The organism is Kitasatospora sp. A2-31 (assembly GCF_022288725.1).
Taxonomy (GTDB): Bacteria; Actinomycetota; Actinomycetes; order Streptomycetales; family Streptomycetaceae; genus Kitasatospora.
The window spans coordinates 26353-84023 of sequence record NZ_JAKNTA010000016.1 but is presented as its reverse complement, the minus strand read 5'-3'; the positions used below and the strand labels follow the sequence as shown (position 1 = coordinate 84023).

The following is a 57671-nucleotide window of genomic DNA, read 5'->3' as shown; positions in this document are numbered from 1 at the left end:
GAGACCAGCGGTGCGGACCTCGCGCAGACGGGGGCGGCGGACGGCGAACGCCGCCGGACGCCCGTGCTGGGGGCTGATCCGGCGGCGTAGCGCGCGGGAGCGGGTGGCGTCAGGCGGCCAGGGCGGCACGGCCGGCGAGCAGGACGGCGGTGTGCCGGGTGACCCGCTCGCCGAGGTGCTCGGCGGTGGCGATGTCGGCCTTGTGCACGGTGTCGGTGCCGCCGTCGGCGGGGGTGGAGGCGGCGGCGCCGGAGGAGAAGCCGAGGCGGTTGAGGTCGTCCTCGGTGCCGGCGCTGGAGTTCCAACCGGGCTTGAGGCCCAGGTTGACCCAGCTCATGGCGTGCTGGGCGGCCAGGGTCTGGAAGAAGCCCAGGGTGCCGGCCTTGTCGCCGCTCTTGGAAGCGGAGTTGGTGAAGCCGGCGGCGACCTTGTCCCGCCAGGCGTCGCTGAACCAGCGCTTGCTGCTGGCCTCGGCGAAGACGTGGAAGGCGCCGGAGGCGGTGCCCATGTAGGTGGGCGAGCCGAAGACGATCGCGTCGGCGGCGTCCAGCTGCGCCCACTGCTCGTCGGTGATGGTGTCGACGGAGATGGAGACGACCTCGGCACCGGCGGCCGCGGCGCCGCGGGCGACGGCCTCGGCGATCACGGCGGGGTGGCCGTAGCCGGAGTGGTAGGCGATGGCGACGGTGGGGCGGACGGCGTTCATGACGGGGCTCCTCGGCGACGGCGGGGGAGGGACGGGGGGACGGGTGGCAACCGGGGCCGACGCCGTATGGGCGTGGCCTCCGGGCCGCCGGTCTCGAATATAGACCAGGTCTCTTCTGGTTACCAAGGCTGGGATGGTTACCAGGGATGGAATAGGGACTCGTCCGGCTACCCTGGAGGCATGACGACGCAGGAGCAGCAGCCGGCCCCGGCCGAAGAGGCCCGGGAGCGCGATGTCCTCGCCCAGCGCTGTCCGAGCCGGGCCGTGTTCGCCGAGCTGGTGGACAAGTGGTCGATGCTGATCCTGATGAGCCTCACCGAGTTCGGGCAGCAGCGGTTCTCCGAGCTGCAGCGCGGCGTGGACGGCGTCAGCCGCAAGATGCTCACCCAGTCGCTGCGCGCCCTTGAGCGGAACGGGCTGGTGAAGCGCACCGTGCACCCCGAGACGCCGCCCCGGGTGGTCTACGACCTGCTGCCGCTCGGCCGCGAGCTGGCCGCCCTCGTCGCGCCGATCGGGCACTGGACCGAGGAGCGCACCCCGCTGATGCTCGCCGCCCGCGCGGAGTTCGACGAGGCCCACCCGGCCGGCTGACGGGCGGCGGGCCGCCGCCGGAGGGCGCCCGGGGCCGATTTCCCTTCTCGGTCGTCGGCCGTGTAATGTCTTCCTTGTTCGAGCGAGCGAGTGAGCGAGCGAGAACGACAGGGAACAAGCCCCTATAGCTCAGTCGGTAGAGCGTCTCCATGGTAAGGAGAAGGTCTGCGGTTCGATTCCGCATGGGGGCTCCAGTGAAAGACCCTCGCCCAACGGCGAGGGTCTTTTTCGTGTGCCGGTCCGAGGCGGCCTAGCGGTCCGGGCACGGAATGCGCTGTGATGGTGCGTCACCGGCCGCCTGCCCCACCGGGTACGGGTGCGGGCCGGACCCCGACCGGGAGGGTGTCATGGGCGTTCGACTCGTGGTGGTCGACGACCACCGGCTGCTCGCCGAGGCCCTGGCCGCCGCGCTCCAGCTGCGCGGCCACCGGGTCCTCGCGGTCGGCTCGCCGGCCGGGGCCGCCGCCGACCTGGTGGCCGGGCGCCGCCCGGAGGTGTGCCTGCTCGGGGTGGCCGCGCCGGCGGACCCGGGGGCGTTCGACGGGCTGCGCCGGATCCGGCGGGAGCGGCCCGAGGTGGCCGTCATCGTGCTCGGACCGGTCGGTGAACTGCGCGGCGTGGCGGGTGCGTTCGCGGCCGGGGCGGCGGGCTACGTGCCCAGTGACGAGCGGATCGAGGTGGTCGAGCGGGCCATCGCGCGGGCGCGGGCCGGCGAGGCGGCGGTCACGGCGGAGGTGCTGCGCGGTGCGTTCGACCAGCTGCTCAGCCCGGCCCCCGAGTCGGACGACGAGGCCGTCCGGTTGCTGCGGCTGCTGACCCGCCGTGAGGTCGAGGTGCTGACCCGGATCGCGGAGGGCGAGGACACCGCGGCGATCGCGGCCGGGATGCGGATCGCGGCCAGTACGGCCCGGACGCACGTCCAGCGGGTGCTGATGAAGCTCGGGGCGCGCACCCGGCTGGAGGCGGCGGCGGTGGCCGCCCGGACCGGACTGCTGGACCGGGTGGCCCACGACTGAGGTACCGGCCGCCGGCCGAGGTCGGCGCGGCCCGGCCCGGGGCGCCGCGGGCCCTGCCGGACCGGCCGCCGGCCGCTCCGCCGGGAGCCTCCCCGGGCGGTCCGGAGCACCCCCGGCGGACATGGACAATAGGCCCAGTCCTACGTACGTCACCGATGTCCGCCGACCCGGCGGGCATCGCCCGCTGGAGGTCTCATCATGAGTAAGTACCTGGTCACGGGTGGCGCCGGCTATGTCGGCAGTGTGGTCGCCGCCCACCTGCTGGAGGCGGGGCACCAGGTGACCGTCCTGGACGACCTCTCCACCGGCTTCCGCGAGGGCGTGCCGGCCGGCGCCGAGTTCGTCGAGGGCCGGATCCAGGAGGCCGGCGAGGTCCTGGACGCCTCCTTCGACGGCGTGCTGCACTTCGCCGCCTCCTCGCAGGTCGGCGAGTCGGTGGTGGACCCGGAGAAGTACTGGCGCAACAACGTGGCCGGCTCGCTGGAGCTGATCAGCGCGATGCGCGCGGCCGGCGTGCGCAAGCTGGTCTTCTCCTCCACCGCCGCCACCTACGGCGAGCCGGAGGTCGTGCCGATCGCCGAGACCGCCCGCACCGCCCCGACCAACACCTACGGCGCCACCAAGCTGGCCGTCGACCACCTGATCACCAGCGAGGCCGTCGCCCACGGCCTGGCCGCCGTCTCGCTGCGCTACTTCAACGTGGCGGGCGCGTACGGCGCCTACGGCGAGCGGCACGACCCCGAGTCGCACCTGATCCCGCTGGTCTTCCAGGCCGCCCTCGGGCAGCGCCCGCACATCGCGGTGTACGGCGACGACTACCCGACCCCGGACGGCACCTGCATCCGCGACTACATCCACGTCGCCGACCTGGCCGACGCCCACCTGCTGGCGCTGGACGCGGCCAGGCCGGGCGAGCACCTGATCTGCAACCTGGGCAACGGCAGCGGCTTCTCGGTGCGCGAGGTGATCGAGTCGGTCAAGCGCGTCACCGGCCGGGAGATCCCGGTGCAGGTCGCCGGCCGCCGCGCGGGCGACCCGGCCGTGCTGGTGGCCTCCGCCGACCGCGCCCGCGAGGCCCTGGGCTGGGTCCCGCGCCGTCCGAACCTGGACGACATCGTGGCCGACGCGTGGAAGTTCACCCTGGAGAAGAACGGCCAGTAGCAGTCCCCGCCCCCGCGGGGGCACCCGGAGCTCCGCCCCCACCGCGGGAGCACCCGAAGCGCCGCCCCGACCGCCGGGGCGGCGCTTCGGCGTTCCCTCGCGGGCCGGACGCCCGGCCCGCGCCGCCGCCCTGCGCCGCCGCCCCGCACCCCCGCCCGCGCGCGCCCCCGCTACCGCGCCGCCGGTGCGGCGTAGGCGCGCAGGAAGGCCTGCACCCCGCTGGTGACGATCTCCTCGGCCGTCGCCGGGTCGATCGGATGAGCGCCCCAGTACGTGCGCACGGTGACCGCGCTGCCGGTGAGCTGCACGAAGTGCTCGGCGGCCCGCACCGGATCGGGTGCCACCAGCAGCCCGCGGTCGGCAAGCCCGCCGAAGCCGCCGGCCAGCTCCCGCAGCGCGCGGCGCGGTCCGGTCTCCTGCCAGGACTCCAGCAGTTCCTTCGGCAGGTGCCCGGCGTCGGCGTTGATCTGCCGGACCAGCGCGAAGTGGTCGGCGAAGCGGCCGAGCACCTGCACCCAGGCCAGCGCGAGCGAGGTGAGGTCGGCCTCCAGGTCGGTGACCTTGGCGAGGTTGCGCTCCACGACGTCCAGGTGGGCGTCGCTGACCTGGGCCGCGCTCTCCAGGACGACGGTCCGGAAGAGCAGCTCCTTGCCGGCGAAGTGGTTGTAGATGGTCCGCGTGGAGACCCCGGCCTCGGAGGCGATGGCGTCGATGCTGGCGCGGGAGTAGCCGTCCCGGCCGAAGACCGTGCGTGCGGCCTCGGTGATGGCCCGGCGCTTCTCGGCGAGGCCGCGGCGGGGCTTGGCGGGGCTCTCGTTCTCACTGGTCACGGGCCGACCTCCAGAACTTTGCAGTCATCGTTTTACTCATTGCCATGCGCGTTGTACCGTACCTGACGGGCCGCCAGACCGGGCGGCCCCGACGAACACCCGATCCGGAGGCTGCCGTGCCCGAGACCCCCTACCGCGTCGCCGTCATCATCGGCAGCAACCGCCGGGGCCGCTTCGCACCGAACGTCTCCGACTGGTTCCTGCGCACCGCCGCCCACCGGAGCGACCTCGACCTCGACGTGGTCGACCTCGCCGACCACCCGCTGCCGGACCTCGGCAACGAGCCCACCCCCGAGCAGGCCGAGGTGCGGGCCGCGCTCTCGCACCGGCTGGCCGCCGCCGACGCCTTCGTGGTGATCACCCCCGAGTACAACCACAGCTTCCCCGCCGTCCTGAAGAACGCCATCGACTGGCACAAGGCCGAGTGGGAGGCCAAGCCGGTCGGCTTCGTCTCCTACGGCGGCCTCGGCGGCGGGCTCCGCGCGGTCGAGCAGCTCCGACTGGTCTTCGCCGAGCTCCACGCCGTCACCGTCCGGGACACCGTCAGCTTCCACGGCGCGTGGGCCGCCTTCGGCGACGACGGCGAGCCGGTCGACCCCGCCGTCCCCACCGGCGCGGCCAAGGGCATGCTCGACCAGCTCACCTGGTGGGCGAGGGCCCTGCGGGACGCCCGCACCGCCCACCCGTACGGCGCCTGAGCCGCCAAGTCAGGCCAAGTGCGCACCTCCTGACGAAACTTCACCAAACCCCCACCTGGCCGCCCCCCACCCCGTACGCTGATTCCGGTACCGGTGGGGGTCGGTGCCGTCGGCCTTCGCGGCACCGGGAGGCGGACGGCGGACGAGTGCCCAGGTCACGGCGGTGCAACCGGGTGGTCGCCCCGGAGCACCGGCCCGGTCCGGGCAGGGGGGGGAGTGACGATGGGGCGGATCCGCGTCCTGGTGGTCGACGACCACCGGATCTTCGCCGAGGCGCTGGCGGCGGCACTCGCCGCCGAACCCGACGTGGAGGTCGGCGCGGCCGGCAGCACGGCGGCCGCCGAGCGGGCGCTGGAGCGCGCCGCCGTCGAGGGCCGCGGCTACGACGTCGTGCTCATCGACGCCGACCTCGGCGCCGACACCGCGGCCGCGGGCGCCCGCAAGCCCCGCCGGCCCGGCGCCGACCCACCCGAACCCGCCCACCGGCGCCCGTCCGCAGCCCTGCCCGCACCCCGGCGCCCGGCCACCCCGCCCGCCCACGTCCCACCCGCGCACGCGCACCTGACGTCCGTGCACACCCCGCAGGCACACCTGCCGCCCGCGAACCACCCCGCGGCCACCCGGCACCAGCCCGCGGCCCACCCCGCGGCCGCCCCGGCACCCGACGGCATCACCCTGCTCGCCCGGGTCCGCCGCAACCACCCGGCCCTGCGCGCGATCGTCCTGGCCACCGCCGACGACCCGCACCGCGCCGCCCGAGCCCTGCACGCCGGAGCCACCGGCTGGGTGGCCAAGGAGAGCTCGCTCGCCCGCCTGCTGGCGGTGATCCGCGGAGTGCTGCGCGACGAGACGCACCTGCCGCCCGCCCTGCTCACCGGCGTCATCCGGGAGCTCACCACCGCCCGACGGGACCGCACCGAGAGCGAGCGCCTGGTCGACACGCTCACCCCGCGGGAGAAGGAGATCCTGCGCTGCATGGTCGCCGGCCTCGGCCGGCAGGCCGTCGCCGAGCGCCTCTACCTCTCCCCGCACACCGTGCGCACCCACATGCAGAACGTCCTCGGCAAGCTCGGGGTGCACTCCACCCTCGCCGCCGTCGCGGTCGCCCGCCGGGCGGGCGTCAGCCCGTCCGAGCCCGCCGCGCCCACAGCCCCGCCGTCCGTCGCCTCGACCACAGCTCCCGGCGCCGGCTGATCCGCCCGTAACACCCAGGTACGGCTCAGGTCCGTCAGGTCCGTCAGATCCGTCAGGTCAGGGAAATCCGGAGGACAGATGTCGCCGCACAGCACTTCCGCACGCCCGCACACAGCCCACGAGCACCGAACAGCCGAGGCCGGCCCGCGCACCGGCGGTCCCGGCCCGGCCCCCAGCGCACCGCCGACGGGCCTGCGCACCCTCGTGGTCGGCGCCGGCGCGGCCGGCACCGCGCTGGTCCGCGACCTCGGCCGGGCACCCGAGTTCGGCCTCGCCCCGATCGGCCTGCTGGACGACGACCCGGCCAAGGCCGGACAGTCGGTCGACGCCGCCCCCGTCCTCGGCACCCTCGCCGAGCTCACCGAGCTCGCCGTCCGCCACCGCGCCCAGGTCGTCGCGCTGGCCATCCCCGGCCTCGCCCCGCAGCGGGTCCGCGCCCTCGCCACCGCCGCCGCCGCGGCCGGCGCCGCCGTCCGCTACCTGCCGTCCTTCCTCGCCGCACTGCGCCGCGAGGTGGTCGGCTCCGACATGCGCAGCCTGGACGTCAACCGGCTGATCGGCCGGCACGAGGTGCACGTGGTCTCCGCCGACGTCCGCGACGTCATCGAGGGCCGACGCGTCCTGGTCACCGGCGCCGGCGGCTCCATCGGCAGCGAACTCTGCCGCCAGGTCCACGCGTTCAACCCGAGCGCGCTCTACATGCTGGACCACGACGAGTCCAACCTGCACCGGCTCCAGCTGGAGATCTGGGGCGAGGCGCTGCTCACCGACGACTCCTTGGTGATCGCCGACATCCGGGACCGCCCGCGGATCCAGCAGATCTTCCGCGACCTCGAACCGGACGTGGTGTTCCACGCCGCCGCCCACAAGCACCTGCCGCTCCTGGAACGCCACCCCAGCGAGGCGGTCAAGTCCAACGTCCTGGGCACCGACCACCTGGTCGAGGCCGCACTGGCCACCGGCGTCGAACGGTTCGTCCTGATCTCCACCGACAAGGCCGCCGACCCGACCTCCGTCCTCGGCGCCAGCAAGCGCCTCGCCGAACTGATCGTGCAGGCCAACGCCCGGGACGCCCGCAACCTCGGCACCGGGGTCTTCTCCGCGGTCCGCTTCGGCAACGTGCTGGGCTCGCGCGGCTCGCTGCTCTCCGTCCTGGCCGAGCAGCTGCGCAGCGGCGGCCCGGTGACGATCACCCACCCCGACGTCACCCGGTTCTTCATGACCATCGAGGAGGCCGTCGGCCTGGTGCTGGAGTCCGGCCGCATGGCGCACGGCGGCGAGGTGTTCGTGCTGGACATGGGCGAGCCGGTGCGGATCGTCGACCTGGTGCACAACTTCGCCGAGCAGGTGCAGCTCGGCCGGGACGAGGTGGAGATCCGCTACACCGGCCTGCGGGCGGGCGAGAAGCTGAACGAGGCGCTGTTCTCCGAGGGCGAGGAGCGGCTGCCGACCGCGCACGCCCGGATCTACGCCACGGTGGCGGAGTCCGCCTCCGGCCCGGACGACCTCGCCGGCGGCCTGACCGGCCTGTACGCGGCTGCGGCGGGCAACAGCGACGAGGAGGTGCGCCGGCGGCTGGCCGAGCTGCTCCCCGGCTACCGGACGGCGGAGGCCGAGCCGGCCCCGGTGCCCGCGCTCAGCACCCCGTACCCGGACGGCTTCTGAGCCACGCCGGGCAGCGGTCGGGGCGGGCCCGGCCCGTGCCCGGTCGCCGGAGCCGCGCCTGACCGGCGCGCCGTCGCCCGCACACGCCCCGGGCGCCGTGGATCAGCCCGGAATGTTGTCGAAGGGGGCGACCAGCAGCCGGAGCAGCCCCGCGAGCTCGCCCTGCTGGGCGGCGGTGAGCTGGGCGAGCAGCTCGCGCTCGTGCGCGAGCAGGCCGGCGAGCGCCTGGTCCGCCCGGTCGCGGCCGTCGTCGGTCAGCCGGACCAGCACACCGCGCCGGTCGTCCGGGTCGGGCAACCGCTTGACCAGACCCTTGCCGGTGAGGCGGTCGATCCGGTTGGTCATCGTGCCGGACGTGACCAGGGTCTGGGTGAGCAGCTGGCCGGGGGAGAGCTGGTACGGGGTGCCGGCCCGGCGCAGCGCCGTCAGCACGTCGAACTCCCAGGGCTCCAGACCGTGCTCGGCGAAGGCCGTCCGGCGGGCACGGTCGAGGTGCCGGGCGAGTCGGCTCACCCGGCTGAGCACCTCAAGCGGTTCCACGTCGAGGTCGGGGCGCTCTCGGCGCCATGCTGCGACCAGGCGGTCGACCTCGTCCTCCATGGCGATCAGTGTATCGGGGGTTGTGTCGATGTGAAGTCTCTTGACATCGAGAAATGTAACGTGGAAGGTGCGAGCAGATATCTTGACGTCGAGATACATGCGAGGTGGACCATGAACCCCCCCGTCTGGGACCCCCACCAGTACCTCCGCTACGCCGACGAACGCACCCGCCCCCTCCACGACCTCCTCACCCGCGTCCCCACCCTCCCCCACGAACCCGCCCCCACCGTCCTCGACATCGGCTGCGGACCCGGCAACTCCACCGCCCTCCTCCGCCGACGCTGGCCCCACGCCCGCCTCACCGGCATCGACAACTCCGCCGACATGCTCACCACCGCCCGCACGACCGGCGAACCCACCGCCCACTACCAACTCGCCGACGCGACCCACTACGACCCCGCCGACACCCACCCCGACCTGATCGCCTCCAACGCCACCCTGCAATGGATCCCCGGCCACCTCGACCTGCTACCCCGCTGGGCCGCCACCCTCCCACCCGGCGGCGTCATCGCCCTCCAGGTCCCCGGCAACTTCGACTCACCCAGCCACACCGCCCTCACCGAACTGCGCCACAGCCCCCGCTGGCACGACACCCTCGCCGACACCACCCCCGCCGGCGTCCACCACCCCACCGACTACCTCCGGGCGCTCACCGACGCCGACTGCACCCCCGACGTCTGGGAAACCACCTACAGCACCCTGCTCACCGGCCCCGACCCGGTCCTCGAATGGGTCAAGGGCACCGCACTGCGCCCCGTCCTCACCCGCCTCACCGACCCCGCCGACCGCAACGCCTTCCTCACCGAGTACGCCGCCCTGCTCCGCGACGCCTACCCCGCCGGACCCCACGGCACCGTCTTCCCGTTCCGCCGCATCTTCGCCGTCGGCGTCAAACGCGGATAACCCCCCGCAAGCACTACGACTTCCGCTCGCCCACCAGCTTGGGATGCCGCTCCATCCCCTCCAGACCGTGCCACGCCAGATTCACCAGATGCGCGGCCACCTCCGCCTTCTCCGGCCTGCGCACCTCCAGCCACCACTGACCGGTCAGCGCCACCATCCCCACCAACATCTGCGAGTACATCGGAGCCAACCGCGCATCGAACCCCCGCGCCTTGAACTCCAACCCCAGGATGTCCTCCACCTGCGTCGCGATGTCACTGATCAACGACGCGAACGTGCCCGTCGACTGCGCCACCGGCGAATCCCGCACCAGGATCCGGAAACCGTCCGTCGACGTGTCGATGTAATCCATCAACGCGAACGCCGCCTGCTCCAGCAGCTCCCGCGAATGGCCCCCGGTCAGCGCCCCCGTCACCATGTCCAGCAACAGCTGCATCTCGCGGTCCACCACCACCGCGTACAACCCCTCCTTCCCCCCGAAGTGCTCGTACACCACCGGCTTCGACACACCCGCCCGCTCCGCGATCTCCTCCACCGACGTACCGTCGTAACCGCGCTCCGCGAACACCGTCCGACCGATCTCCAGCAGCTGCTCCCGACGCTGCTTGCCGGTCATCCGCACCCGGCTGCCCCGCCGGCGACCCCCCGGCGCAGCCTCACCGGCCGCCGTACCGGCACGCGGACGGTCCGGCGCCGCACCGGGCGCCGCGTCCGTCCGCGTGCTCTCGTGGCCGCCTGTGCTCTCTGCGCTGCTCCCGTTCACCCCTACATCATGCTGCAGGCGCGCCCTCATGCGGCGCGGCGGGCGGCGATCCGCTGCGCGTCCGGCCAGCGGACGTCCCGCGCCCAGCCGGCCAGCTCGAACCAGCGGATCAGCCGGGCCGAGGAGTCGATCTGCCCGCGCAGCACACCGTGCCGGGCCGAGGTCGGGTCGGCGTGGTGCAGGTTGTGCCAGGACTCGCCGCAGGAGAGCAGGGCCAGCCACCAGACGTTGCCCGAACGGTCCCGGGAGCGGAACGGGTGCGCGCCCACCGCGTGGCAGATCGAGTTGATCGACCACGTCACGTGGTGCAGCAGCGCCACCCGGACCAGCGAGCCCCAGAAGAACGCCGAGAGCGCACCCTGCCAGGACATCGTCACCAGCCCGCCCACCAGCGGCGGCAGCATCATCGAGATCAGCGTCCAGAGCCAGAACAGCCGGGAGATCATCCTTATGGCCGGGTCGCGCACCAGGTCCGGCGCGTACTTGAGCTGCGGGGTCTGCTCCTCGTCGAAGAGCCAGCCCATGTGCGCCCACCAGAGGCCCTTGAGCAGCGCCGGGACGGTCTCGCCGTAGCGCCACGGCGAGTGCGGGTCGCCGTCCTTGTCGCTGAACCGGTGGTGCTTGCGGTGGTCGGCCACCCAGCGCACCAGCGGGCCCTCGATGGCGAGCGAGCCGGCCACCGCGAGCGCCAGCCGCAGCGGGCGCTTGGCCTTGAACGCGCCGTGGGTGAAGTAGCGGTGGTAGCCGACGGTGATGCCGTGGCAGGTGAGGAAGTACATGCCGGTGGCGATCGCGAGGTCCGTCCACCCGAGGCCCCATCCCCAGGCCACCGGCACGGCGGCGACCAGGGCGACGAACGGTACGGCGATGAACAGCGCGAGCGTGATCCGCTCGGCGAGCCCCTGCTTCTCCCCGCCACGGGTGGCGGAGAGCAGGGTCGGGGCGGGATCGATGGGGAGCGCGGTGGTGCGCGCCTCGTCGGCCTGGATGGTCATGAGCGTCCCTTGGGGGAGGGGGGAGAGGTTACGTGAGCGTAACCTACGGCATCGTAGGTTCTGCCCGGCTGGCAGGGGAATACGCCGCCGCCCGGCGCTTGAGTGAATTCACCCGACCGGATGGATGAAGGGCGGATGTGCCCCGTGTCGGGACGACCCGCACACAGAATCACCGCATGCGAGCCAAGACCGAACAGCGCGAAGCCGCCCGCCGCCTCCGGGCCCAGGGCCGGACGTACGACGAGATCCAGGCGGAGCTGGGGGTCTCGAAGAGCTCGATATCCCTGTGGGTCCGGGACCTGCCGGCGCCGGTTCGGGCGGCCGTGCGCACGTCCCGCGGCCGTCGGGATGCGGTGATGGCGACGCGAGCCGAGCGGCATCGCGCCATTCGGGAGGAGGCGGCAGCCCAGATCGGTGAGGTGTCGGCGCGGGATCTGCTCCTGATCGGCGTCGCGCTCTACTGGGCCGAGGGTGCGAAGGCCAAGCCGGATCCGCGGGTGGTGTTCGTCAACAGTGACCCGATGGTCATCCGCGTATTCGAGAGGTGGCTCGACCTCGTCGGGGTCGAGCGGAGCCGACGGCGCTACGCCGTGAGCATCCACGAGACCGCCGACATCGAAGCAGCCGAGCTGTTCTGGGCGGACGTGGTGGGGGCCGGGCCCGACTCGTTCAACGCCCCCTCGGTGAAACGGCACAACCCGAAGACCAACCGGAAGAACACCGGCGAGACGCATCGTGGCTGCCTGCGCGTCACCGTGCTCGGCAGCGCCGATCTCTATCGCCGGATCGAAGGGTGGTGGTCGGCAATGGTGGTAGATGCGAAGCGGTATTCCCCGTAGTCTTGCCCCAGCGCGTGCCCTCGCGAAGGGGCTGACAGGCGCCGGTCCCGGATCGTCTAAGGGCAGGACAGCTGGTTTTGGTCCAGCTTATGGGGGTTCGAATCCTCCTCCGGGAGCATTGTGAGTAGCCCCCGGCCCGCGTGTGAGGGGCCGGGGGCTGGCGTTTTGCCCGATCGGGCCGCACTATCCTCGAAGCCGCCAGGGCGTAGACGTGCGGATCCGCTCCCCGGCTGCTTTCCCTCCCTGTGAACCGACTGAGGAGCCTCCCCCCGTGAGTGCCAATTCGCCTGCTGCCGTTGTCGTGCTTGCCGCCGGTGGCGGGACCAGGATGAAGTCGAACAGCCTGCCCAAGGTGCTGCACGAGGTGTGCGGGCGTTCCCTGGTGGGGCACGCGGTGGCCGCGGCCGAGGAACTGACGCCGGAGCAGCTGGTCGTGGTCGTCGGCCACATGCGGGAGAAGGTGGAGGCGCACCTGGCGGCGCACTACCCGAGTGCCCGCGCGGTGGTGCAGGAGGAGCAGAAGGGCACCGGGCACGCGGTGCGGACGGCGCTGGAGGCGCTGGCCGCCGACGGTGTGGAGCTGGACGGCACGGTGATCGTCACGACCGGGGACGCGCCGCTGCTGACCGGGGCGACGCTGGCCGCGCTGGCCGGGGCGCACGTGGGGCAGGGCAACGGTGTGACCGTGCTGACCGCGGTGGTGCCGGACCCGTTCGGTTACGGCCGGATCCTGCGGGACGGCGTGGACGGTGCGGTGTCGGCGATCGTCGAGGAGAAGGACGCCTCGGATGCGCAGCGGGAGATCGCGGAGATCAATTCGGGGGTCTTCGCGTTCGACGCGAAGCTGTTGGCCGAGGCGTTGGCCCGGGTGACGACGGACAACGTGCAGGGTGAGGAGTACCTCACCGACACGCTGGAGATCCTGCGGACGGCCGGTCACCGGGTGGGTGCGGTGGTGGCGGCGGATTACCGGGACATCCTGGGGATCAACGACCGGGTGCAGCTCGCGCAGGCGCGGCGGTTGCTGAACGACCGGCTGTTGGAGCGGGCGATGCGGGCGGGGGTCACCGTGGTGGATCCGGCGACCACCTGGTTCGACGTGCAGGTCTCGTACGAGCCGGACGCGGTCGTGCTGCCGAACACCCAGTTGCAGGGGCTGACCCATCTGGGGGAGGGGTGCGAGGTGGGTCCGAACTCGACCCTGACGGACACCCGGGTGGGTGCGGGGGCGCGTGTGAGCAACACCACGGCGGACCGTGCCGAGGTGGGTGAGCTCGCCACGGCGGGCCCGTACGCGTACCTGCGGCCGGGGGCGAAGCTGGCGCGCAAGGCGAAGGTCGGCACGTACGTGGAGGTGAAGAACTCGGAGCTGGGCGAGGGCGCCAAGGTGCCGCACCTGTCCTACATCGGTGACGCCACGATCGGCGAGGGCACCAACATCGGTGCGGCCTCGGTGACGGTGAACTACGACGGCGTGAACAAGCATCGGACGGTGATCGGGGCCCACTGCCGTACGGGTTCGGACAACATGTTCATCGCGCCGGTGACGGTGGGTGACGGTGCTTACACGGCGGCCGGTTCGGTGATCACCTCGGATGTCGCGCCGGGCGCGCTGGGCGTGGCCCGGGCGCAGCAGCGCAACATCGCGGGTTGGGTGGAGCGCAAGCGGCCGGGTACGGCGTCGGCGCAGGCTGCGGCTGCTGCGGCGGAGGTGGCCGGGGAGGCCTGATGGGGTGGGGCGGGAGTCCGAGGGGCGGTACCGGGGCGGACGGTTTCTGCGCGGGCGCGTAACCTTGGGGACATACGTGCGCCATTGGGCTAACCGCCCGTGTCCAGGCGTACCGACATTCCCCCGACCCCTATCGCCAGCGGGCTCGTGCCTGTCTGCGGTGCGGACGGGTTCAGCGTCAGCAACGCGAGGAGACGGTGCAGTGAGCGGGATCACGACGTCGGGTGAGAAGAAGCTGAAGCTCTTCTCCGGCCGTGCCCACCCGGAGCTGGCGAGGGAGGTGGCTGTGGCGCTGGGGACCGAGCCGGTTCCCACCAAGGCCCTGGACTTCGCCAACGGGGAGATCTACGTCCGCTTCCTGGAGTCGGCGCGTGGCGCGGACTGCTTCGTGATGCAGAGCCACACGGCTCCCATCAACCAGTGGATCATGGAGCAGCTGATCATGATCGATGCTCTGAAGCGGGCTTCCGCGAAGAGCATCACCGCGATCCTGCCGTTCTACGGGTACGCCCGTCAGGACAAGAAGCACCTGGGCCGGGAGCCGATCTCCGCCCGTCTGGTCGCCGACCTGCTGCGCCAGGCGGGCGCGGACCGGCTGATGGCGGTGGATCTGCACACGGCGCAGATCCAGGGTTTCTTCGACGGTCCGGTGGACCACCTGTTCGCGCTGCCGCTGCTGGCGGACTACGTGGGCCAGAAGGTGGACCGGTCGAAGCTGACGATCGTCTCGCCGGATGCGGGCCGGGTGAAGGTGGCGGACCAGTGGTGCGACCGTCTGGACGCCCCGCTGGCGATCATCCACAAGCGTCGTGACATGACGCAGGCCAACACGATCCTGTCGGCGGAGGTCGTCGGTGACGTCCGGGGCCGGGTCTGTGTGCTGGTGGACGACATGATCGACACCGCCGGCACGATCTGTGCCGCGGCCGACGCGCTGTTCGAGAACGGTGCCGCGGACGTGCTGGTGGCGGCCACCCACGGGGTGCTCTCCGGTCCGGCGGCGGACCGCCTGAAGAACTCGCGGGTGAGCGAGTTCGTGTTCACCAACACGCTGCCGACTCCGGCGCAGCTCCAGCTGGACAAGATCACCACGCTCTCCATCGCCCCGTCGATCGCGGCCGCGATCCGCGAGGTGTTCGAGGAGGGTTCGGTCACCAGCCTGTTCGAGGGCGTGCACTGACGATGCCCCGTGTCGGCGGCCCCGGTCCTCGGGGGGCCGGGGCCGCCGTCGATTTCGCGGGAGGCGGTGGGTGCGGTTAGACTCGGGAAACTGCTCGGCGAGGGATGCCGTGTGCCTGCTCGCGGGTGCGCGCTCCGTGATCGACGCGCTGCCGATGCCGGTTCCCGGTCATCTGCAGAGGTCGTACGCCGCCGAGTGACCCCCGAATATTCTGAGGGTGTGGTCCCGGCGGTTTCTCGTTGTCTGCACCCCCGCGCCAGTCTTCCGAGGAGTGCAGTCGTGTCCGAGATCCGCCTTGCCGCTGAGACCCGTTCCGAGTTCGGCAAGGGTGCCGCCCGTCGCGCCCGCCGTGCCGGTTTCGTTCCCGGTGTCGTCTACGGCCACGGCCACGCGCCGGTTCACCTGAACCTGCCCGGCCACGACCTGATGATGGCCCTGAAGACCCCGAACGCCCTGCTGGTCGTGCCGATCGACGGCAAGGACGAGTACGTGCTGCCGAAGGCCGTCCAGCGCGAGGCCATCAAGCGCACCATCGAGCACGTCGACCTGCTGCTGGTGAAGCGCGGCGAGAAGGTCACCGTCGAGGTTCCGGTCCACACCGAGGGCGAGCTGGCCCCGGGCGGCAACCTGCTGGAGCACGTCCTGCAGGCCCTGCCGATCGAGGCCGAGGCCACCCACCTGCCCGAGGCCGTCACCGTCTCGGTCGAGGGTCTGGAGGCCGGTGCCTCGATCCACGCCAAGGACATCACCCTGCCGTCCGGTGTCACCCTGGCCGTCGAGGCCGACGCCGTCGTGCTGCAGGTCATCGCCGCCCAGGCCGCTCCGGTCGAGGAGGCCGCCGAGGCCGAGGCCGGCGCCGAGGCCTGAGCCTTTCGCACAGCCTGACCGCTGCCCCGGTCGCTCCCGCTGGAGCGCCCGGGGCAGCGGTGTGTCCGGGAAGATGGCGGTGAACGTGACCACGAGGAGCGGCGGGATGAGCGAGAACGCGTACGAGGGCCCCTGGCTGGTGGTGGGCCTGGGCAACCCGGGTGAGCAGTACGCCCGGAACCGGCACAACATCGGGTTCATGGTGGTGGACCTGCTGGCTCAGCGGATGGGCGCGAAGTTCAAGGCGCACAAGAGCCGGGCCCAGGTGGCCGAGGGCCGGCTGTCGGGGCAGCGGGTGGTGCTCGCGAAGCCGATGTCGTTCATGAACCTCTCCGGCGGTCCGGTGACGGCGCTGCGGGACTTCTACAAGGTGCCGACCTCGGCGGTGGTGGCGGTCCACGACGAGCTGGACATCGACTACGCGGCGCTGCGGCTGAAGCTGGGCGGCGGGGACAACGGCCACAACGGTCTGAAGTCCATCACCAAGTCGCTCGGTCCGGACTACCACCGGGTGCGCTGCGGGATCGGCCGGCCGCCGGGCCGGATGGAGGTGGCGGACTTCGTCCTGAAGGACTTCTCCGGCACCGAGCGCAAGGAGCTGGACTGGTTCGTGGACCGGTCCGCCGATGCGGTGGAGGCGCTGCTGTCGGAGGGCCTGGAGCGGGCGCAGGGGACGTACAACTCCTGATCGCGCCGTGGCGGGTCCGGTGACCGTGCGTCAGGGCGCGGGCTCCGCCGAGCCGGCGGCACCGGATCGGTGCGCTGCCCGCGCGGATGCCCGGGGGCGAGCGGCAGCGGGTGGCGATCGCCCGGGCACGCGCACCGTCGGCGTCCGCGACGGGCGTCTGTACGAGGGGGCGGCGGGCGCCGCGCGGTGGTGCGGTGTGTCGCACAACAGTCGTGCAACGCTTGGGCGGTCAAACCTGAATGTGTGTGAGAAACCTGTGCCGATCCGATAGCGTCGACCGGGTACGCGAACGGGTCCTGGGGAGTTCTCGATGCGCAGTTTTCGTCCGGTCCGGCGCCTTCGGCGGATCCGGGTGGTTCGGCTGAAGCAGCTCGGACGGCGGGTCGGCACGGCCGGCGCGCTGGGTACCGCCGGCGCGCTGGGGGCGGCCGGGGTGCTGTTCTCCGGCGGCGGTGTCGCCCATGCGGAGACCGTCGCGGAGCCCGATCCGGGTGTGGTGTCCCCGGAGCCGGCCGCGGCGCAGTTCGGTCCGGTGCTCGGCGGTTCGGTCGGTGGCGACGCCGGCCTGCTGGCCGTCGGTGGCGGCCTGGTCGTGGCGGCGGGCGGTGCGGCCCTGTGGGTGAAGCGCCGTCGTGCGGGCGATCTGGGGGAGTGACGCCGCCGCGCGGGCGTCCGAGGTGGTGACGAGGTCCGGAGGGGCCGGGTCCGGGGTTCCGGGCGCCGGCCCCTCCGGCATTCTCCGCGCGGTGTCATCCGTTTCCGGCGGCCCGTGCGTCCTGGGGGCATGAAGCGCGAATCGATGCGGTCGGAGGGCGCCGGGGGCGACCCGTTCGACGAGTTCGTCGCGGCCCGGTACCAGGCACTGCTGCGCAGTGCCTTCCTGATCACGGGGGACGTCCACGACGCCCGGGACCTGCTGCACGACGCCCTGGCGCGGGTCTATCCGAAACGGTCGGTGATCCGGGATCCCGGGGCGACCGAGGGCTACGTACGCCGGGCGATGGTGCGGACCCATGTCTCGCGGTGGCGGCGGACCCGGCGGGAGGTGCTGACGGCGGTCCTTCCGGACGGTCCGGCGGCGGGTCCGGAGAGCGAGCGGGACGAGCGACTGGCGGCGGCGCTGCGGGTGCTGCCGCCGCGGCAGCGGGCGGCCGTGGTGCTGCGGTACTACGTCGACCTCCCGGTGGCGCGGGTCGCCGAGGAGCTCGGTTGTTCGCAGGCGACGGCGAAGACCCATCTGGCACGTGCGTTGAAGACGCTCCGGCAGGAGCTGGCACCGGCGAGGGAGATGGTGGGCCATGGCGGTTGAGGGGACGGACGGGTTCGAGGAGGAGCTGGTCGTCCGGCTCGGCGAGCAGGCGGCGGCGGTGGGCGGTGCCGCCGCCCCGCTGGCCGAGCTGCGGCGGGCCGGTGAGCGGCGCGCCCGGCGGACGGTGGCGCTGCGGGTCGCCGCCGGGGCGGCGGTCCTGGCGGTGGGCGTCGGCGGGCTGACCCAGCTCGGCGGTGGTGGCGGCGGGGGGACGGGGCTGGCTCCGGCCGGCGTGGTGTCCTCCGGCCCGGGGGCCACGGATCCGTCCGGTGCGGAGGAGGGTCCGGTGCTGGCCTGCACGCAGGGCCCGACCTCGCTGCGGACGCCGGGCTGGGCGGGGCCGTCGGGCGGGCCTTCGAGCGGGCCGTCGGGCGGGCCGTCGGGCGGGCCGTCGGGCGGGATCCCGTCCTCGGGTCCGAGTGGTTCGCCGTCGTCCGGCGGGCCGTCGACGGGGTGGCCGTCCGCGGGGCCGTCCTCGTCCGGTGCGCCGTCCACCGGTGCGCCGTCCGCCGGTGCGCCGTCCACCGGTGGGCCGGCCGGCCGGCCGGGGCTGCCGGTCCCGACGCACTCGTCCGCCTCGTCGGCACCGTCCGCCTCGTCGGCCTCGTCCGGTCCGACCGGCGGGCCGGCCACCGGGGGCCCGACCGGCCCGACGGGCGGTGCGCCGTCGTCCGGCCTGCCCTCCCCGTCCGCCTCGGCGGGCGGTGGCGGCCTGGTGGACACCCCGGTGGGCCGGGCGGCCCAGGACATCAGGACGCTGGGCTCGCAGCGCTACCCGGACCAGTACTTCGGCGTCTGCGTGGACGCCGGCGCCGGCACGGTGTACGTGCTGCGGGTGCCGGGCGGCGACTTCGACCAGGCGGTGCGGGACTCCGTCCGGAACGCGCTGGTGACGGTGGCCTTCCGGGACGCGGCCGGTTCGCGCCGGCAGGCGCGGGAGGTGCTGCTGCGGATCAGCGCGGACGCGGAGTACTGGCGGGCGCGCGGGCAGCAGCTGTTCGGCACGCTGGCCGGGGACGGCGCCGGGGTGCTGGTGTACGTCACCGACGCGGCGAAGGCCAGGGACGAGGTGGTGGCCCGGTACGGGCCGCTGGTCGTCGAGGTGCGCCAGCTCGGCTGACCGGGGACGGACGGGAGGGGCCCCGCGGCACGCGTGCCGCGGGGCCCCTCCCGTGTTCCGGGTGTCGGTCGGGTCAGCCGGTGTTGCGCAGGCCGGCCGCGATGCCGTTGACGGTCAGCAGCAGCGCGCGGGCGCGCAGCGGGTCCTCGTGCCGGCCGGCCGCGACCTCCTCGCGCTGGCGGCGCAGCAGCGCCACCTGGAGGTAGGAGATCGGGTCGAGGTAGGCGTCGCGGACGGTGAAGGTCTGCTTGAGCACCGGGTTGTGCTCCAGCAGTTCGCTCTCGCCGGTGAGCCGGAGCACCTCGCGCAGGGTGAGCTCGTGTTCGGCGGTGATCTGGTCGAAGATGTGGTGCAGTTCGGCGGGCACCAGCTGCTCGACGTAGTGGCGGGCGATCCGCAGGTCCGTCTTGGCCAGCGTCATGGCGACGTTGGACAGGAAGTTGCGGAAGAAGTGCCACTGGCCGTACATCTCGTCCAGCACGTCGCCGAGCCCGGCCGCGCGGGCGGCGGCGAGGCCGGAGCCGACGCCGTACCAGCCGGGCACGATCTGGCGGGACTGGGTCCAGCCGAAGACCCACGGGATGGCCCGCAGGCCGTCCAGGCCGGCGCCGGAGTCCGGGCGGCGGGACGGGCGGGAGCCCAGGTGCAGCGAGGCGAGCTGGTCGACCGGGGTGGCGGCGAAGAAGTACTTCGGCAGGTCGTCCTGCTCGACGAGGGCGCGGTAGGAGTCGTGGGCGGCGGCGGAGACCCGGTCCATGGCGGCGTCCCAGCGGGCCAGCTCCTCGGGCGCCTGGCGCGGGGCGGTGTGCAGCGCGGAGGCGGCCAGGGTGGCCGAGATGGTGAGCTCCAGGTTCTCCCGGGCCAGCGAGGGCAGCAGGTACTTGTCGGAGATGACCTCGCCCTGCTCGGTGACCTTGATCTCGCCCTCCAGGGTGCCCCACGGCTGGGCCAGGATGGCCTCGTGCGAGGGGCCGCCGCCGCGGCCGACGGTGCCGCCGCGGCCGTGGAAGAGGCGCAGCCGGATGCCGTACCGGTGGGCGACGTCGCGCAGCCGGCGCTGGGCGCGGTGGATCTCCCACTGGGAGGTGGTGATGCCGCCGAACTTGGAGGAGTCGGAGTAGCCGAGCATGACCTCCTGGACGTCGCCGCGCAGCGAGACGAGCAGCCGGTAGGAGGGGTCGGAGAGCATCTCGTCGAGGATGCGGTCGGCCTTCTGGAGCTCCTCGGTGGTCTCCAGGAGCGGCACGATGCCGATCCTGGCGATGCCGGCGTGGAGGTCGATCAGGCCGGCCTCGCGGGCCAGGACGGTGGCGGCGAAGACGTCGTCGGCGCCCTGGCACATGGAGATGATGTAGCTCTCGACGATCTCGTCGCCGAACCGCTCCAGGCCTTCGCGGATGGTGTTGAAGACGCCGAGGGTCTTGGTGCCGGCGGCGTCGAGCGGGGCCGGGGTGGGGGCGAGCGGGCGGCGCGAGCGCAGCTCCTTGGCGAGCAGCCGCTGCCGGTACTCGCGCGGCATGTCGGCGTAGCGCCAGGCCTCCTCGCCGAGGCGGTCGAAGAGCTGGCCGAGGGCGTGGTGGTGGGCCTCGGCGTGCTCGCGGACGTCCATGGTGGCGAGTTGCAGGCCGAACGCCTCGACGGTGCGGATGGCGCGGGCGAGGCGGCCGTCGGCGATCAGCTCGCCGCGGTGGGCGCGCAGCGAGTCCTGGATCAGCCGGAGGTCGGCGATCAGCTCGCGGGTGCCGCGGTAGTCGCGGCCCTCGACGTGCGGGGTGCCGTGGGCGAGGCGTTCGCGGGTGTTCTCCAGCTTGAGCCGGATGCAGGTGGCCTTGAGGCGGTAGGGCTCCTCGGCGTTCATCCGCTTGTAGCGGGGGCTGAGTTCGGGGAGCACGTGCAGGTCGTTGTTGAGCGAGGCGAGCAGTTCGACGGAGGCGCCGGCCAGGCGTTCGGAGGTGGAGAGCGAGTTGCGCAGGTCGTCGACGGCGGCGAGGGCGTCCTTGATCCCGTACTCGTGCTGGAGGTTGAGGACGTCCCAGGTGACCTGGGGGGTGACGTTGGGGTTGCCGTCGCGGTCGCCGCCGATCCAGGTGCCGAAGGTGAGCGGGCGGACGCCGTCGGGCAGGGCGAGGCCCACCCGGGCGAGCTCCTCGTGGAGCTCCTCCAGGACCTCGGGGACGGCCTCGCGGTAGAGCTCGTCGAGGTAGTACACGGCGTTGCGGGCCTCGTCGGTGGGCTCGGGGCGGGCGATGCGCAGCTCGTCGGTCTGCCAGAGCAGGTCGATCACCTCGGCGAGGCGGCGGTCGGCCTGGCGCTGGAGGGAGGTGCGCCGGGCGGCGGCCCGGTCGGGGGTGTCGGGGGTGTCGGGGGTGCCGGCGGCGGCGAGGCCGGAGGCGATCTGCTCGCGGTGGATCCGGTCGAGGAGCTCGCCGACGCGGCGGAGCTTGTTGAGGACGCTGCGGCGGGCGGCCTCGGTGGGGTGGGCGGTGAAGACCGGGCGGACCGAGAGGTGGGCCAGGGTGTCTTCGAGGTGCTTGGGGTCGGCCTCGGCGAGCTGGTCGGCGGTCTGGGCGAGGAGCGAGCCCTCGCGGGCCCGGCGGGTGGCGAACTCGCGGCCGCGGTGCACCTGCTCGGTGACGTTGGCGAGGTGGAAGTAGGTGGAGAAGGCGCGGACCAGCTTGGCGGCGGTCTCCAGGTCGATGTCGGAGAGCAGTTCGGCGGTGGCCTCGCCGTCGGTGCGGCTGAGGAGTCGGACCTGTTCGACCAGGCCCAGGAGCTGGGGGCCCTCCTGACGGACCAGCGTCTCGCCGAGCAGGTCGCCGAGGCGTCGGATGTCCGCGCGCAGGGCGGCGTTGTCGGCGACGGGCGTGGGGCTGTCCGCCGGGGTGGGGACCGGAGCGGTCACGGCTGGCTCCCTGTGGTGGTGGGGTTCGGCAACGGCTCATCGCCACAGTTCAGTGCGCGTGTGGCGCCTGTGACGCGTGCGGACCGCGCTGTCCGACGCGACCCAGCATAGGTGTCGGGACGGGTCGTGTCCGCGAGGTGGCCGGATGCCGGACAAGATCACTGTCAAGCTTTGTGTGGTCTGGACCACTTGCCCGTCCGCCGAGGTGTGCGGGGGGAACCGGGTGGGGAAGGGGGAGGGTTCGCGCTTAGGCTGTGGGGTTATGAGCAAGTCGCCTGGGGAGCGCGCGCGGGGTCGGTCGTTCTGGTGGTGGGAGCGTCGGCGCAGCGCTCTTCTGGACATCGGCCTGGCCGCGCTGGCGGCGCTGGAGTGCGCGGCGAGCGGGGTGGCCTTCCTGGCACCCCGGGTCCACCTCCCCCCGCTCGCGATCGCCGGGGTCGCGCTGTTCGGTGCGCTCGCGGGCGCCAGCCTGGTGCTGCGCCGGCGCTGGCCCGCCGTGCCGGTGCTGGTCACGCTGGTGGCGATGCCCGGGATGCTCGGGGTGGTGCTGCTGGTGGTCTCGCTCTACACGCTGGCGGAGACCTGGGAGTGGCCGTCCCGGCGGCGCCGGGTGGTGGCGCTCTCGGCGCTGGCCTTCGCCGAGGCGGTCGGCGTGATGATGGTGACGATGCTGGCGCCGGGCGATGCGTCGGTGGAGCAGCCGCCGCTGTGGGGCCAGATCCTGCTGGCGGTGCTGGTGGCCGTCGGCCTGACCGTGCCGCCGGTGGTGACCGGTCTCTACGTGGGTGCGCGGCGCCGGCTGATCGAGTCGCTCAAGGACCGCGCGCACGGCCTGGAGACCGAGCTGGACCTGCTGGCCGAGCAGGCCCGTGAGCGCGCCCGCCGGGCCCGGCTGGAGGAGCGGACCCGGATCGCCCGCGAGATGCACGACGTGGTGGCGCACCGGGTGTCGCTGATGGTGGTGCACGCCGGGGCGCTGGAGCGGATCGTGGTCAAGGACCCGGAGAAGGCGGCGCAGAGTGCCAAGCTGATGGGGGAGGTCGGCCGGCAGGCGCTGAACGAGCTGCGCGAGATCCTCGGCGTGCTGCGGATGTCGGAGGAGACGGCGCCGGAGCCGGACTCGCTGGCCGGACTGCCCCGGCTGGTGGACCAGTCCCGGGCGGCGGGGATGGCGGTGACCCTCACCGTCAGCGGCAGCCGTCAGGAGTTCACCACCGAGGCCGAGCAGACCGCGTACCGGGTGGTGCAGGAGGGGCTGACCAACGCGCACAAGCACGCCGGCGGTGCGGAGGTCTCCGTCCTGCTGGCGTACGCGCCCAACGGTGTGCGGGTGAGCGTGGTGAACGCCTGTCCGGGCGGCGAGCGGAGCGCGGCGGCGCTGCCCAGCGGGGGCAACGGGCTGGTCGGGATGCGGGAGCGGGTGGTCGCGCTGGGCGGCACCTTCTCCTCCGGGCCGGAGCGGGACGGCGGGTTCCGGGTGGAGGCCGTGCTGCCGTCCCGGCTGGCGGTCCGGGCCGACCGGCTGGTCTGAGCCCGGGCGCTCCCCGGCCCCGGCGGGTCGAGGCGGCCGTCAGACCTCGTCGGCGGTGCGCAGTCGCTCGGGGGCGGTGCCGAGCACGAGCGCGGTGATCGCCTGGTCGATGCCGTGGCCGAGGAACCACTCGCCGGTGTGGTCCAGGCTGTGGACCCGGCCCTCCTCGTCGATGACGAGCAGCGCCTGACCGTACGCCTCCTCGCCGAGCGGGGCGAGCCGGGTGTCCAGGGCGCGGCCGAGGTCGGCGAGGGTGCGCGGCTGGTGCAGCCCGCAGAGCGGGTCGATCAGGAACGGGGTGCGGGCCAGCTGGCGCCCCGGACCGGCGAGGTCGAAGGCGAGCCCGCCGAACTCGGCCCAGGCCTCCACCGCCGCCGGGAACACCGAGTGCGCCGCGCCGGTGGGGCTGCCGTGGCCCACCAGGGTGTCGGCCCACTCCTCGGCCTGCCGGATCTCCCAGCGGCCGGGGTGCCAGCCGGCCGCCTTGAGCTCGGCGGCGACGTCGGCGGGGAAGCGCGGGCGGGTGCGGACGGCCGAGCCGCCGAGCGTGGTCGGCGGCGGCGGGGGAGGGCTGGGCGGATTCAGGGCGGGCTCCGGTGGTTCGGGGACAAGGGGGCGTACGGGGGTGCGCGCTCGGCGCGGGCAGGTCGGGCCGCGCGGTCAGCGCCCGGTCGGACCGACCACGACGCTCTGCACCGTGAAGTGCTCCAGCATCGGTATGCACGAGCGGCAGGGCGGGGCGTGGGTGCCGTGCGCCGGGTCGTGCTCCTCGCGGATCCGAATGGTGGTCAGCCGGGAGCCCTTGAGCGCCTTGCGGGCCTCGTTGAGGCTCATCGGCTTGCGGGAGGCGCGCTTGGAGCGTCCGGCGTCGACCGTGGCCAGGTACTGGGAGAGCAGCACGGCCTCCGGGCAGCGGCCGGTGAAGCGTTCGCGGTGCTCCAGCGGCAGCGCGTCCAGGAACTCCCCGACCAGCGGGTGCAGCACGGGACGGCGGGCGGACTTGTCGCCGGCCAGGGTGTGCACCTCCCCGTGCTTCAGCGACAGAGCGGCGGCGACGGCGGGCAGCAGGCTGTCGCGGTGGTGGCGCAGCACGGGAGTGCCGGGCCGGTCTTCGGTGGTCATGCGTCGTCCTCCTCCTGTGCCTCTGTGCCGGTGGCGCGGCTGACGGGGGTCAGTCCGGGGCAAGCCTGTCAAATGTCACCGACATTCGCACAACCGGGGTGCGCCGGTCACCGATCGGTCCGGCGGGCACGGCGTGTTGGCCGGATCCGCACGCGATCGTCACCACTCGTCCCCGGGTTTCCCGAATCCGCCCCCGGCCGGTGGCGGTGGCCGGTAGCGTGCCAGCAGCGGTGCGAGGGGCGGCCGAGCGGTCGGGGGGTTTCCGGCGTGGCATGACAACTTCCTTGCCTGCGAAGGCCGTTGAGGTTGCCGGGGCGAGGGGTCCGGCGCCGGTCCGGGGTGTTCCCGGAGGCCGAGTCGACGACGAGCAAGGGGGGTCTTGCGATGACGGAGACGGAAACCGCCAACGAGGCGCCCGGCGAGCACGTGCCCACGCCGGGAGCACCGCCCCAGCCCACGCCCGCGCATCCGATCGGGATCGCCGTGGTCGGGGCGGGCTACTGGGGCCCGAACCTGGTCCGCAACGCGCAACTGACGCCGGCACTGCGCCTGCACTGGCTCTGCGACCTGGACGAGAGCCGGTCCCGCCGGGTGCTGGGCGAGTACAGCACCGTGCGGTCCACCACCTCCTTCGAGGAGGTGCTGGCCGACGAGCGGGTCGACGCGGTGGCCGTTGCGACGCCCGCGGCGGCGCACTACCGGCTGGTCCGCGCGGCCCTGGAGGCGGGCAAGCACGTCCTGGTGGAGAAGCCGATCACCACCTCGGCCGACCAGGCCGCCGACCTGGTGGCGCTCGCCGAGGCGCGCGGGCTGGTGCTGATGTGCGACCACACCTTCTGCTACACGCCGGTGGTGCGCCGGATCCGCGAGCTGGTGCACGGCGGGGACATCGGCGACGTCCAGTTCTTCGACTCGGTCCGGATCAACCTCGGGCTGGTCCAGCCCGACGTCGACGTGCTGTGGGACCTCGCCCCGCACGACCTGTCGATCCTCGACTTCGTGCTGCCGCCGGGCGTCGAGCCGGTCGGGGTCTCCGCCCAGGGCGCCGACCCGATCGGCGCCGGGCGGGCCTGCGTGGCGTACCTGACGGTCCGGCTCAGCAACGGCGCGCTGGCGCACTGCCACGTCAACTGGCTCTCCCCGACCAAGGTCCGCACCACGCTGATCGGCGGCTCGCGGCGGACGCTGGTCTGGGACGACCTCAACCCGCAGGCACGGCTGGCGGTGCACGACCGCGGGGTGGACCTCACCCCGCCCGACGAGCTCACCGACGCGATCCGCCACCAGGCGCTGATCTCCTACCGGGTCGGCGAGATGGTGGCGCCCGCCCTGGTGGAGCAGGAGGCGCTGCGCAACGTGATGGCGGAGTTCGCCGCCGCGATCACCGAGGGCCGGGCACCGCTCACCGACGGCCGGGCCGGGCTGCGGGTGCTGCAGCTGCTGGAGGCCGCCTCGCTCAGCCTCGAACTCGGCGGCGCCACCGTCCCGGTGGGCGCCGCTCCGGTCGACGAACTGTCCGAAGCTCAGGAAAGGGCCGCGACGCGGTGAACGCTGTACAGATCGAGGGCTCCCGCTGTCTGGTCACCGGCGGCGCCGGCACCATCGGCTCCACCGTGGTCGACCAGCTGCTCGGGGCGGGCGCCCGCGAAGTGGTCGTCCTCGACAACTTCGTCCGCGGGCGGCGGGCCAACCTGGCGCACGCCGAGCGGATCGCCGGGCCCGGCCGGCTGCGGGTGGTCGACGGGGACATCCGCGACCGCGCGCTCCTGCGCGAGCTGCTGGAGCCCGGCACCGACCTGCTCTTCCACCTGGCCGCGATCCGGATCACCCAGTGCGCCACCGAACCCAGGCTGGCCCTGGAGGTGCTCGTCGACGGCACCTTCGACGTGGTCGAGGCCGCCGCCGAGACCGGCGTCCGCAAGGTGGTCGCCTCCTCCAGCGCCTCCGTCTACGGCCTCGCCGACGTCTTCCCGACGCCGGAGACCCAGCACCCCTACAACAACGACACCCTCTACGGGGCGGCCAAGGCGTTCAACGAGGGCCTGCTGCGCAGCTTCCACGCGATGTCCGGGCTGGACTACGTCGCGCTGCGGTACTTCAACGTGTACGGGCCCCGGATGGACGTGCACGGCAGGTACACCGAGGTGTTCATCCGCTGGATGGAGCGGATCGCCGCCGGGGAGCCGCCGGTGATCTTCGGCGACGGCGCGCAGACCATGGACTTCGTCTACACCGAGGACATCGCCCGGGCCAACCTGCTGGCCGCCGCCGCGCCCGTCACCGACCGGGTCTACAACATCGCCAGCTCCACCGAGGTCTCGCTGCGCGGCCTGGCCGACGCGCTGCTCGGCGCGATGGACCGCCCCGACCTGGACGTCGAGCACGGCCCGGCCCGGGGCACCGCCGGCGGCGTCGTCCGCCGGGTGGCGGACATCTCCGCCGCCGAGCGCGACCTCGGCTGGAAGCCCGAGCTGGGCCTCGACGAGGGCCTGCGCCGGCTGGTCGCCTGGTGGCGCGATCAGTGAACCCCCCATCCCGTCCGGCAGTTCGGAGCAGAGCCGTGTCCAGCACCACCCCCGCGGCACCCGCGATCCCCGTCATGCTGCCCTGGCTGGGCGAGGAGGAGGCGGCGGCCGCCGCCGAGGCCGTCCGCTCCGGCTGGGTGGCCCAGGGCCCCCGGGTGGCCGCGTTCGAGCGGGCCTTCGCCGAGCACCTCGGGGTGCCGCACGCCGTCGCCGTCTCCTCCTGCACCACCGCACTGCACCTGGCGCTGATCGGCGCCGGCGTCGGGCCGGGCGACGAGGTGGTGGTGCCCTCCCTCTCCTTCGTGGCCACCGCCAACGCCGTCACCTACGTCGGCGCCGTCCCGGTCTTCGCCGACGTCGACCCGGCCAGCGGCAACCTCACCGCCGCCACCGTCGAACCGCTGCTCACCGCGCGGACGAAGGCCGTCGTCGCGGTCGACCAGGGCGGCGTGCCGGTCGACCTGGACGGCATCCGGGCGCTGGTCGAGCCGCGCGGCGCCACCGTGGTCGAGGACGCCGCGTGCGGCGCCGGCTCGGTGTACCGGGGTCGGCCGGTCGGCGCCACGGCGGCGATCGCCGCCTACTCCTTCCACCCGCGCAAGGTGCTCACCACCGGCGAGGGCGGCATGGTCACCTGCCGGGACGGCGAACTCGCCGCCCGGCTGCGGCGGCTGCGCGAGCACGGGATGAGCGTCTCGGCCGCCGACCGGCACGCCGGAGCCGGCGGGGCGGGCGTGCTGGAGACGTACGACGAGATCGGCTTCAACTACCGGATGACCGACATCCAGGCCGCGGTCGGCCTGGTGCAGCTGGGCAAGCTGCCGGCCATGATCGCCCGGCGGCGGGCGCTCGCCGCGCGCTACCGCGAGCTGCTCGCCGGCACCGGCGCCCGCCTGGTCGCCGACCCGGAGCACGGCACCACCAACTACCAGTCCTGCTGGCTGCTGCTGCCGGACGGCGCCCCCGACCGCGGCGAGGTGCTCGCCGCGCTGGCCGGGGCCGGCGTCTCCGCCCGGCGCGGCATCATGGCCGCCCACCTGGAGGCCCCGTACAAGGGCACCGCCCGGGTGCCGCTGCCCGCCACCGAACTGCTCACCCACCGCTCGCTGATCCTGCCGCTGTACCACGCCCTCACCGGGGAACAGCAGGACCGCGTGACCGGCGCCCTGCTCGACGCCCTCCGCCGCAGCTGAAGGGAACCGGGGATGACCACCGACACGACCGTCCCGCTCGTCGACCTCAGGGCCGCCCACGCCGAGGTGGAGGCCGAGGTGCGGGCCGGCTTCGACCGGGTGCTCGCCACCGGCGGCTACGTCCGGGGCCCGGAGGCGGAGGGCTTCGAGGAGGAGTACGCCGCCTTCTCCGGCACCCGCCACTGCGTCGGCGCCGCCAACGGGACCGACGCCCTCGAACTGGCCCTGCGCGCCCTGGACCTGCCGCCCGGCGGCGGGGTGGTGCTGCCCGCCAACACCTTCGTCGCCACCGCCGAGGCCGTGGTCCGGGCCGGACTGCGCCCGGTCCTCGTCGACGCCGACGACGACCACCTGCTGATCGACCCGGCCCGCGTGGCGGACGTCCTGCCGCGGGCCGTGGCGCTGCTCCCGGTCCACCTCAACGGCCAGCTCGCCCCGATGGCGCCGCTGCTGGAGCTGGCCGGCGACCGGCCCGTGGTCGAGGACGCCGCGCAGTCCCAGGGCGCCCGCCAGCACGGCCGGGCGCTGTACGGCCGGATCGCCGCGACCAGCTTCTACCCCGGCAAGAACCTCGGCGCGTACGGCGACGCGGGCGCCGTCACCACCGACGACGACGGGCTGGCCGCGGCGGTCCGGCTGACCGGCGACCACGGTTCGGAGCGCAAGTACGTGCACGAGCGGTTCGGCTTCAACTCCCGGCTGGACGCGCTCCAGGCCGTGGTGCTGCGGGCCAAGCTGCGCCGGCTGCCCGCCTGGAACGAGGCCCGCCGGGCCGCCGCCGAGCGCTACCACCGGCTGCTGGCCGGGTTCGACGGCGTCACCCTGCCGCGGACCGCGCCCGGCAACGAGCACGTCTGGCACCTGTACGCGGTGCGGATCGGGCCCGGCCGGGACCGCGACGCCGTCCTGGCCGCGCTCCAGGAGGCCGGCATCGGCGCCGGCATCCACTACCCCGTGCCGGTCCACCTGCAACCGGCGTTCCGTCACCTCGGCCACGGCGAGGGTGCGTTCCCGGTCGCCGAGCGGGCCGCCCGGGAACTGCTCACCCTGCCGCTCTTCCCGCAGATCACCGCGGCCCAGCAGGAACGCGTCGCCGAGGCCCTGGCCAAGGCGCTCGCGTAGCGCCCCTCGTTCGGATCCGTCCGGCCGCGTGTCCGGCGACTCCGCCGGGCGCGCGACGCGGATCGCCGGACGCGCCCCGACCTCCCGCCGCGGTCCCGGCCCCCGGGCGGGGGTCCGGGGCCGGGGCCGACCCCCTACGCTGGTAGCCAGCAGGCACGGAGAATTTGCAGCAGCCAGTGGGGGCTCCCAGATGACGACAGGTCGGCCCGGCGTCGCCGCCGCACCGAACGCGGCGTACGCAGGTCAGGTGGTGCAGTTCCCGGATCCGGTCCGCGCGGAGCGGCACCCCGCCGGGGTCCGGGTGGACGAGTACGGCTACCCGGACTTCGGTCCCTACACGGCGGCCGTGGCCGAGGTCGCCGACCCGCCGGCGGGCTTCGGCGTCGACGAGCTGCGGCTGACCGACTACGTCTCGGCGAACGCCGCGCAGTTCACCCAGGGCCACCCGCTCTGGGCCGACCTGGAGACCGCCGTCGCCACCCCGCCCGGCTGGACCTGGCACCACGCGGTCGGCCGGGCCGCGCCCGGCTGGCGCCGGATGGAACTCGTCCCGGTCGAGGTCAAGGCCCTGCTGCGGCACCACGGTGGCCTGGCCACCTCGGCCGCCGACCACAGCCGCCGCGGCACCCGCCCGCTCCAGGAGCGCCGGCCCGTGCACTTCTCGCTGGCGAAGGACGGCGGCGACCCGATCGGCGTCCCGGAGGACCTCGTGCAGCGGGCCGAGGAGCGCCTCGGCTACCGGCTGCCCGGCGCCTACCGGACCTTCCTCAAGCTCGGCGGCGGCCGCGCCCCGGTCGGCGTCGCGCTCGACCCCGAGCTCGGCATGCTGCTCGACCAGCCGTTCCTGACCCTCAGCGAGGAGTACGGGACCGAGGACGTCGTCTACGTCAACAAGTGCCTGCGTGACCACCTCACCAAGGACTACCTCGGCATCGCCTACGCCCAGGGCGGCATCGTGGCGCTCAAGGTGCGCGGCGAGCGGGCCGGTTCGGTCTGGTTCTGCCTGTACGACGACGCCCGCGACAGCGGCGCGCCCGAGGCGCCCGAGGACCGCGTCGCCCGGCTGCTGCTGCCCTGCGGCGAGGACTTCGACGCGTTCCTGCTCCGGCTGGCCGGCAGCCCGCCGGAGCTCGAGACGGTGGCGGAGCTGATGGTGGACGGCGGGTTCGCCCGCGCCGTACCGGTGGGCTGACGTGGCTCCGTCGGGTGCGGTCGCGCCGGCCGGGCCGCCGGCGGTGCTTGCGGTGATGGTGGAACAAGCGGGGACGAAGGGGACAGGGGTGAACCGGGCGTGGTGACGTACGCGCAGGCGCAGGAGCTCGCCGAGGAGTGGATCAACGGCGGGGTGCCGCGTTCGCAGCAGCGCGAGGTGCGGGTCCGGGAGTTCGACCTGGGCTTCGTCTGCTGGGCGGTCCGGCCCGCCGACGGCGTCCCGGACGGTGACGACGGCTCGGCCGGCGAGGCCCGGCTGGTGATCGCCCGGGACTCCGGCGCCAGCACGCTCTGGCCCGCGCTGCCGGTCAACGACGTGGTCCGGCAGTTCGAGGAGGTTTACGGCCGCCCTGTCGCGGCCAACCCGGCCGGAGCGGCGCGGCCCGCGCCCGGACCGGTCGAGGCGACGTCCTTCCTGCTCAGCCCGCCGCAGTGGCTCCAGGAGGCGGGCGAGGCGGCGATCGCCGCCGAGGCCGAGCGTCTGGGGGCGCCGGCTCCGGCCGCTGCGGCCGCCCCGGAGCCGGCTCCGGCCCCGGTCCCGGCTCCGGCCCCGGTCCCGGCTCCGGTCCCGGTCCCGGCTCCGGTCCAGGCTCCGCCCGCCGTCCCGGCGCCCGCGGTATTGACCACGCCGCCGGTCTCCGAGCGCCCGGCCGGTGACGCGCCGACCATGCTGGCCCCGCCGCCCGCCCACGACGAGCCCGTCGGCCCGCCGCCGTCGGCGCCGCCCGCCGCCCCGGAGCGCCCGGCCGCCGCGCCGGCTCCCGGCGGAGCGGAGGCGGCGACCGTACTGCTGCCCGAGGGCCTGCGGACCAACGGCGCCGGCCTGCCCGGCGCGCCGGGCCCCGGCTCCGAGGCGGCCACCGAGCTGCTGCCGAGCCTGACCGGCCTGCCCGGGGCGTCCGGCCCCGGCACGCCGGTCACCGGTATGCCGCCGGCCCCGCCCGCCGCGCCCGCGCCGACGCTGCTGGCGCCGCCGGACGGTCTGCCCGGCCTGGCCGGTCTGCCCGGTGCGCCCGGTGCGCCCGGCCCCGGCACCCCGGTGCCCGGTACGCCGGTTCCGGGGACGCCGCCGCACGGCGTGCCCGCCCCCGGCGCGCCCGCGACCCCGCCGCCGGCCGGTCCGGCGGTCGAGTACGCCCCGACCATGCTGGCGCCGCCGGACGGCCTGCCGGGTCTGGCCGGCCTGCCCGGCGCCCCCGGCCCCGCCGTCCCCCCGCAGGGCGGTGCGGCCGTCGACCACGCCCCGACCATGCTGGCGCCGCCGGACGGCCTGCCGGGTCTGGCCGGCCTGCCCGGCGCCCCCGGCACGCCCGGTACGCCGCCCGGCGGGGTCCCGGTCGGCGCCCCGGGCGCCGACGCGTCGCAGGGCGCGCGCGGCCGCAACCCCGCCTCCGCCCCGCCGCCGCCCCCGCCGGCCGCCCTGCGAGGTGGTGGGGCCGGTTCGTCCGGCCCGGCCGGCCCCCCGGTCTCGCTCGGCCGCAACCCCGCCTCGGCCCCGCCGCCGCCCCCGCCGGGCGAGCTCCGGCAGGCCCCGGGCTCCGCCGGCCCCGCTGCCGCCGGCGGCGGCCGCAGCGCCGACAGCGCGCCGCCGCCCCCGCCGCCGGCGGGCCTGCGCGGTGCCGGCGCCCCGCCGGCGGCCGCCGAGTCCGGCGCGCCCGGCGCCGGCGTGGCGTACGAGCGCACCCAGCTGGCGAGCGCGATCGACCCGGCGCTGCTCGGCGGCGCCCCGGGCGCGCCCGTCGATCCCGGCACCCCGCCGTCCGGCGGACCGGCCGTCCCGCCGCCGCCCGGACCGGGCGGCCCCGGCGGGTCCTCGGCCGGCTACGGCTACCCCGGTGCGCCCTCGGCCGGCGCGCCCGCCCCGGCGGCCGCCCCGGCCGTCCCGCCCGCCGCCGTCCCCGGGCCGCCGCAGGGCGCCCCGGTGCCGCCGGGCGTGCCCGCGGTCGGCCCGGGCTACTTCGCGGCGCTCAGCTACCGCGGTCCGGACGGCTCCGAGCAGAAGTTGCTGCACCGCAGCGAGCCCGGCACCCCTCACCCGGAGTGGAAGATCCTGCAGGACCTGCGCCGGCTGAACGTCCCGCCGGAGCAGGTGCTGGAGCTCTACACCGAGCTGGAGTCCTGCGACCTGCCGGGCGGCTACTGCAACCGCATGATCGCGGCCTCCTGGCCGAACGTCCGGCTCACCCACACCGCCGACTACGGCCGCGACCACCACTCCCGGCAGGCCGGCATGGCCCAGCTGCTCGACCACCTGGACGAGCTGCACCAGCTGGCCTCCGGCCCCCAGCGGGTCCGGCCGTTCCGGGTGCCGCTGCCCGCGCCGGGCACCGTCCCGCCGCTGCCGCCGATCGCGCCGCAGCAGCTGGCCCAGGAGCTCGGCCAGGCGTTCGGCCAGAACGTGTTCCGCTTCGAGCAGCGGGCGGTCGCCCGCCAGGGCGTCCCCGAGCCGGTGGCGCAGACCCTGATGTGGGCCGGGCTGCCGCGCGACTTCGGCCCGTTCTTCTGGGCGCAGGCCCAGGAGGGCCGCCCGATCCCGACGCTCGCCGAGCTGGCCGCCGAGCGCGGCCTGACCGGCGGTCCGGACTTCGGCGGCTACCTGGTGCTCGGCAACGACTACGGCCGTCAGCTCTGCGTGCAGTACGGCACGGCGCACGTGGTCGCGGTGGACCTGGAGGGAACCGGCGAGCCCCCCCGTTTCGTCAACAGCGGTGTACCGGAGTTCGTCCGCGCCCTGGCCCTGCTGGGCCGGATGTGGCGGCTGCGGTACGGGCTGACGCCAGACCAGGCCGGTCGCTGGACGACCGACTTCCAGGCCCAGCTCGCCGCGATCGACCCGGCGGCCCTGCAGTCCGCGGACACCTGGTGGGCCGTTCTGCTCGAGCAGTTCTGGGACGGCCTGCTGTAGCGGCCCGCCTGGAACCGTGCAGGTGGAAGGGGTCGTTCCGGTGGCCGGAACGACCCCTTCGGCGTGCCGGGGCGGCTCTGCCTCGTTGGGGTTTCGCCCCGATCTGCGCAAAATAGGTCAAGAGGATGGGTGTATTCACCCACTCCTCGACATGTTCCGATCCGTTTGACGTGCGAATCCGGACCTGGTTCCGGCATCCGGTTCCGGATCCGTCCGTTCCGTCCGATCATGGGCTCCGCAGCCCGCGACCCGAGGGGAAGAGAGCCCATGAGCGACGCCGTCCCCCAGTACGGCTTCACCGCTGCCCGGCGCGGTTACGCGCCCGAGCAGGTCGACCGAGCCCTGGTGGCTCTCACCGCCCAGCGCGACGAGGCGTGGGAGCGGCTGAGCGTGCTGGGTGCCGGGATCCGGGAGATGGAGCGCCGCCTCGCCGAGATCCGGCAGGCCGCCGCCGATGCTCCGGATCCGGACTACCACGTGCTCAGCGACCAGGCCGCCGGTCTGGCCCGGATGGCCGAGAACGAGGCCCGGGCCGTCCGGGAGGCGGCCGAGCGGTTCGCCGAGGACCTCCGCGACGAGGTCTACGAGGCCGGCCAGGACCTCGCCCGCGCTGCCAAGGAGTACGCCGCCACCGTCCGGTCCGAGGCCGACCAGGCCGCCCGCCGCATCGACGAGCGGACCCGGGCCGAGGCCGAGACGATCCGGGCCGACGCCGACCGCGAGTCCCGCGCCGTCCGGGACTCCGCCACCGCGTACGCCGCCAAGGTGCGGGTCGCGGCGGCCGAGGCCTCCGAGCGGGCCGAGGCGAAGCTGGCCGAGCTGCGCCGCGCGGCCGACGAGTCCTTCGCCGCCGCCGAGGCCAAGGCCGACGCCGAGGACTCCGCGGTCTCGGCGACCGCCGAGCGCCGGGTGAAGGAGGCCGAGCAGCACCGCGAGGCCGTGCTCGGCCGGATCAAGCAGTCGGACGCCGAGGCGCAGGCCCGGGCGGACGAGCTGATCGAGCAGGCGCGGCGCGAGGCCGAGCGGATCAACGCGGCGAGCGAGCGCGAGCAGCGCGAGTTCGCCGCGCGGCAGGAGACGGTGCAGCAGCACCTGGACCACATCAAGGGCACCCTGGCCTCGCTCACCGGCGCCGCCGTGGGCGCGATCGAGCCCGCCGAGGCCGCCGAGGAGGCCGGGGAGCCCGCGGCCGGGGAGCCGGCGGCCGTGGAGCCGGCCGAGGGCGTGCCGGCGGTGGACTCCGAGGCGGACACCGGTGAGATCGCGGTGGCCGACCTGCGCAAGGCCACCGCTCCCGCCACCGCTCCCGCCACCGAGGCGGCCACCGCGGTGCTGGCGGCGGTCACTCCCGGCCGGGTCGCCCCCGCCGCGGTCACGCCGGGGCCGGTCACGCCGGGCCCGGTGGCGCCCGCCGGCTCCGTTCCCCCCGCCGGCTCCGTTCCCGCCGCAGCCTCCGTTCCCGCCGCGGCCGCCGCGGTGCCGCCCCGCCCGTCCGCGCCTCCGAGCGCCGCGCCCGCTCCGGACGCGCCCGCGGACGGCGGGAAGCGGACCGAGGAGGAGACCCGGATCATTCCGAAGATCGTGATCGTCGACGACGGCAGCGACTACGCCACCCCGAACACGGTCGGCTACCACCGGCGCTGACGGCCCGCCGGGCTTCCGGGCGGACGGGGTCAAGAACCCCTCACCCGCGAGCAGTCGCGCCAGTCCTGGCTCCTGGGCCCTGACCGCCTCCTGGTGGGCGGTCAGGGCCTCTGCGTTCTGGTCGATCTGCTGCCGCCGGTAGCCGGCGAACGCCCCGGCACCGCGGCGTCGCCGTGCTCAGAGCACCTCGACGGCGGCGCCCGAGAGCCGGCGGCGGCAGTCCAGCACGTATCGGGCGTGTTCGGTCACGGCCTCGTAGTCGAAGTCGTCGTGGTCGGCGAGCAGCACCACCGCGTCCGCGGCGGCCAGCTCCTCCGGCGTCGCCTCGACCCGGCGGACGGCGGCGAACGGATCGCCGTGCGGGTCCTGCTCGGCGGCCCGCTGGCCGGGGATCACCGGCTCCGGCACGTGCACTCCGACCACCACATGCGGGTCGGCGGCCCGGACCTCGGCGCCCATCCTGGTCAGCAGCTCGGCGACCCGGGCGGCCGGCGTCTCGCGGGCGTCACCGGTGTTCTTCTTGTACGCGAGCCCGAGCAGCAGCACCCGGGAGCCCTTCACCGAGCGCCGGCGCTCGTTCAGCGCCTCGCCGAGCCGGCGCACCACGTAGTCAGGCATGTGGCTGTTCACGTCGTTGGCCAGCTCGACGAAGCGGAACGACTGGCCGAGGGCCCGCTCCACCCGCCAGGAGAGGTAGGACGGGTCGATCGGCAGGCAGTGCCCGCCGACGCCGGGCCCCGGCGTGAAGCGCAGGTAGCCGAACGGCTTGGTGGAGGCGGCGTCGATCGCCTCCCAGACGTCGATGCCGAGGTCGTGCGCGAACATCGCCAGCTCGTTGACCAGCGCGATGTTGACGTGCCGGAAGGTGTTCTCCAGGAGCTTGGTCAGCTCGGCCTCCTTGCAGGAGGAGACCGGCACCGTCCGCTCCACCAGCTGACCGTAGAACCCCTGGACCGCGGCCAGCGCCGCCGGGTCGACCCCCGACACCACCTTCGGGGTGTTCTCCAGCCGCCACGTCGGGTTGCCCGGGTCGATCCGCTCGGGGCTGTAGCCGAGGTGGAAGTCCCGGCCTGCGGTCAGCCCCGACCCCTCCTCCAGCAGTGGTGCGAGCAGCTCCTCGGTGGTGCCCGGGTAGGTCGTCGACTCCAGGACGACGGTCGCGCCCGGCCGCAGGTGCTGGCCGAGCAGCCGGGCCGAAGCCTCGATGAAGGACAGGTCGGGCACGCCGTCGCGCAGCGGGGTCGGCACGGTGATCACCGCGATGTCGAAGCCCGCCACGTCGGCCGGCTCGGCGGACGGCAGGTACGTCCCGTTCTCCAGCAGCGGCCGCAGTCGCTCGGCGGGGATGTCCTCGACGTACGACTCGCCGATCGCCAGCCGTTTGATCCGGCGCTCGTCCACGTCGTAGCCGACCACCTGGTGCCCCACCTCGGCCGCCCGGACCGCCAGCGGCAGCCCCACGTAGCCCTGACCCGCGATGACAACGCGCATGACGAAGAACCCCCTCCATCGCGACGCCCCCTGGCCCCTCCGGGCGTCCCCACACGGTCTTCACAACAGGGTAGGGAGCGGTGGCGGGCCGTGTGCCGGTATGCGCAAAACGGCACGGCGCGGAACGCGGGGTCCGCGGGGTGGGTGCCGGCGGTCCCGGGGCGGGCGGTGCGAGCGGTGCCCCAGAGGCGGGAGGGGTGGGAAGACGAAGGAGGCCGAGACCCGTGGCGCCCTCCAGGAAAGGGCGCCACGGTTCCCGGCGCTTGGGCGGGCGCCCCCACCCAGGGCCGCCCGGCCTCGCACCCCCGACCCCCATCGGGTGTGCGACCGTGCCACCGCAGCCATCCCCCACGGTTGGGTGCGGCGGGCACGTTCTCCATGGTGCGCGATCTCCATGGACGGGCAGTGACAGGAGTATGTCCAGTTCGTGGCAGATCGCGGAGGCGGAGCTCCGGGCCCCGGGCCGGTGATTCGTCCGCGACCGGGATTCGTCGCGGATCATCGCGGACACGGCAGTTGCTCGCCCTGCTCTCCGGCGCTTCTCCGCGCCGGGTCCGTCCCCGGCGGTCGCCGCGGCGGTCGCCGCGGCCGTGCCGGGGCCGCGTGTCGCGTACGTGTCGGCGCCGCGGCGTAGGCTGGAGACCCCCGGCCGCTGGGCGCGCCGGGCCGTTCGCGTTGCCCCGGCGGGCCTCCCCGCGTCGGGGGCAGCACCAGCCACGGGACGAAGAAGAGACTCCAGATGAGCCTGACCGGACTGCTCGATGTCGTCGCGCGGGACGCGGCGCTCGCCGAGGCGATCGAGGCCGCGACCGCCACCGGGCCGGCGGCGGGCGGCCGCCACCATCTCGACCTGGTCGGCCCGCCCGCCGCCAGGCCGTTCGCCATCGCCGCACTGGCCCGCGCGCTGGCCGGGCAGGCGGCCGGCGAGCGCGGCCGGCCGGTCCTGGCCGTCACCGCGACCGGGCGGGAGGCCGAGGACCTCGCCGCCTCGCTCCGCTCGCTGCTGCCGCCCGACGCCGTGGCCGAGTTCCCGGCCTGGGAGACCCTGCCGCACGAGCGGCTCTCGCCCCGCTCGGACACGGTGGGCCGCCGGCTGGCGGTGCTGCGCCGCATCGTCCACCCGAGGCTCGGGGACGCCTCCGAGCCGGAGGCCGGGGGAGATGCGGCAACCGGGCCGCTGCAGGTGGTGGTCGCGCCGGTCCGCTCGGTGCTCCAGCCGCAGGTGAAGGGGCTGGCCGAGCTGGAGCCGGTCGCGGTGCAGCGGGGCGAGTCGCACGACCTGGAGGAGGTGGCCCGCCGGCTGGCCGCGGCCGCCTACGCCCGTGTCGAGCTGGTGGAGAAGCGCGGCGAGTTCGCCGTGCGCGGCGGCATCCTGGACGTCTTCCCGCCGACCGAGGAGCACCCGCTGCGGGTGGAGTTCTGGGGCGATGACGTCGAGGAGATCCGCTACTTCAAGGTGGCCGACCAGCGGTCGCTGGAGATCGCCCAGCACGGCCTCTGGGCGCCGCCCTGCCGGGAGCTGCTGCTGACCGACGAGGTGCGGGCCCGGGCCGCCGAGCTGGCCGCCGCGCACCCCGGGCTCGCCGAGATCCTGGACAAGATCGCCGAGGGCATCGCGGTCGAGGGCATGGAGTCGCTGGCGCCGGTGCTGGTGGACGACATGGAGCTGCTGCTGGACGTGCTGCCGCTCGGCTCGGTCGCCGTGGTCTGCGACCCGGAGCGGGTCCGGACCCGGGCGGCCGACCTCGTGGCGACCAGCCAGGAGTTCCTGCACGCCTCCTGGGTGGCGGCCGCGGCCGGCGGCGACCGGCCGATCGACCTGGAGGCGATCGACGTCTCCGCCGCCTCGCTCTGGTCGCTGGCGGACGTCCGCGAGCACGCGGCCGAGATCGGCCTGCCCTGGTGGTCGGTCAGCCCGTTCGCGACCAGCGAGTCCAGCGTCAGCGAGGTGCTGGAGTTCGACGCCAACACGCTGACCCTGGGCATGCACGCCGTCGAGGCCTACCGCGGCGACACCGCGCGGGCGATCGCCGACGCCAAGGAGCGGCTGGCCGCCGACTGGCGGGTCGTCATGGTGACGGAGGGCCACGGCCCCGCCAGCCGGCTCGCCGAGGTGCTCGGCAACGAGGGCATCCCGGCGCGGCTGGTGGCCGACCTCGCCGAGGCGCCCACCCGGGACGTCGTCTACGTCTCCTGCGGTTCGATCGAGCACGGCTTCGTCGACGAGGCCCTGAAGCTGACCGTCGTCACCGAGACCGACCTCTCCGGCCAGAAGTCCTCCACCAAGGACATGCGCCGGATGCCGTCCCGCCGCCGCAACGCGATCGACCCGCTGGCCCTGGTGGCCGGCGACTACGTCGTCCACGAGGCGCACGGCGTCGGCCGCTACGTCGAGATGGTGCAGCGCACGGTGCAGGGCGCCACCCGCGAGTACCTGGTGCTGGAGTACGCCCCGGCCAAGCGCGGCCACCCCGGCGACCGGCTCTTCGTGCCGACCGACCAGCTGGACCAGGTCACCAAGTACGTCGGCGGCGAGGCCCCCACGCTGCACCGGCTGGGCGGCGCGGACTGGGCGAAGACCAAGCAGCGCGCCAAGAAGGCGGTCAAGGAGATCGCCGCCGACCTGATCAAGCTGTACTCGGCCCGGATGGCGGCGCCCGGCCACACCTTCGGTCCGGACACCCCGTGGCAGCGCGAGCTGGAGGACGCCTTCCCGTACGCGGAGACGCCCGACCAGCTGACCACCATCGCCGAGGTCAAGGCGGACATGGAGAAGTCCGTCCCGATGGACCGCCTGATCTGCGGCGACGTCGGCTACGGCAAGACCGAGATCGCCGTCCGGGCCGCTTTCAAGGCGGTGCAGGACGGCAAGCAGGTGGCGGTGCTGGTGCCGACCACGCTGCTGGTGCAGCAGCACTTCTCGACCTTCGCCGAGCGGTACGCCAACTTCCCGGTCACGGTGAAGGCGCTGTCCCGCTTCCAGACCGACTCCGAGGCGAAGGCCGTGCTGGAGGGGCTGTTCGAGGGCTCGGTGGACGTCGTGATCGGCACCCACCGGTTGTTCTCCTCCGAGACCCGGTTCAAGGACCTCGGCCTGGTCATCGTCGACGAGGAGCAGCGCTTCGGCGTCGAGCACAAGGAGCAGCTGAAGAAGCTGCGCGCCAACGTCGACGTGCTGACGATGTCGGCGACGCCGATCCCGCGCACCCTGGAGATGGCGGTCACCGGCATCCGCGAGATGTCCACGATCACCACCCCGCCGGAGGAGCGGCACCCGGTGCTGACCTTCGTGGGCCCGTACGACGAGAAGCAGATCTCGGCCGCGATCCGGCGTGAACTCCTGCGCGAGGGGCAGGTGTTCTACATCCACAACCGGGTCGAGTCGATCGACAAGGCGGCGGCCCGGCTGAAGGACCTCGTCCCCGAGGCGCGGATCGCCACCGCCCACGGGCAGATGGGGGAGACCCAGCTGGAGAAGGTGGTCGTCGACTTCTGGGAGAAGGAGTTCGACGTCCTGGTGTCGACCACGATCGTGGAGTCGGGCATCGACATCTCCAACGCCAACACCCTGATCGTGGAGCGCGGCGACACCTTCGGCCTCTCCCAGCTGCACCAGCTGCGCGGCCGGGTGGGCCGTGGCCGCGAGCGCGGCTACGCCTACATGCTCTACCCGCCGGAGAAGCCGCTGACCGAGACCGCCCACGAGCGCCTCGCCACCATCGCCCAGCACACCGAGATGGGCGCCGGTATGTACGTGGCGATGAAGGACCTGGAGATCCGCGGCGCCGGCAACCTGCTCGGCGGCGAGCAGTCCGGGCACATCGCGGGCGTCGGCTTCGACCTCTACATGCGGATGGTCGGCGAGGCGGTGGCCGAGTTCCGGGAGTCGCTGGCCAACGGTGGCGGCGAGCCGGAGGAGGAGCCGCTGGAGGTGAAGATCGAGCTGCCGGTGGACGCCCACGTGCCGCACGACTACGCCCCCGGCGAGCGGCTGCGGCTCCAGGCCTACCGCTCGATCGCGGCCGTCAACTCGGAGGAGGACATCGAGCACGTCCGGGACGAGCTGGTCGACCGCTACGGCAAGCTGCCCGAGCCGGTGGAGAACCTGCTGCTGGTGGCGGCGCTGCGGCTGTACGCCCGCCGCTGCGGGATCGCGGACATCACCCTGCAGGGCACCAGCATCCGGTTCGGCCCGGTGGAGCTGCGGGAGTCGCAGCAGCTGCGGCTGAACCGGCTCTACCCGCGCAGCCAGGTGAAGGCGGCCACCCGGCAGCTGCTGGTGCCGCGGCCGGCCACCGGGCGGATCGGGGGCAAGCCGCTGGTGGGGCGTGAGCTGCTGGCCTGGTGCCGGGAGTTCCTGTCCGCGATGTTCGACGACCTGGCGGGGGCGAAGAAGTAGCGCCGGGAGCGGAGCGGTCCGGCCCGGCACGGGCGCGAAGGGACCGGTCCGCCTCGGGGAGGCGGGAGGTGCGGCGGTCTCGGGCGACGGTGCCCGGGACCGCCGCTCCGTTTCGGCGCCGCCCCGCGCGGCTGCCCGCGCGTCCTCCCCGCGCGGCGCCCCGCCCGGTCCGCTGTCCGCTCCGCTGTCCGGGAAGGCCTCCGGCCGGCCGGGCGTGGGCGGTACGGTGTGCGGGGATCGGCCGTGGCACGGCCGACCGCCGTCCTCACCGCTCAGGAGCGCAGATGTCAGGGCAGTACCCCGGGCAGTTCGGACCCCCGCCCGGCGGCGTGCCCGCCGGCGGCACACCGGGCGGACCGTCCTACCCGGCCCCGCCGACCGGGTCCGTGCCCCTGCCGCTCCCCGGCGCCGGTCCCGTGGCGGCCCCCGGCCCGTACGGGGCGCTCGGCCGGACGCTGTGCATCCTGGCCCCGCTGGTCAGCTTCGGCCTGCTCGGGATGGTCCCCTCGCTGTTGCTGGCGATCCGCCGCCGGCGGGCGTACGACTTCGTCGGCGCGGTGTTCTTCACCGGCCTGTTCCTCGCCTTCCTGGTCAGCGCCGGCATCGCCGGCGGGCACAGTGACGGCACGGTGCTCGACAAGGTGGGCACCGTGGCGCTGGTGCTGCTCTGGTTCGGCGCACCGCTGCACTTCGTGGGGATGGACCTGCGCGCGGTCTGGGACGCCGGCCGGACCGCGGCCGCCCCCTACTCCGCGCCCGCCCCGCCGCCCGTCTCGCCGTACGCGGCGACCGCGATCACCCCGTACCGCGCCGGTGCGTCGCATCCGGGTGGCACCCCGGCCCCCACGGGCTCCCCGTACCCGGCCGGCCCTCCGTACCCCACCGGGACGCCGCACCAGCCGCCGCCGGCCACCCGGTTCGACGGCCCCGTCGCGCCGTACGCCACGCCCCCGACCGCCCGGGGCGGCGCCCCCGCGCCGGCCCCCGCCTCCTCGTCCGGGACCGGCGACTAGGGCGAACTGCTGCGACGACGGGCCCGCGTCGGCCTCGCCCTGGTCGACGCGGCCACCGCGCGCCGGCTGCGGACCAACCCCTGCTAGGAGCTGTTGAAGGTTCGGATCTCGCAGTAACCCGGTTCCGGGCTGGTGTCTCTGGTAGAACTCGGGGTCGTGGCGCGTTTTGACGTGACGGATGCCGAGTGGGCCTTGATCGAACCGCATGTGCCGGTGGCGGCCACCGGGCCGCTGCCCCGGCGGGTCCGGGAGCAGTTCAACGGGGTGTTGTGGCGGTTCCGTACCGGCAGCGGCTGGCGGGACGTCCCCGAGCGCTACGGAGCCTGGAGCACCGTGTACGCCCGCTTCCGGAGCTGGGTGGCCAGCGGGTTCTTCCAACTCCTGATGGACGAGTTGATCGCGGAGGCCGCCTCGCGCGGGGTGGTCGGGCTCACGCTGGTCAGCGTGGACTCCACGATCGTGCGGGCCCACCACGAGTCGTCCGGGCTGGCGGTCGCCGGGGAGACCCTGGACGCGCTCGAGCAGGCCCTGACCGAGGAAAAGGGGGTTCCACTGCCGCGGCAGAAGGCCGTGCTGAGGGTGACGAGGCAGCGGGACCGGACGACACGTCCGACCCTGACCAGGTTCGTTCCCAGGCGCGCCGTCGGCGCAGGGCCCGGGCCGCGAAAGCCGAACTCGGCCGGTCCCGGGGCGGGCTGAGCAGCAAGATCCATGCCGCTGTCGACTCTGCGGGCCTGCCACTGGCGTTCGTGCTGACCCCGGGCCAGGCGGCCGACTGCCGGCAGTTCCAGACCGTGCTCGACAAGATCCGGGTGCGCGGCCCGGTCGGCCGGCCCCGCACCCGCCCCGATGCGGTGACCGCCGACAAGGCATACTCCTCGAAGGCCAACCGCGCCTACCTGCGCAGACGCGGGATCACCGCGGTGATCCCGGAGAAGGCGGACCAGGCGGCCAACCGGAAACGGAAGGGCTCCGCGGGCGGCCGGCCGGTCACCTTCGATCCCGACCGCTATAAGCGGCGCAACCACGTCGAACGGTGCTTCCAGAAGATCAAGACATGGCGCGGCCTGGCCACTCGATACGACAAGAGCCCGGAGAGCTACACGGCAGGCCTACACCTCCGCGGATCGATCATGTGGTTGAAGTCCCTGACCTCAACCACATGATCCGAACCTTGAACAGCTCCTAGGGCTCCTGGGACCCCGCCCGGGCCACCCCCGTCCCCGACCTCCCGCCCCGGCTCGCCCCCTTGACCGATCGTGCCCCCGGAGCCCGCACCGGAGGTACGCACCGGAAGTCGGCCCCTTCGGATTCTCGTGCCCGGCGGTGCGCCGACCGTGCCCGCGCAGGTGCGCCGACCGGGCCGGCATGCGGAGGCGGGTGCCGGCGCGGCCCGGGTAGGTTCGGGGTGTGACGAATCTTCCCGGCGCGAAGCTGATCCTGCTCACCACCACCCACCGGGTGGCCCCCGGACTCCTGTCCTGGCCGGCGTGGGAGGCCCTGCGCTCGGCCGGCCGGGTGCTGGCCGCCGACGAGGGGCACCCGCAGGTGGCCGCGGTGCGCCGGGCCGGGGTCGAGGTGGAGATCGTGGCGCCCGCCTCCGCGCCGGCGCTGGCCCGGACGCTGACCGGGCAGCCGGCCGGTGCGGGGGCGACGGTCTGGCTGGGCAGCCCGGACGGCGACCCGGGCCTGACCGACGCGCTCGCCCGCCTCGCGGTCGAGCACGCGGGCGAGGTACCGGAGATCGAAGTGCTGCCCGGCTCCTACGACCTGCCCGGCGCGCGGCTGCTGGACCTGGTCTCGGTCATGGACCGCCTGCGCTCGCCCGGGGGCTGCCCCTGGGACGCCGAGCAGACCCACGCCAGCCTGGTGAAGTACCTGGTCGAGGAGGCCTACGAGCTGGTCGAGGCGATCGAGGAGGAGGACCGCGAGACGCTCCGCGAGGAGCTCGGCGACGTCCTGCTCCAGGTCTTCTTCCACTCCCGGATCGCGGAGGAGCACCCCACCGACGCCTTCTCCATCGACGACGTCGCGGGCGACATCGTCGAGAAGCTGATGTACCGCCACCCGCACGTGTTCGGTGACGCCCAGGCCGAGGGCGCCGCCGAGGTCGAAGCGAACTGGGAGGCCCTGAAGGCCGCCGAGAAGTCCGGGCGCGAGTCGGTGCTGGACGGCGTGCCGGCCGGGCTGCCGGCACTGGCGTACGCGGCGAAGCTGGTCTCCCGGGTCCGCCGGGCCGGGTTCACGGGCGTGCCGGACGCGCCGTACGAGCTGCCGGCGGAGCTGACCGCGGAGTCGGCGGGCACGCTGCTGCTGGCCGTGGCGCAGCGGGCGCACGACGCGGGCGTGGACGTGGACGCGGCGCTGCGGGCGGCCGCACGCGGCTACCGGGAGGCCGTCCGCGCGGCCGAGGGGCTCGCGCCCGAGTAGGCCGGAGCGGGCGCCGCCCGCCGGACGCGCCGCGAACCGAAGGCCGGCCAGGTGCCCGGCGGCGTGCTCAGACGCGCGCCGCCTCCTCGACCGGACGGCGCGGCTGCGGCACGACCACCTCACCGATGGCCTCGCCGACCAGCTGCAGCAGCTCCGCGAGCCGCTCCAGGTCGAGGTGGTCGGGCAGGTCGGCCAGCGAGACGATCCGCTCGCCGTCCGGGCCGGCGACGCAGAACAGGTCGATCGGCCCGAGGTGCTTCTCCGCGGTGTCGACGAGGGCGGCGACGTCGCTGGGGCGCCGGACGTCACCGCAGACGCCGACGACCGGACAGCCCGGCCGGTCGAGCTCGGCGGCGAGGTCCTCGGCGATGCCGACCTGCTCGTCCGCGATGAGGACGCCGGCGGCGCCGGCCGCGGTGAAACGGCGCGCGAGGTCGGCCCCCGACCCGCCGTCGAGTACCGCGATCACGACGACTGCCCCGGTGACCCGCATGGTGCGCTCCTCCCTGGTGGGCGGCTCCGCACCGGCGCCCACACACGTGCTTTGCGGAGGATCGTAGGCTCGTCCCGATCCTCCGCAAGAGGAATTACCCCTCAGGTGACCAGGCTCACGCCTGCCGTACGGGCGATCTCCACCGGATACGGTCGACCCATGCCAGTTCAGCCCGATCCCGCCCGCCCGTCGCTCTTCACCTGGGAGTTCGCCGCCGATCCGTATCCGGCGTACGCGTGGCTGCGGGAGCACGAGCCGGTGCACCGCACGACCCTGCCGAGCGGGGTGGAGGCCTGGCTGGTGACCAGGTACGCGGACGCCCGGCAGGCGCTCGCCGACAGCCGGCTCTCCAAGAACCCGGTCCACCACAGCACGCACGCGCACCGCACCGGCCGGGTCGGCATCCCGGGCGAGCGGCAGGCCAATCTGATGACGCACCTGCTGAACATCGACCCGCCGGACCACACCCGGCTGCGCCGCCTGGTCTCCAAGGCGTTCACCCCGCGCCGGGTGGCCGCGTTCGAGCCCCGGGTGCAGCAGCTCACCGACCGGCTGATCGACGGCTTCGCCGCCCGCGGCAGCGCCGACCTGATCCACGAGTTCGCGTTCCCGCTCCCCATCTACGCGATCTGCGACCTGCTCGGTGTGCCCGCCGAGGACCAGGACGACTTCCGTGACTGGGCGGGCATGATGATCCGCCACGGCGGCGGCCAGCGCGGCGGCGTGGGGCGGGCGGTGAAGCGGATGCGGTCGTACCTGGCGGAGCTCATCCACCGCAAGCGGGCCGACCTCGGCGACGACCTGATCTCGGGGCTGATCCGGGCCAGCGACCACGGCGAGCACCTGACCGAGAACGAAGCCGCGGCGATGGCCTTCATCCTGCTGTTCGCCGGGTTCGAGACGACCGTCAACCTGATCGGCAACGGCACCTACGCGCTGCTGCGCAACCCCGGGCAGCGGGCGCTGCTGCAGGATTCGATCGCCCGCGGCGAGACCGGCCTGCTGGAGACCGGGATCGAGGAGCTGCTCCGCTACGACGGGCCGGTGGAGCTGGCCACCTGGCGGTTCGCGACCAGCCCGCTGACGATCGGCGGGGTGGAGATCCCGGTGGGCGATCCGGTGCTGGTGGTGCTCGCGGCGGCGGACCGCGACCCGGCGCGGTTCGCCGACGAGAACACCCTCGACCTCGCTCGGACGGACAACCCGCACCTCGGCTTCGGGCACGGCATCCACTACTGCATCGGCGCTCCGCTGGCCCGCCTGGAGGGCCGCGCCGCGCTGGCCACGCTGCTCACCCGGCTGCCCGATCTGCGGCTCGCCGAAAGCCCGGAGAATCTGCGCTGGCGGGGTGGTCTGATCATGCGTGGACTTCGTGAACTTCCGGTCGAATTCACTCCGGAGAACGTGGAGAAGCTCCCCGTCTGATCGCGGGCGGGAACCGCTCGCAGTGGCCGGCGCGTCTCCGGGCCGGCGGCTCGACACGCTGACATGGCGTCGTCGAGCCGCCGAAACAGGGGGGTTGAACCATCATCAATCCGGACATACCGCCTCCGTTGGTAGACGATCGACCGTCTGCCGTAATTTCTGTGTGATATCGGCGATATGAGCTTGTGATTGGTGTGAGGATCTGTCTACTCTCCCTGGAGTTCGCAGCTGCGGACCTCGTGCGCGGAACGCCGAATCCTGCCCGCCGCGTCACGGGAAACCGACCAGAACCCCGGGCAGGGGCGGGGGACCCAGGTTTGTTGCCGTCCTCCACGGCTTGGGGTGAAGCCGCAGTCGCGGGCAGAACGCCTCGCGACACGCGGCCGGGCCACCTCCCGGTCCGAACCCGACAGCTCACCTCGCAGGCGTGCGGAGAGGGACGTCTTCATGCTGTTCGTTGGAACTGGCCGCCACCGCCGCCGTACCCAGGCCGAGAAGGCCATCGCCGTCGCCGGTGTGGCCGGCGTCGGACTCGCGATGCCGCTCCTCACCGCCACCGGCGCCTCGGCGGCCCCCGTCTCCACCTGGGACGCGGTCGCCCAGTGCGAGAGCGGCGGCAACTGGAGCATCAACACCGGCAACGGCTTCTACGGCGGCCTGCAGTTCACCTCCAGCACCTGGAAGGCGTACGGCGGCACCGCGTACGCGCCGCAGGCCAACCAGGCCAGCAAGGGGCAGCAGATCGCGGTGGCCGAGAAGGTCCTCGCCTCGCAGGGCCCGGGTGCCTGGCCGGTCTGCTCCAAGCGGGCGGGCCTGAGCAAGGGCGGCGCGGCGGCCGAGGTCGACACCGCCGCGGACGCGCCCGCCGCCCAGCAGCCCGCCGCTCCCGCGCAGCCGAAGCCGGCTCAGAAGCCCGCCCAGCCGGCTCAGAAGCCCGCGAAGCAGCACGCCCCGAAGCCCGCCGCCCAGCAGCCCGCGCAGCACGACGCCAAGGCCCCGGGCTTCTCCGGCCAGGGCGGCTGGGACGCCGACGCGAAGGTGTACTGGTACCAGAACGACGGAGGCTGGTACTGGACCAGCCACCGGAGCGTGTACGAGCAGTACGCCGGTCAGTACGCCCCCCAGGCCGCCGTCCAGTCCGCCGGGCAGTCCGGCGGGTACATCGGCCAGGGCGACAGTCCGACCCCCATTCACGTGGATCCGGCCGCCCAGCAGCAGCGCACGGACCACGGGTACACCGTCCAGGACGGCGACACGCTGGCCGGCATCGCCGCCGCCCAGGGCGTGAACGGCGGCTGGCAGGCGCTGTACGACGGCAACCGCGGCACGATCGGCGGCGACCCGGACCTGATCGTCCCCGGCCAGGTGCTCAACCTCGGCTGAACCCCGGTCGCCGAACCCGGGCCACCGCCCGACGCGCGGACGAAGGGGGGGCGGATCCGTCCCCCTTCGTCCGCATCCGGACCGCTTTCACGGGGCAACCAGGTGAACTACCGGTGGGTAGTGCGGCCACACGCTGAGACGGACCCATGGTCGACGTGGTCCCGAGAGCCCGTGCGGTTAGGCTCTGGTCGTAACGACTCCGCAATCGTCCGGCCGACCGCACCCACCGTCAGTCGGACCTGCTTCCGCTAGGAGATGCCTCGTGCCGTCCATCGATGTCGTCGTAGCCCGTGAGATCCTCGACTCGCGTGGCAACCCCACGGTCGAGGTCGAGGTCGGCCTCGACGACGGCAGCACCGGCCGTGCCGCTGTCCCGTCGGGCGCCTCCACCGGCGCCTTCGAGGCCCTGGAGCTTCGTGACGGCGACAAGAACCGCTACTTCGGCAAGGGCGTGGAGAAGGCCGTCCTGGCCGTCATCGAGCAGATCGGCCCGGAGCTGGTCGGCTACGACGCCACCGAGCAGCGTCTGATCGACCAGGCCATGCTCGACCTGGACGCCACCCCGGACAAGTCCTCGCTCGGCGCCAACGCCATCCTGGGCGTCTCCCTGGCCGTGGCGCACGCCGCCTCCGAGGCCAGCGACCTGCCGCTGTTCCGCTACCTGGGCGGCCCGAACGCGCACGTCCTGCCGGTCCCGATGATGAACATCCTCAACGGCGGCTCGCACGCGGACTCCAACGTCGACATCCAGGAGTTCATGATCGCGCCGATCGGCGCGGAGTCCTTCTCCGAGGCCGTCCGCTGGGGCGTCGAGGTCTACCACACCCTCAAGGGCGTCCTGAAGGAGCGCGGCCTCTCCACCGGCCTCGGCGACGAGGGCGGCTTCGCCCCCAACCTGGACAGCAACCGCGAGGCCCTGGACCTCATCACCGAGGCCATCCAGAAGGCCGGCTACGTGCCCGGCCGCGACATCGCGCTGGCCCTGGACGTCGCCGCCTCCGAGTTCTTCAAGGACGGCGCCTACCAGTTCGAGGGCAAGTCCCTCTCGGCCGCCGAGCTGATCGAGTACTACGCCGAGCTGGTCGCCGCGTACCCGCTGGTCTCCATCGAGGACCCGCTGGACGAGTCGGACTGGGACGGCTGGAAGGCCATGACCGTCAAGCTGGGCGACAAGGTCCAGCTGGTCGGCGACGACCTGTTCGTCACCAACCCGCAGCGCCTGGCCAAGGGCATCGAGACCGGCACCGCCAACGCGCTGCTGGTGAAGGTGAACCAGATCGGTTCGCTCACCGAGACCCTGGACGCCGTCGAGCTGGCCCAGCGCAACGGCTACCGCTGCATGATGTCGCACCGCTCCGGCGAGACCGAGGACGTCACCATCGCCGACCTGGCCGTCGCCACCAACTGCGGTCAGATCAAGACCGGCGCCCCGGCCCGCTCCGAGCGCGTCGCCAAGTACAACCAGCTGCTGCGCATCGAGGAGATCCTCGACGACGCCGCCGAGTACGCCGGCCGCGGCGCGTTCCCGCGGTTCCGCTCCGCGGACCAGTAAGCCCGGCAAGTACGAGGGCTGACACACACTGCTCCCGCCGGTGCCCCGCCTGTTCACCCCGTAGGGTGGACGGCGGGGCACCGTCGCGACCGGGCGGCGCCACCGTCGCGACCAGGAGGGGACACCGGAGAATGGCAGGCTGGAGGATCCCGGGCTTGGCGGCCCGGCCCCGCTTCACGAGCCGGGCGACCGTCCTCGTCCTGGTGCTCTGCTCCCTCGTCGCGATCCTGGCCTACCCGACCCGGCAGTTCATCTCCCAGCGCTCCGAGATCTCCGCCCAGCGGGCGAAGGCCGAGCACGCCCGGCAGCAGGTCGAGCAGCTGCGCCGGGAGAAGACGCGCTGGCAGGACCCGGAGTACGTCAGGGCGCAGGCCCGCGCCCGGCTGCACTACGCGATGCCGGGGGAGACCCCGTACATTGCGGTGGACCCGGCCGGCCGGAGCGCCGCCGAGTCACCCTCGGCTCCGCCCGCGCCGTCCGACGGTGCGGTCGCCGCCCCGGCGAAGGCCGCCAAACCCTGGTACGCGAGCGTCTGGGACTCCGTGGACGCCGCCGACGCCGCCCCGCCCTCTCCACCCGCCACTGCCCCCGCTGGAGCCAGCTCCCCCCATGACCACTGAGAACAACCCCTCCGTCCCCGACGCCGACGTCGCGGCCATCGCCGCCCAGCTCGGCCGGGTCCCGCGCGGTCTGCGCGGCGTGGCGCACCGCTGCCCCTGCGGCAACCCGGACGTCGTGGAGACGGCCCCCCGGCTCGCGGACGGCACCCCGTTCCCGACCCTCTACTACCTGACCTGCCCCAAGGCCGCCTCGCTGATCGGCACCCTGGAGGCGGACGGCGTGATGAAGGAGCAGACCGCCCGGCTCGCCGAGGACCCGGAGCTGGCCGCGGCCTACCAGAGGGCGCACGAGGACTACATCGCCCGCCGTGACGCGATCGAGGTGCTGGAGGGCTTCCCCAGCGCCGGCGGCATGCCGGACCGGGTGAAGTGCCTGCACGTGCTGGTCGGCCACTCGCTGGCGGCCGGCGAGGGCGTCAACCCGCTCGGCGACGAGGCGCTCGGCATGCTGGAGGACTGGTGGGCCAAGGGCCCGTGCGTCTCCGCGGCCGAGGTCGAGGCCGCCGGCGAGCGGGTGCTGCGCAACCGCGCCAAGGACGAGGACCACGCGGCGGTGATCGCCGCCAAGGAGCGGAAGACCGCCGAGCGCGCCGCCAAGCGTGCCGCGCAGGAGGCCGGGGAGACCGGGGAGGACGGCGAATGACGGCGACCAGGGTGGCCGCGATCGACTGCGGCACCAACTCGATCCGCCTGCTGGTCGCGGACCTCGACCCGGAGACCGGGGCGATCACCGACCTCGACCGCCGGATGATCATCAACCGGCTGGGCCAGGGCGTCGACCGCACCGGTCGGCTCCACCCCGACGCGCTGGCCCGGACCTTCGCGGCCTGCCGCGAGTACGCGGAGATCATCCGCGGCTTCGGCGTCGGCCCGGAGCGGCTGCGCTTCGTCGCCACCAGCGCCTCCCGCGACGCCGAGAACAGCGACGAGTACGTCAAGGGCGTGCGGGACATCCTCGGCGTCTCGCCCGAGGTGGTCAGCGGCGAGGAGGAGGCCCACCTCTCCTTCGTCGGCGCCACCAAGGAGCTCACCGGCGGTCAGTTCCCGGCGCCGTACCTGGTCTTCGACCTCGGCGGCGGCTCCACCGAGTTCGTGCTGGGTGCGGAGGACGTCCAGGCGGCCCGCTCGGTGGACATCGGCTGCGTCCGGCTCACCGAGCGGCACTTCGGCGGTGCCGAGCTGCCCTCGGCGGAGCAGATCGCCGAGGCGCGGGCGCACGTCCGGGCCGAGCTGGACAAGGCCGAGGAGGTCGTCCCGCTGACCGGCGCCGCGACCCTGGTCGGCCTGGCGGGGACGGTCACCACCGTCTCCGCGATCGTCCAGGACCTGCCCGGGTACGACTCGGCGGCGATCCACCACTCGCGGATCAGCCGTGAGGAGGTGGCCCGGGTCGCCGACGAGCTGCTGGCCGCCACCCACGAGCAGCGGGCGGCCATCCCCTCGATGCACCCCGGCCGGGTGGACGTGATCGCGGCCGGCGCGCTGGAGCTGCTGGAGATCATGGAGCGGACCGGCGCCGCCGAGGTGGTCGTCAGCGAGCACGACATCCTGGACGGCATCGCCTGGAGCATCGCCTCCTGAGCCCTCCCCGGCCGCTGCCCGGGCTCCCCCGGACTCGGTCCGGGCCCGCCGCGGGTACGGCCCGTAGGCCGTCCGGACGCCTTACCCGACCGGCCCCGGACCCCTCTCGGGGGCTCCGGGGCCGCGGCGCGCGCGGGGCCGCGCGACAAAGTTCGTGAATTTCTTCACATGGCGATCCCGCCATTCGTCGTGGTCCGGTGCCCGCATCGTCCGAAATGTGGGACTGAAGGCCTGCCCCGTCCGCCGCCCGCTGGATCGCAGGCTGGGCCCCGCCGAAGGTTTGACATTCGAAATCATGCGCGGGAACCCAGGCCCCACCTGGATCGTTGCTGCTCAGCGGGCCCCTTGCGGCGCAGGCGCTCGCAGGGGGGTCGAGTCGGCCGTGAGCCGGCCCGCCGGGCCGAAAACGGGGGCGCGGAGTGTAGCACGGGGTGTCCAGAACCTTGTGAGCGGGCTCACGAAGAGTGCTCCGGGGCGTGCTGGATACTTTCGGATATGAGCACCACGGAGCGTCCTCGCATCCTCATTGTCGGCGGTGGTTACGTCGGCCTGTATGCCGCGATGCGCATCCTCAAGAAGATGCGTTACGGCGAAGCGACCGTCACGGTCGTGGACCCGCGGTCGTACATGACGTACCTGCCCTTCCTTCCCGAGGCGGCCGGCGGCAACGTCGCGCCTCGCAACCTCGTCGCGCCGCTGCGCAGCGCCCTGAAGAAGGCGGAGGTGCTCACCGGTGCGGTCACCGGTGTGGACCACGCCCGCAAGGTCGCCACCATCCAGCCCGCGGCCGGCGACTCGTACGAGCTGCCCTTCGACTACCTGGTCGTCGCGACGGGCTCGGTCTCCCGCACCTTCCCGATCCCGGGTCTGGCGGAGCACGGCATCGGCATGAAGACGGTCGAGGAGGCCATCAGCCTCCGCAACCACGTCATGGCCCAGCTGGACAAGGCCGAGTCCACCACGGACGAGGCGGTCCGCCGCAAGGCCCTGACCTTCGTCGTCGTCGGCGGTGGCTTCGCCGGCGTCGAGACGATCGCCGAGATCGAGGACATGGCGCGCGACGCCGCCAAGATCTACAAGACCGTCAGCCGCGACGACATGCGCTTCATCATGGTGGAGGCGGCCAACCGCATCCTCCCCGAGGTGGGCCCGGACCTCGGTCTGTGGACCAAGGAGAAGCTCGAGGAGCGCAACATCGAGGTCTTCATCGAGACCTCGATGGAGTCCTGCGTCGACCAGCACGTCGTGCTGAAGAACGGCGTCGAGGTCGACGCCTCCACCATCGTGTGGACGGCCGGCGTGAAGCCGAACCCGGTGCTGGCCAACTTCGGCCTGCCGCTCGGCCCGCGCGGCCACGTCGACACCGCCGCGACCCTGCAGGTCCAGGGCTTCGACTACGTCTGGTCCGCCGGTGACAACGCCCAGGTGCCGGACCTCGCTTCCGGCGAGGGCGCCTGGTGCCCGCCGAACGCGCAGCACGCCTGCCGTCAGGCCGTCGTCCTCGGCGACAACGTGATCTCCGGCATGCGGGGCTTCCCGCAGAAGGAGTACAAGCACAAGAACCTGGGTGCGGTCGCCGGTCTCGGTCTGCACAAGGGCGTCGCGATCCTCTTCGGCAAGGTGAAGCTCAAGGGCCGCCTGGCCTGGTGGTTCCACCGCGCCTACCACGGCGCCATGGTCCCGACCGTGAACCGCAAGATCCGCGTCTTCACCGACTGGACGCTGGCGATCTTCCTGAAGCGCGAGACCGTGGGTCTGGCGCAGATGGAGAAGCCGTTCGAGGCGTTCCAGGAGGCCGCGGGCCCCGCGCCCAAGCCCGTCGAGGCCGCCAAGCCGGCCGCCGACAAGGAACTCGCCAGCAGCAAGTAAGCGACTGTGATCCCGGTGTGGGAGCACCGGGGTATGAGTCGGAGGCCCTCCGCCCGGCAGTGTCGCCGGACCACGACCTCCGTGGTGCTCAGCCGGCCGTGCGACCGGGCGGAGTACATCAGCACGAGAATGCCCCAGCCGGAGCTCCGGCTGGGGCATTCCGTCGTTCGCACCACCGCGTCCGGGGCCGGGTGCGCGAGGGCCGGTCCCTCCGCGCCCGGCCCCGACGTCCCATCGCACTCGGACGCGCTGATTCCCGGGCACCCGGACGCCTGGGCACCCGGGCACCCGGGCACCCGGACACCCGGGCACGCGAAGGCCCCGGTCGCCCGGGGCCCTCGACGACCTCGTGTCAGTCCGTCTTGATGCTCGCCAGGATGTCGAGCTTGGAGGCCCGGCGGGCGGGCCAGAAGGCGGCCACCAGGCCGACCACGCCGGCCAGCGCCAGGAAGAGAAGCAGCTGCCCGTACGGGAGCACCGTGGTCAGCCCCTGCAGGCTGGACTTCAGCGTGCCGTTGATCGCCCAGGCCATGAAGCAGCCGAGCAGGACACCGATCCCGGCGCCGAAGACCGAGATCACCACCGACTCCAGGCGGACCATCCGCTTGATGCCGCTGCGGTCCAGGCCGATCGCCCGCAGCATCCCGATCTCGCGCTTGCGCTCGAAGACCGACATGGCCAGCGTGTTGACCACCCCGAGGATCGCGACGATCACGGACATCGCCAGCAGGCCGTACATCATGTTCAGCGCGAAGGTGATGGTCTGGCTGAACTCGTCCCGGACGTCCTGCAGCGACTTGACCTCGATCACCGGGTTGGCGCCGGTGGCGTTCTTCAGCGACTGCTTCAGCGTGTCGCTCGCGCCGCCGGTGCCCTTGACCAGGACGTCGCTGATGTACGGCGCGGGCTCGTGCTTGACGATCTCGGAGTTGGCCAGGACGACCGGTCCGAGCATCCCGCCCGCCTCGTAGACACCGCCGACGGTGACCTGGCCGGTGGACTTGTCCGGGTAGGTGAGCGTGACGGTCGAGCCGGTGTCGAGGCCGTTCTTCTTGGCCACGTCCGCGTCGACCAGGATCCTGCCCTGGCCGAGCGCGGCGGCCGAGCCGCTGGTCATCTTCATCGCGACGAGCTTGTCGAAGCCGTCCGCGTTCAGACCGGTGATCGACCGGGTGCTGCCGTTGAGCTTCCAGTAGACCGTGGTGAGCGGCGAGGAGGCGGCCACACCCGGTGCCTTCGCGAGCTCCGCCGGGACCTTCTCCGACAGGCCCATGCCGTTGGCCGCCCCGACCACGTAGTCGGCCTTCATCGTGCTGGTGACGGCCTTGTCGATCGCGCCGCCGATCGAGGAGCCGAGCACCGTCAGACCGCTGACCAGGGTCAGGCCGATGGTGAGGGCGGCCGCGGTGGCGGCGGTGCGGCGGGGGTTGCGGACGGCGTTCTGCCGGGCGAGCTTGCCGGGCGTCCCGAACAGCCCGCCGAGGACCGGCCCGACCAGGGCGATCACCGGGCGGGAGAGCAGCGGCAGCAGGATGAAGACGCCGACCAGGGCCAGCAGCGCGCCGAGCGCGACCGGCATCCGGCCGTCGCTGTTGCCGGTGGAGGCGCCGTAGGCGATCAGCGCGACGCCGCCGGCGGCCAGCACCGAGCCGATGGCGTTGCGCACCACCAGGCTCTTCTGGGTGCCGGGCTGGTCGCCGCTGCTCATCGCGGCGACCGGGGCGATCCGGGAGGCGCGCATCGCGGGCAGCAGGGCGGAGAGCACCGTGACCAGGACGCCGATCACCAGGGTGACCGCCACCGTCATCGGCTTGACGACCAGTGAGCCGCTGGGCATGCCGCTGTCCAGCGCGCCGACCAGGGACTGCAGACCGGCGCCGATCCCGATGCCGGCCACCAGCCCGGCCGCGGCGGAGACGGTGCCGATCACCAGGGCCTCTGCCAGCACCGAGAGGGTGACCTGCTTGCGGCTGGCGCCGATCGCCCGCAGCAGGGCGAGCTCCTTGGTGCGCTGGGCGACCAGCATGGTGAAGGTGTTGGCGATGATGAAGATGCCGACGAAGAGGGAGATCCCGGCGAAGGCGAGCAGCATGGTCCGCATGCTCTCGGTGCCGGACTCGATCATCCTCTGCTCGTCGTCCTTGAGCTGCTGGCCGGTCTCGGCGTCGATCTGGTCGCCGTCCGGCAGCTTCTGCTCGGCCTGGGCGAGCAGGGCGCTCTCGGTGGTGCCGGGCTTGGCGCCGAGCACGATGCTGCTGTAGCGGCCGGGCTCCAGCAGCAGCTGCTGGGCGGTGGCGCGGTCGAACAGGGTGAGCGTGCCGCCGGAGTTCACCACCGGGTCGTCGGTGCTGAAGACACCGGTGAGCTTCGCCTCGACGACCGGGCCGTTGGAGGCGACCCGGACGGTGTCGCCGACCTTGTAGCCGCCCTTCTCGGCGGTCCTGCGGTCGAGCGCGATCTCCTTGGCCGTCTTCGGGCCCTGGCCCTCGACCATCGGGTAGCGGGCGTCCCGGCCGTCCGCGCCGGGGGAGTAGTTGGCGCCCTTGGCGGCCCAGGCCTTGCCGATCAGGGTGCCGTTCTTGTCGGCGACGCCGGTGAATCCGCTCACCACACCGCGCGCGCTCGCCGTCCCGGGCAGGGCGGCGAGCTGCTGGACGGTGGCGTCGGTCAGGGTGGCGGGGCTCTTCTCGCTCTTCTCCCGGGCGGTCGCGTCGGTGCCCGCTGCGCGGTCGACGATCTGGACCGACACGTCCGAGTAGCTCTTGGAGTTGCTGTCCCGCATGGCCTTGCCGAAGGTGTCGGAGAAGACCATGGTGCCGGCGACGAAGGCGGTGCCGAGGAGGACGGCGAGGGCCGTCATCAGGAGTCGGCCCTTGTGGGCGAGCACGTTGCGCAGTGCGGTGCGGTACATGGGGTGTCCTGTGGTCTGCGGAGGGGCGGGCTGGTGCCGGTGGAGCGTCAGCTCGTCCGGCCCTTGGCGTCGAAGCGGCGCATGCGGTCCAGGACGGTGTCGGCGGTGGGGTGGGTGAGCTCGTCGACGATGCGGCCGTCGGCGAGGAAGACGACGCGGTCGGCGTAGGCGGCGGCGACGGGGTCGTGGGTGACCATGACGACGGTCTGGCCGAGTTCGCGGACGGAGTTGCGGAGGAAGGCGAGGATCTCGGCGCCGGAGCGGGAGTCGAGGTTGCCGGTGGGTTCGTCGGCGAAGATGATGTCGGGCTTGCCGGCGAGGGCGCGGGCGCAGGCGACGCGCTGCTGCTGGCCGCCGGAGAGCTGGCTGGGGCGGTGGGAGAGGCGGCCGGAGAGGCCGACGGTGTCGACGACGCGGTCGAGCCAGGCCTTGTCGGCCTTGCGGCCGGCGATGTCCATCGGGAGGGTGATGTTCTCCAGGGCGGTGAGGGTGGGGAGGAGGTTGAAGGCCTGGAAGATGAAGCCGATGTGGTCGCGGCGCAGCTGGGTGAGCTGCTTGTCCTTGAGGCCGACGAGTTCGGTGTCGCCGATGGTGGAGGAGCCGGAGGAGACGGTGTCGAGGCCGGCCATGCAGTGCATGAGGGTGGACTTCCCGGAGCCGGAGGGGCCCATGATGGCGGTGAACTCGCCCTGGGCGAAGGCCACGGTGACGTCGTCGAGGGCGACGACGCGGGTCTCCCCCTCCCCGTAGACCTTGTTCAGGCCGGTGGCGCGGGCGGCCGCCCGGCCGGTACGGACGGCGGTTGCGGGCATCGTCACGGGAAACTCCTGCGGGGACGGATTCGGATGATCGGGTTCCGTTCAATCCTCCCAATCCGCGCAGGTCGGAAGTGTCGCCCCGCGGTACGGAGGCCCCCCGCCGTCCCGGCGGGACGGCGGGGAGTTCTCTCCTCCTCTGGGATGACACCGCCCCGGAGGCCGTCGGCCGCGGCCGGGTCGCGCTGCGGCTTCCGGGCCCCGCCCTCCCGGCTACTCGAGGGCGACGCCCCACTGCACCGCGAGGCCGGCCAACCCACCCGCCACCGCCTTCCCGGACGGCGTGAACGTCCAGGCGCCGCCACGCCGTTGGAAGGAGCCGACCAGCATCGCGGTCTCCGGCACGCCGCCCGTCGCGGCCGCCCAGCGCTCCGGCCCGGTGGTGTGCGGGCCGTACGAGCCGGTGAGGGCCAGCCCGTGCACGTAGCCGAGCGGCAGGGCGGGCGGCTCCTCCTCCTCGGTCGAGACCGCGACCACCACCTCGTCCGCCGCAGCCGGCAGCCGCTCCGGATCCAGCGTCAGCTCGGCGGCCCGGACCGGCTCACCGGGCACCGAGCGGGTCGGGTGGAGGCGCACGGCGCCGTCCGAATCCTGCGGGTTGTTGAAGAACACGAAGTGCTCGTCGCTGAGCACCCGCCCGCTCGCGCAGACGAAGGCGGAGACGTCCAGTTCCACGGCG

General features: G+C 73.7%; 47 protein-coding genes, 2 tRNA genes, 1 pseudogene and 1 riboswitch (1 of these 51 running past the window's edge). Of the genes and pseudogenes, 37 read left to right on the top strand and 13 right to left on the bottom strand.

What is annotated here, in order from left to right:
- Nucleotides 1–90, top strand: partial view of an MFS transporter gene (locus MCM47_RS32825; protein WP_238949721.1) — the end only. It extends 1293 nt beyond the left edge of the window; only the last 90 of its 1383 coding nucleotides appear in the window; its start codon lies beyond the left edge, outside the window; it ends in the stop codon at nt 88–90.
- Between the two features lie 19 nt (nt 91–109).
- Here MCM47_RS32825 and MCM47_RS32820 read toward each other — a convergent pair whose 3' ends face one another.
- On the bottom strand, nt 110–706 hold the full coding sequence (locus MCM47_RS32820) for a flavodoxin family protein (RefSeq protein ID WP_238949720.1): 597 nt from the start codon (nt 704–706) through the stop codon (nt 110–112).
- Between the two features lie 180 nt (nt 707–886).
- Between MCM47_RS32820 and MCM47_RS32815 the strand changes: the two genes are divergently transcribed.
- The 4 genes from MCM47_RS32815 to galE all read left to right on the top strand — a co-directional run bounded on the left by MCM47_RS32815 (nt 887) and on the right by galE (nt 3474).
- Nucleotides 887–1297, top strand: coding sequence for a helix-turn-helix domain-containing protein (locus MCM47_RS32815; RefSeq protein WP_238949718.1), 411 nt, complete (start codon nt 887–889; stop codon nt 1295–1297).
- Between the two features lie 118 nt (nt 1298–1415).
- A tRNA-Thr gene (locus MCM47_RS32810) sits at nt 1416–1491 on the top strand.
- Between the two features lie 153 nt (nt 1492–1644).
- On the top strand, nt 1645–2313 hold the full coding sequence (locus tag MCM47_RS32805) for a response regulator transcription factor (RefSeq protein ID WP_238949716.1): 669 nt from the start codon (nt 1645–1647) through the stop codon (nt 2311–2313).
- A 198-nt stretch (nt 2314–2511) separates the two neighbouring features.
- A complete protein-coding gene (gene galE, locus MCM47_RS32800; RefSeq protein ID WP_238949714.1) occupies nt 2512–3474 on the top strand; it encodes a UDP-glucose 4-epimerase GalE in 963 nt (320 codons plus the stop codon).
- Between the two features lie 170 nt (nt 3475–3644).
- Here galE and MCM47_RS32795 read toward each other — a convergent pair whose 3' ends face one another.
- Nucleotides 3645–4304 (bottom strand): TetR/AcrR family transcriptional regulator, encoded by a 660-nt coding sequence (locus tag MCM47_RS32795; RefSeq protein ID WP_238949712.1) that lies wholly within the window; start codon nt 4302–4304, stop codon nt 3645–3647.
- Between the two features lie 116 nt (nt 4305–4420).
- Here MCM47_RS32795 and MCM47_RS32790 point away from each other — a divergent pair, with 116 nt between their 5' ends.
- From MCM47_RS32790 to MCM47_RS32780, 3 genes are all read left to right on the top strand, one after another.
- Entirely contained in the window at nt 4421–5002 is a 582-nt protein-coding gene (locus tag MCM47_RS32790; RefSeq protein WP_238949709.1) for an NADPH-dependent FMN reductase, read from the top strand.
- A 222-nt stretch (nt 5003–5224) separates the two neighbouring features.
- Entirely contained in the window at nt 5225–6196 is a 972-nt protein-coding gene (locus tag MCM47_RS32785) for a response regulator transcription factor (protein WP_238949703.1), read from the top strand.
- 78 nt (nt 6197–6274) lie between these two features.
- Nucleotides 6275–7861 carry a nucleoside-diphosphate sugar epimerase/dehydratase gene (locus MCM47_RS32780; RefSeq protein ID WP_238949699.1) on the top strand — a complete coding sequence of 529 codons (1587 nt, stop codon included), beginning with the start codon at nt 6275–6277 and terminating at the stop codon, nt 7859–7861.
- Between the two features lie 102 nt (nt 7862–7963).
- On the opposite strand, the gene MCM47_RS32775 is transcribed toward MCM47_RS32780, so the two are convergent.
- Entirely contained in the window at nt 7964–8461 is a 498-nt protein-coding gene (locus tag MCM47_RS32775) for a MarR family winged helix-turn-helix transcriptional regulator (protein ID WP_238949698.1), read from the bottom strand.
- A gap of 111 nt (nt 8462–8572) precedes the next feature.
- Here MCM47_RS32775 and MCM47_RS32770 point away from each other — a divergent pair, with 111 nt between their 5' ends.
- Nucleotides 8573–9364: a methyltransferase domain-containing protein gene (locus MCM47_RS32770; protein ID WP_238949697.1), complete on the top strand. Its 792-nt coding sequence runs from the start codon at nt 8573–8575 to the stop codon at nt 9362–9364.
- A gap of 13 nt (nt 9365–9377) precedes the next feature.
- On the opposite strand, the gene MCM47_RS32765 is transcribed toward MCM47_RS32770, so the two are convergent.
- Complete coding sequence (locus tag MCM47_RS32765; protein WP_238949696.1) at nt 9378–9980, bottom strand: TetR/AcrR family transcriptional regulator; 603 nt, start codon at nt 9978–9980, stop codon at nt 9378–9380.
- A 173-nt stretch (nt 9981–10153) separates the two neighbouring features.
- A complete protein-coding gene (locus tag MCM47_RS32760) occupies nt 10154–11122 on the bottom strand; it encodes a fatty acid desaturase (protein ID WP_238949695.1) in 969 nt (322 codons plus the stop codon).
- A 176-nt stretch (nt 11123–11298) separates the two neighbouring features.
- On the opposite strand from MCM47_RS32760, the gene MCM47_RS32755 reads away from it, so the two are divergent.
- The 9 genes from MCM47_RS32755 (at nt 11299) to MCM47_RS32715 (ending at nt 18854) form a co-directional block, all read left to right on the top strand.
- Complete coding sequence (locus MCM47_RS32755) at nt 11299–11961, top strand: hypothetical protein (RefSeq protein ID WP_238949685.1); 663 nt, start codon at nt 11299–11301, stop codon at nt 11959–11961.
- A 45-nt stretch (nt 11962–12006) separates the two neighbouring features.
- Nucleotides 12007–12077: transfer RNA gene (locus tag MCM47_RS32750), tRNA-Gln, on the top strand.
- 155 nt (nt 12078–12232) lie between these two features.
- Nucleotides 12233–13690: a bifunctional UDP-N-acetylglucosamine diphosphorylase/glucosamine-1-phosphate N-acetyltransferase GlmU gene (gene glmU / locus MCM47_RS32745; RefSeq protein WP_238949684.1), complete on the top strand. Its 1458-nt coding sequence runs from the start codon at nt 12233–12235 to the stop codon at nt 13688–13690.
- Between the two features lie 202 nt (nt 13691–13892).
- Nucleotides 13893–14870, top strand: a complete 978-nt coding sequence (locus tag MCM47_RS32740; RefSeq protein ID WP_238949683.1) for a ribose-phosphate diphosphokinase — start codon at nt 13893–13895, stop codon at nt 14868–14870.
- A 279-nt stretch (nt 14871–15149) separates the two neighbouring features.
- Nucleotides 15150–15737: a 50S ribosomal protein L25/general stress protein Ctc gene (locus tag MCM47_RS32735; protein WP_238949681.1), complete on the top strand. Its 588-nt coding sequence runs from the start codon at nt 15150–15152 to the stop codon at nt 15735–15737.
- Nucleotides 15738–15843: 106 nt separating this feature from the next.
- A complete protein-coding gene (gene pth, locus MCM47_RS32730) occupies nt 15844–16425 on the top strand; it encodes an aminoacyl-tRNA hydrolase (protein WP_238949678.1) in 582 nt (193 codons plus the stop codon).
- Nucleotides 16426–16735: 310 nt separating this feature from the next.
- Nucleotides 16736–17080, top strand: a complete 345-nt coding sequence (locus MCM47_RS32725) for a hypothetical protein (RefSeq protein ID WP_238949676.1) — start codon at nt 16736–16738, stop codon at nt 17078–17080.
- A gap of 129 nt (nt 17081–17209) precedes the next feature.
- On the top strand, nt 17210–17734 hold the full coding sequence (locus tag MCM47_RS32720; RefSeq protein WP_238949675.1) for a SigE family RNA polymerase sigma factor: 525 nt from the start codon (nt 17210–17212) through the stop codon (nt 17732–17734).
- A complete protein-coding gene (locus MCM47_RS32715; protein WP_238949855.1) occupies nt 17724–18854 on the top strand; it encodes a hypothetical protein in 1131 nt (376 codons plus the stop codon). Before MCM47_RS32720 ends, MCM47_RS32715 begins: the two co-directional genes overlap by 11 nt.
- A 73-nt stretch (nt 18855–18927) precedes the next feature.
- Here MCM47_RS32715 and ppc read toward each other — a convergent pair whose 3' ends face one another.
- The gene (gene ppc, locus MCM47_RS32710; RefSeq protein ID WP_238949674.1) at nt 18928–21756 is read right to left on the bottom strand and encodes a phosphoenolpyruvate carboxylase; all 2829 of its coding nucleotides are present in this window, start codon (nt 21754–21756) and stop codon (nt 18928–18930) included.
- Between the two features lie 262 nt (nt 21757–22018).
- On the opposite strand from ppc, the gene MCM47_RS32705 reads away from it, so the two are divergent.
- Nucleotides 22019–23287, top strand: a complete 1269-nt coding sequence (locus MCM47_RS32705) for a sensor histidine kinase (RefSeq protein ID WP_238949673.1) — start codon at nt 22019–22021, stop codon at nt 23285–23287.
- 39 nt (nt 23288–23326) lie between these two features.
- On the opposite strand, the gene MCM47_RS32700 is transcribed toward MCM47_RS32705, so the two are convergent.
- Both MCM47_RS32700 and MCM47_RS32695 read right to left on the bottom strand, forming a co-directional pair.
- Nucleotides 23327–23872, bottom strand: a complete 546-nt coding sequence (locus MCM47_RS32700) for an SUKH-3 domain-containing protein (protein ID WP_374209248.1) — start codon at nt 23870–23872, stop codon at nt 23327–23329.
- Between the two features lie 75 nt (nt 23873–23947).
- Entirely contained in the window at nt 23948–24409 is a 462-nt protein-coding gene (locus MCM47_RS32695) for a YwqJ-related putative deaminase (RefSeq protein ID WP_238949672.1), read from the bottom strand.
- A gap of 384 nt (nt 24410–24793) precedes the next feature.
- Between MCM47_RS32695 and MCM47_RS32690 the strand changes: the two genes are divergently transcribed.
- The 7 genes from MCM47_RS32690 (at nt 24794) to MCM47_RS42015 (ending at nt 35010) form a co-directional block, all read left to right on the top strand.
- A complete protein-coding gene (locus MCM47_RS32690; protein WP_238949671.1) occupies nt 24794–25957 on the top strand; it encodes a Gfo/Idh/MocA family protein in 1164 nt (387 codons plus the stop codon).
- Entirely contained in the window at nt 25954–26934 is a 981-nt protein-coding gene (locus MCM47_RS32685; RefSeq protein ID WP_238949670.1) for an NAD-dependent epimerase/dehydratase family protein, read from the top strand. Before MCM47_RS32690 ends, MCM47_RS32685 begins: the two co-directional genes overlap by 4 nt.
- A 35-nt stretch (nt 26935–26969) precedes the next feature.
- A complete protein-coding gene (locus MCM47_RS32680) occupies nt 26970–28127 on the top strand; it encodes a DegT/DnrJ/EryC1/StrS aminotransferase family protein (protein ID WP_238949669.1) in 1158 nt (385 codons plus the stop codon).
- A 12-nt stretch (nt 28128–28139) separates the two neighbouring features.
- Complete coding sequence (locus MCM47_RS32675; RefSeq protein WP_238949668.1) at nt 28140–29249, top strand: DegT/DnrJ/EryC1/StrS aminotransferase family protein; 1110 nt, start codon at nt 28140–28142, stop codon at nt 29247–29249.
- A gap of 190 nt (nt 29250–29439) precedes the next feature.
- A complete protein-coding gene (locus MCM47_RS32670) occupies nt 29440–30441 on the top strand; it encodes an SMI1/KNR4 family protein (RefSeq protein ID WP_238949667.1) in 1002 nt (333 codons plus the stop codon).
- A gap of 99 nt (nt 30442–30540) precedes the next feature.
- Complete coding sequence (locus MCM47_RS43525; RefSeq protein ID WP_308222544.1) at nt 30541–33366, top strand: SUKH-4 family immunity protein; 2826 nt, start codon at nt 30541–30543, stop codon at nt 33364–33366.
- Nucleotides 33367–33633: 267 nt separating this feature from the next.
- The gene (locus tag MCM47_RS42015) at nt 33634–35010 is read left to right on the top strand and encodes a hypothetical protein (RefSeq protein WP_255753112.1); all 1377 of its coding nucleotides are present in this window, start codon (nt 33634–33636) and stop codon (nt 35008–35010) included.
- A 177-nt stretch (nt 35011–35187) separates the two neighbouring features.
- Here MCM47_RS42015 and MCM47_RS32655 read toward each other — a convergent pair whose 3' ends face one another.
- Nucleotides 35188–36501: a nucleotide sugar dehydrogenase gene (locus MCM47_RS32655; RefSeq protein WP_238949666.1), complete on the bottom strand. Its 1314-nt coding sequence runs from the start codon at nt 36499–36501 to the stop codon at nt 35188–35190.
- A 739-nt stretch (nt 36502–37240) separates the two neighbouring features.
- Between MCM47_RS32655 and mfd the strand changes: the two genes are divergently transcribed.
- From mfd to MCM47_RS32635, 4 genes and pseudogenes are all read left to right on the top strand, one after another.
- Nucleotides 37241–40900, top strand: a complete 3660-nt coding sequence (gene mfd / locus MCM47_RS32650) for a transcription-repair coupling factor (RefSeq protein WP_238949664.1) — start codon at nt 37241–37243, stop codon at nt 40898–40900.
- Between the two features lie 284 nt (nt 40901–41184).
- Entirely contained in the window at nt 41185–41913 is a 729-nt protein-coding gene (locus tag MCM47_RS32645) for a hypothetical protein (protein WP_238949657.1), read from the top strand.
- A gap of 156 nt (nt 41914–42069) precedes the next feature.
- Nucleotides 42070–43079 (top strand): annotated as a pseudogene (locus tag MCM47_RS32640) (IS5 family transposase).
- Between the two features lie 244 nt (nt 43080–43323).
- Nucleotides 43324–44343, top strand: a complete 1020-nt coding sequence (locus MCM47_RS32635) for a MazG family protein (protein ID WP_238949655.1) — start codon at nt 43324–43326, stop codon at nt 44341–44343.
- Nucleotides 44344–44410: 67 nt separating this feature from the next.
- Here MCM47_RS32635 and MCM47_RS32630 read toward each other — a convergent pair whose 3' ends face one another.
- The gene (locus MCM47_RS32630; protein ID WP_238949653.1) at nt 44411–44836 is read right to left on the bottom strand and encodes an SDR family NAD(P)-dependent oxidoreductase; all 426 of its coding nucleotides are present in this window, start codon (nt 44834–44836) and stop codon (nt 44411–44413) included.
- A gap of 159 nt (nt 44837–44995) precedes the next feature.
- Between MCM47_RS32630 and MCM47_RS32625 the strand changes: the two genes are divergently transcribed.
- The 7 genes from MCM47_RS32625 to MCM47_RS32590 all read left to right on the top strand — a co-directional run bounded on the left by MCM47_RS32625 (nt 44996) and on the right by MCM47_RS32590 (nt 53266).
- Nucleotides 44996–46261 (top strand): cytochrome P450, encoded by a 1266-nt coding sequence (locus MCM47_RS32625; RefSeq protein WP_238949652.1) that lies wholly within the window; start codon nt 44996–44998, stop codon nt 46259–46261.
- A gap of 272 nt (nt 46262–46533) precedes the next feature.
- Nucleotides 46534–46703, top strand: a riboswitch (cyclic di-AMP (ydaO/yuaA leader).
- 5 nt (nt 46704–46708) lie between these two features.
- Nucleotides 46709–47644, top strand: coding sequence for a transglycosylase family protein (locus tag MCM47_RS42725; protein ID WP_305068053.1), 936 nt, complete (start codon nt 46709–46711; stop codon nt 47642–47644).
- 262 nt (nt 47645–47906) lie between these two features.
- Entirely contained in the window at nt 47907–49196 is a 1290-nt protein-coding gene (gene eno / locus MCM47_RS32610; RefSeq protein ID WP_238949651.1) for a phosphopyruvate hydratase, read from the top strand.
- A gap of 155 nt (nt 49197–49351) precedes the next feature.
- Nucleotides 49352–49816: a septum formation initiator family protein gene (locus tag MCM47_RS42720; RefSeq protein WP_305068052.1), complete on the top strand. Its 465-nt coding sequence runs from the start codon at nt 49352–49354 to the stop codon at nt 49814–49816.
- Nucleotides 49788–50459, top strand: coding sequence for a DUF501 domain-containing protein (locus MCM47_RS32600; RefSeq protein WP_374209247.1), 672 nt, complete (start codon nt 49788–49790; stop codon nt 50457–50459). The genes MCM47_RS42720 and MCM47_RS32600 overlap by 29 nt, the downstream gene beginning before the upstream one ends.
- Nucleotides 50456–51397, top strand: coding sequence for a Ppx/GppA phosphatase family protein (locus MCM47_RS32595; protein ID WP_238949647.1), 942 nt, complete (start codon nt 50456–50458; stop codon nt 51395–51397). Before MCM47_RS32600 ends, MCM47_RS32595 begins: the two co-directional genes overlap by 4 nt.
- Nucleotides 51398–51892: 495 nt before the next feature.
- The gene (locus MCM47_RS32590) at nt 51893–53266 is read left to right on the top strand and encodes an NAD(P)/FAD-dependent oxidoreductase (RefSeq protein WP_238949644.1); all 1374 of its coding nucleotides are present in this window, start codon (nt 51893–51895) and stop codon (nt 53264–53266) included.
- Nucleotides 53267–53618: 352 nt separating this feature from the next.
- Here the strand turns inward: MCM47_RS32590 and MCM47_RS32585 are convergent, their stop codons facing one another.
- The 3 genes from MCM47_RS32585 to MCM47_RS32575 all read right to left on the bottom strand — a co-directional run.
- On the bottom strand, nt 53619–56177 hold the full coding sequence (locus MCM47_RS32585; protein WP_238949642.1) for an ABC transporter permease: 2559 nt from the start codon (nt 56175–56177) through the stop codon (nt 53619–53621).
- Between the two features lie 47 nt (nt 56178–56224).
- Nucleotides 56225–56995, bottom strand: coding sequence for an ABC transporter ATP-binding protein (locus MCM47_RS32580; RefSeq protein WP_374209245.1), 771 nt, complete (start codon nt 56993–56995; stop codon nt 56225–56227).
- Nucleotides 56996–57205: 210 nt separating this feature from the next.
- Nucleotides 57206–57671, bottom strand: a 466-nt coding sequence (locus tag MCM47_RS32575; RefSeq protein ID WP_238949641.1) for a TerD family protein, incomplete at its 5' end; no start/stop codon positions are given.

What these genes read in the sequence shown, in the direction of transcription:
- MCM47_RS32820 (WP_238949720.1), bottom strand. Translation starts at nt 706, where the DNA reads ATGAACGCCGTCCGCCCCACCGTCGCCATCGCCTACCACTCCGGCTAC.
- MCM47_RS32815 (WP_238949718.1), top strand. Translation starts at nt 887, where the DNA reads ATGACGACGCAGGAGCAGCAGCCGGCCCCGGCCGAAGAGGCCCGGGAG.
- MCM47_RS32805 (WP_238949716.1), top strand. Translation starts at nt 1,645, where the DNA reads ATGGGCGTTCGACTCGTGGTGGTCGACGACCACCGGCTGCTCGCCGAG.
- galE (WP_238949714.1), top strand. Translation starts at nt 2,512, where the DNA reads ATGAGTAAGTACCTGGTCACGGGTGGCGCCGGCTATGTCGGCAGTGTG.
- MCM47_RS32785 (WP_238949703.1), top strand. Translation starts at nt 5,225, where the DNA reads ATGGGGCGGATCCGCGTCCTGGTGGTCGACGACCACCGGATCTTCGCC.
- MCM47_RS32780 (WP_238949699.1), top strand. Translation starts at nt 6,275, where the DNA reads ATGTCGCCGCACAGCACTTCCGCACGCCCGCACACAGCCCACGAGCAC.
- MCM47_RS32775 (WP_238949698.1), bottom strand. Translation starts at nt 8,461, where the DNA reads ATGGAGGACGAGGTCGACCGCCTGGTCGCAGCATGGCGCCGAGAGCGC.
- MCM47_RS32770 (WP_238949697.1), top strand. Translation starts at nt 8,573, where the DNA reads ATGAACCCCCCCGTCTGGGACCCCCACCAGTACCTCCGCTACGCCGAC.
- MCM47_RS32765 (WP_238949696.1), bottom strand. Translation starts at nt 9,980, where the DNA reads ATGACCGGCAAGCAGCGTCGGGAGCAGCTGCTGGAGATCGGTCGGACG.
- MCM47_RS32760 (WP_238949695.1), bottom strand. Translation starts at nt 11,122, where the DNA reads ATGACCATCCAGGCCGACGAGGCGCGCACCACCGCGCTCCCCATCGAT.
- MCM47_RS32755 (WP_238949685.1), top strand. Translation starts at nt 11,299, where the DNA reads ATGCGAGCCAAGACCGAACAGCGCGAAGCCGCCCGCCGCCTCCGGGCC.
- pth (WP_238949678.1), top strand. Translation starts at nt 15,844, where the DNA reads ATGAGCGAGAACGCGTACGAGGGCCCCTGGCTGGTGGTGGGCCTGGGC.
- MCM47_RS32725 (WP_238949676.1), top strand. Translation starts at nt 16,736, where the DNA reads ATGCGCAGTTTTCGTCCGGTCCGGCGCCTTCGGCGGATCCGGGTGGTT.
- MCM47_RS32720 (WP_238949675.1), top strand. Translation starts at nt 17,210, where the DNA reads ATGAAGCGCGAATCGATGCGGTCGGAGGGCGCCGGGGGCGACCCGTTC.
- MCM47_RS32715 (WP_238949855.1), top strand. Translation starts at nt 17,724, where the DNA reads ATGGCGGTTGAGGGGACGGACGGGTTCGAGGAGGAGCTGGTCGTCCGG.
- MCM47_RS32705 (WP_238949673.1), top strand. Translation starts at nt 22,019, where the DNA reads ATGAGCAAGTCGCCTGGGGAGCGCGCGCGGGGTCGGTCGTTCTGGTGG.
- MCM47_RS32695 (WP_238949672.1), bottom strand. Translation starts at nt 24,409, where the DNA reads ATGACCACCGAAGACCGGCCCGGCACTCCCGTGCTGCGCCACCACCGC.
- MCM47_RS32690 (WP_238949671.1), top strand. Translation starts at nt 24,794, where the DNA reads ATGACGGAGACGGAAACCGCCAACGAGGCGCCCGGCGAGCACGTGCCC.
- MCM47_RS32675 (WP_238949668.1), top strand. Translation starts at nt 28,140, where the DNA reads ATGACCACCGACACGACCGTCCCGCTCGTCGACCTCAGGGCCGCCCAC.
- MCM47_RS32670 (WP_238949667.1), top strand. Translation starts at nt 29,440, where the DNA reads ATGACGACAGGTCGGCCCGGCGTCGCCGCCGCACCGAACGCGGCGTAC.
- MCM47_RS42015 (WP_255753112.1), top strand. Translation starts at nt 33,634, where the DNA reads ATGAGCGACGCCGTCCCCCAGTACGGCTTCACCGCTGCCCGGCGCGGT.
- MCM47_RS32655 (WP_238949666.1), bottom strand. Translation starts at nt 36,501, where the DNA reads ATGCGCGTTGTCATCGCGGGTCAGGGCTACGTGGGGCTGCCGCTGGCG.
- mfd (WP_238949664.1), top strand. Translation starts at nt 37,241, where the DNA reads ATGAGCCTGACCGGACTGCTCGATGTCGTCGCGCGGGACGCGGCGCTC.
- MCM47_RS32645 (WP_238949657.1), top strand. Translation starts at nt 41,185, where the DNA reads ATGTCAGGGCAGTACCCCGGGCAGTTCGGACCCCCGCCCGGCGGCGTG.
- MCM47_RS32630 (WP_238949653.1), bottom strand. Translation starts at nt 44,836, where the DNA reads ATGCGGGTCACCGGGGCAGTCGTCGTGATCGCGGTACTCGACGGCGGG.
- MCM47_RS32625 (WP_238949652.1), top strand. Translation starts at nt 44,996, where the DNA reads ATGCCAGTTCAGCCCGATCCCGCCCGCCCGTCGCTCTTCACCTGGGAG.
- MCM47_RS42725 (WP_305068053.1), top strand. Translation starts at nt 46,709, where the DNA reads ATGCTGTTCGTTGGAACTGGCCGCCACCGCCGCCGTACCCAGGCCGAG.
- MCM47_RS32595 (WP_238949647.1), top strand. Translation starts at nt 50,456, where the DNA reads ATGACGGCGACCAGGGTGGCCGCGATCGACTGCGGCACCAACTCGATC.
- MCM47_RS32590 (WP_238949644.1), top strand. Translation starts at nt 51,893, where the DNA reads ATGAGCACCACGGAGCGTCCTCGCATCCTCATTGTCGGCGGTGGTTAC.
- MCM47_RS32585 (WP_238949642.1), bottom strand. Translation starts at nt 56,177, where the DNA reads ATGTACCGCACCGCACTGCGCAACGTGCTCGCCCACAAGGGCCGACTC.